This is a genomic window from Microbulbifer harenosus (assembly GCF_005771435.1).
Lineage (GTDB): Bacteria > Pseudomonadota > Gammaproteobacteria > Pseudomonadales > Cellvibrionaceae > Microbulbifer > Microbulbifer harenosus.
Window position 1 is genome coordinate 55,481 of record NZ_VANI01000011.1, and the last position, 57,671, is coordinate 113,151.

47 protein-coding genes and 1 other RNA gene (2 of these 48 running past the window's edge) are annotated in these 57,671 nt (G+C 60.0%); 40 read left to right on the forward strand and 8 right to left on the reverse strand.

Going from position 1 to position 57,671, the window contains the following annotated elements:
• On the reverse strand, nucleotides 1-1,324 hold the 5' portion of the coding sequence (locus tag FDY93_RS11105) for a penicillin-binding protein activator (RefSeq protein ID WP_138235822.1). The gene continues 593 nt to the left of window position 1, outside the view; only the first 1,324 of its 1,917 coding nucleotides appear in the window; it begins with the start codon at nucleotides 1,322-1,324; its stop codon lies beyond the left edge, outside the window.
• 35 nt (nucleotides 1,325-1,359) lie between these two features.
• On the opposite strand from FDY93_RS11105, the gene rsmI reads away from it, so the two are divergent.
• Both rsmI and rnpB read left to right on the forward strand, forming a co-directional pair.
• Nucleotides 1,360-2,202, forward strand: a complete 843-nt coding sequence (gene rsmI / locus FDY93_RS11110) for a 16S rRNA (cytidine(1402)-2'-O)-methyltransferase (protein WP_138235823.1) — start codon at nucleotides 1,360-1,362, stop codon at nucleotides 2,200-2,202.
• Nucleotides 2,203-2,259: 57 nt separating this feature from the next.
• An RNA gene (rnpB, locus tag FDY93_RS11115) (RNase P RNA component class A) lies at nucleotides 2,260-2,638 on the forward strand.
• A gap of 55 nt (nucleotides 2,639-2,693) precedes the next feature.
• Here rnpB and FDY93_RS11120 read toward each other — a convergent pair.
• Nucleotides 2,694-3,371 (reverse strand): phosphoadenosine phosphosulfate reductase domain-containing protein, encoded by a 678-nt coding sequence (locus tag FDY93_RS11120; RefSeq protein ID WP_171018964.1) that lies wholly within the window; start codon nucleotides 3,369-3,371, stop codon nucleotides 2,694-2,696.
• A gap of 550 nt (nucleotides 3,372-3,921) precedes the next feature.
• On the opposite strand from FDY93_RS11120, the gene mraZ reads away from it, so the two are divergent.
• The 19 genes from mraZ to mutT all read left to right on the forward strand — a co-directional run bounded on the left by mraZ (nucleotide 3,922) and on the right by mutT (nucleotide 27,665).
• A complete protein-coding gene (gene mraZ / locus FDY93_RS11125) occupies nucleotides 3,922-4,362 on the forward strand; it encodes a division/cell wall cluster transcriptional repressor MraZ (protein WP_138235824.1) in 441 nt (146 codons plus the stop codon).
• 62 nt (nucleotides 4,363-4,424) lie between these two features.
• A complete protein-coding gene (gene rsmH, locus FDY93_RS11130; RefSeq protein ID WP_138235988.1) occupies nucleotides 4,425-5,351 on the forward strand; it encodes a 16S rRNA (cytosine(1402)-N(4))-methyltransferase RsmH in 927 nt (308 codons plus the stop codon).
• Nucleotides 5,352-5,355: 4 nt separating this feature from the next.
• A complete protein-coding gene (gene ftsL, locus FDY93_RS11135; protein WP_246068549.1) occupies nucleotides 5,356-5,631 on the forward strand; it encodes a cell division protein FtsL in 276 nt (91 codons plus the stop codon).
• Nucleotides 5,632-5,733: 102 nt separating this feature from the next.
• Entirely contained in the window at nucleotides 5,734-7,494 is a 1,761-nt protein-coding gene (locus tag FDY93_RS11140) for a peptidoglycan D,D-transpeptidase FtsI family protein (protein ID WP_138235825.1), read from the forward strand.
• Entirely contained in the window at nucleotides 7,491-9,029 is a 1,539-nt protein-coding gene (locus FDY93_RS11145) for a UDP-N-acetylmuramoyl-L-alanyl-D-glutamate--2,6-diaminopimelate ligase (protein WP_138235826.1), read from the forward strand. Before FDY93_RS11140 ends, FDY93_RS11145 begins: the two co-directional genes overlap by 4 nt.
• Entirely contained in the window at nucleotides 9,026-10,396 is a 1,371-nt protein-coding gene (locus FDY93_RS11150) for a UDP-N-acetylmuramoyl-tripeptide--D-alanyl-D-alanine ligase (protein WP_138235827.1), read from the forward strand. Before FDY93_RS11145 ends, FDY93_RS11150 begins: the two co-directional genes overlap by 4 nt.
• Nucleotides 10,397-10,407: 11 nt before the next feature.
• Entirely contained in the window at nucleotides 10,408-11,493 is a 1,086-nt protein-coding gene (mraY, locus tag FDY93_RS11155; RefSeq protein ID WP_138235828.1) for a phospho-N-acetylmuramoyl-pentapeptide-transferase, read from the forward strand.
• A gap of 35 nt (nucleotides 11,494-11,528) precedes the next feature.
• A complete protein-coding gene (gene murD / locus FDY93_RS11160) occupies nucleotides 11,529-12,926 on the forward strand; it encodes a UDP-N-acetylmuramoyl-L-alanine--D-glutamate ligase (RefSeq protein ID WP_138235829.1) in 1,398 nt (465 codons plus the stop codon).
• Nucleotides 12,919-14,160: a putative lipid II flippase FtsW gene (gene ftsW, locus FDY93_RS11165; protein ID WP_138235830.1), complete on the forward strand. Its 1,242-nt coding sequence runs from the start codon at nucleotides 12,919-12,921 to the stop codon at nucleotides 14,158-14,160. Before murD ends, ftsW begins: the two co-directional genes overlap by 8 nt.
• Complete coding sequence (gene murG / locus FDY93_RS11170) at nucleotides 14,160-15,257, forward strand: undecaprenyldiphospho-muramoylpentapeptide beta-N-acetylglucosaminyltransferase (RefSeq protein ID WP_138235990.1); 1,098 nt, start codon at nucleotides 14,160-14,162, stop codon at nucleotides 15,255-15,257. Before ftsW ends, murG begins: the two co-directional genes overlap by 1 nt.
• A gap of 43 nt (nucleotides 15,258-15,300) precedes the next feature.
• Nucleotides 15,301-16,758, forward strand: coding sequence for a UDP-N-acetylmuramate--L-alanine ligase (murC, locus tag FDY93_RS11175; protein ID WP_138235831.1), 1,458 nt, complete (start codon nucleotides 15,301-15,303; stop codon nucleotides 16,756-16,758).
• An 18-nt stretch (nucleotides 16,759-16,776) separates the two neighbouring features.
• Nucleotides 16,777-17,607: a cell division protein FtsQ/DivIB gene (locus FDY93_RS11180; RefSeq protein WP_246068550.1), complete on the forward strand. Its 831-nt coding sequence runs from the start codon at nucleotides 16,777-16,779 to the stop codon at nucleotides 17,605-17,607.
• A 239-nt stretch (nucleotides 17,608-17,846) separates the two neighbouring features.
• Nucleotides 17,847-19,085: a cell division protein FtsA gene (gene ftsA / locus FDY93_RS11185; protein WP_138235833.1), complete on the forward strand. Its 1,239-nt coding sequence runs from the start codon at nucleotides 17,847-17,849 to the stop codon at nucleotides 19,083-19,085.
• Between the two features lie 76 nt (nucleotides 19,086-19,161).
• Nucleotides 19,162-20,373 carry a cell division protein FtsZ gene (ftsZ, locus tag FDY93_RS11190; RefSeq protein WP_138235834.1) on the forward strand — a complete coding sequence of 404 codons (1,212 nt, stop codon included), beginning with the start codon at nucleotides 19,162-19,164 and terminating at the stop codon, nucleotides 20,371-20,373.
• 457 nt (nucleotides 20,374-20,830) lie between these two features.
• Nucleotides 20,831-21,745: a UDP-3-O-acyl-N-acetylglucosamine deacetylase gene (gene lpxC, locus FDY93_RS11195; protein ID WP_138235835.1), complete on the forward strand. Its 915-nt coding sequence runs from the start codon at nucleotides 20,831-20,833 to the stop codon at nucleotides 21,743-21,745.
• Nucleotides 21,746-22,007: 262 nt separating this feature from the next.
• On the forward strand, nucleotides 22,008-22,946 hold the full coding sequence (locus FDY93_RS11200) for a M23 family metallopeptidase (protein ID WP_138235836.1): 939 nt from the start codon (nucleotides 22,008-22,010) through the stop codon (nucleotides 22,944-22,946).
• Nucleotides 22,947-23,114: 168 nt separating this feature from the next.
• Nucleotides 23,115-25,850 carry a preprotein translocase subunit SecA gene (gene secA / locus FDY93_RS11205; protein WP_138235837.1) on the forward strand — a complete coding sequence of 912 codons (2,736 nt, stop codon included), beginning with the start codon at nucleotides 23,115-23,117 and terminating at the stop codon, nucleotides 25,848-25,850.
• Nucleotides 25,851-26,037: 187 nt separating this feature from the next.
• Nucleotides 26,038-27,237 carry a bifunctional glutamate N-acetyltransferase/amino-acid acetyltransferase ArgJ gene (gene argJ, locus FDY93_RS11210; RefSeq protein ID WP_138235838.1) on the forward strand — a complete coding sequence of 400 codons (1,200 nt, stop codon included), beginning with the start codon at nucleotides 26,038-26,040 and terminating at the stop codon, nucleotides 27,235-27,237.
• The gene (gene mutT / locus FDY93_RS11215; RefSeq protein ID WP_138235839.1) at nucleotides 27,237-27,665 is read left to right on the forward strand and encodes an 8-oxo-dGTP diphosphatase MutT; all 429 of its coding nucleotides are present in this window, start codon (nucleotides 27,237-27,239) and stop codon (nucleotides 27,663-27,665) included. The genes argJ and mutT overlap by 1 nt, the downstream gene beginning before the upstream one ends.
• Before the next feature lie 391 nt (nucleotides 27,666-28,056).
• Here the strand turns inward: mutT and nagX are convergent, their stop codons facing one another.
• The 5 genes from nagX to FDY93_RS11240 all read right to left on the reverse strand — a co-directional run bounded on the left by nagX (nucleotide 28,057) and on the right by FDY93_RS11240 (nucleotide 35,628).
• Nucleotides 28,057-29,154 (reverse strand): transmembrane glucosamine N-acetyltransferase NagX, encoded by a 1,098-nt coding sequence (gene nagX / locus FDY93_RS11220; RefSeq protein WP_138235840.1) that lies wholly within the window; start codon nucleotides 29,152-29,154, stop codon nucleotides 28,057-28,059.
• Between the two features lie 93 nt (nucleotides 29,155-29,247).
• The gene (locus FDY93_RS11225; protein WP_138235841.1) at nucleotides 29,248-30,243 is read right to left on the reverse strand and encodes a glycoside hydrolase family 16 protein; all 996 of its coding nucleotides are present in this window, start codon (nucleotides 30,241-30,243) and stop codon (nucleotides 29,248-29,250) included.
• A 197-nt stretch (nucleotides 30,244-30,440) separates the two neighbouring features.
• Nucleotides 30,441-33,548 (reverse strand): chitinase C-terminal domain-containing protein, encoded by a 3,108-nt coding sequence (locus FDY93_RS11230; protein ID WP_138235842.1) that lies wholly within the window; start codon nucleotides 33,546-33,548, stop codon nucleotides 30,441-30,443.
• 261 nt (nucleotides 33,549-33,809) lie between these two features.
• Nucleotides 33,810-34,268: a hypothetical protein gene (locus FDY93_RS11235; protein WP_138235843.1), complete on the reverse strand. Its 459-nt coding sequence runs from the start codon at nucleotides 34,266-34,268 to the stop codon at nucleotides 33,810-33,812.
• A 217-nt stretch (nucleotides 34,269-34,485) separates the two neighbouring features.
• Entirely contained in the window at nucleotides 34,486-35,628 is a 1,143-nt protein-coding gene (locus FDY93_RS11240; protein ID WP_138235844.1) for a fatty acid desaturase, read from the reverse strand.
• A gap of 535 nt (nucleotides 35,629-36,163) precedes the next feature.
• Between FDY93_RS11240 and FDY93_RS11245 the strand changes: the two genes are divergently transcribed.
• Both FDY93_RS11245 and FDY93_RS11250 read left to right on the forward strand, forming a co-directional pair.
• A complete protein-coding gene (locus tag FDY93_RS11245; RefSeq protein ID WP_246068551.1) occupies nucleotides 36,164-38,182 on the forward strand; it encodes a hybrid sensor histidine kinase/response regulator in 2,019 nt (672 codons plus the stop codon).
• Nucleotides 38,183-38,299: 117 nt separating this feature from the next.
• A complete protein-coding gene (locus FDY93_RS11250; RefSeq protein ID WP_138235845.1) occupies nucleotides 38,300-41,743 on the forward strand; it encodes an EAL domain-containing protein in 3,444 nt (1,147 codons plus the stop codon).
• 40 nt (nucleotides 41,744-41,783) lie between these two features.
• On the opposite strand, the gene FDY93_RS11255 is transcribed toward FDY93_RS11250, so the two are convergent.
• Nucleotides 41,784-42,587 (reverse strand): inositol monophosphatase family protein, encoded by an 804-nt coding sequence (locus FDY93_RS11255; RefSeq protein ID WP_138235846.1) that lies wholly within the window; start codon nucleotides 42,585-42,587, stop codon nucleotides 41,784-41,786.
• Between the two features lie 178 nt (nucleotides 42,588-42,765).
• On the opposite strand from FDY93_RS11255, the gene trmJ reads away from it, so the two are divergent.
• The 17 genes from trmJ to bamB all read left to right on the forward strand — a co-directional run.
• Nucleotides 42,766-43,578 (forward strand): tRNA (cytosine(32)/uridine(32)-2'-O)-methyltransferase TrmJ, encoded by an 813-nt coding sequence (gene trmJ, locus FDY93_RS11260; RefSeq protein WP_246068552.1) that lies wholly within the window; start codon nucleotides 42,766-42,768, stop codon nucleotides 43,576-43,578.
• A gap of 202 nt (nucleotides 43,579-43,780) precedes the next feature.
• Nucleotides 43,781-44,272: a Fe-S cluster assembly transcriptional regulator IscR gene (gene iscR / locus FDY93_RS11265; RefSeq protein WP_138235847.1), complete on the forward strand. Its 492-nt coding sequence runs from the start codon at nucleotides 43,781-43,783 to the stop codon at nucleotides 44,270-44,272.
• Between the two features lie 114 nt (nucleotides 44,273-44,386).
• Complete coding sequence (locus FDY93_RS11270) at nucleotides 44,387-45,601, forward strand: IscS subfamily cysteine desulfurase (protein ID WP_138235848.1); 1,215 nt, start codon at nucleotides 44,387-44,389, stop codon at nucleotides 45,599-45,601.
• Between the two features lie 46 nt (nucleotides 45,602-45,647).
• On the forward strand, nucleotides 45,648-46,052 hold the full coding sequence (gene iscU / locus FDY93_RS11275; protein ID WP_138235849.1) for a Fe-S cluster assembly scaffold IscU: 405 nt from the start codon (nucleotides 45,648-45,650) through the stop codon (nucleotides 46,050-46,052).
• A 46-nt stretch (nucleotides 46,053-46,098) separates the two neighbouring features.
• Nucleotides 46,099-46,422, forward strand: coding sequence for an iron-sulfur cluster assembly protein IscA (iscA, locus tag FDY93_RS11280; RefSeq protein WP_138235850.1), 324 nt, complete (start codon nucleotides 46,099-46,101; stop codon nucleotides 46,420-46,422).
• Between the two features lie 94 nt (nucleotides 46,423-46,516).
• A complete protein-coding gene (hscB, locus tag FDY93_RS11285) occupies nucleotides 46,517-47,041 on the forward strand; it encodes a Fe-S protein assembly co-chaperone HscB (RefSeq protein WP_246068553.1) in 525 nt (174 codons plus the stop codon).
• Between the two features lie 25 nt (nucleotides 47,042-47,066).
• Nucleotides 47,067-48,947 carry a Fe-S protein assembly chaperone HscA gene (hscA, locus tag FDY93_RS11290; protein ID WP_138235851.1) on the forward strand — a complete coding sequence of 627 codons (1,881 nt, stop codon included), beginning with the start codon at nucleotides 47,067-47,069 and terminating at the stop codon, nucleotides 48,945-48,947.
• A gap of 49 nt (nucleotides 48,948-48,996) precedes the next feature.
• Nucleotides 48,997-49,335, forward strand: a complete 339-nt coding sequence (gene fdx, locus FDY93_RS11295) for an ISC system 2Fe-2S type ferredoxin (protein WP_138235852.1) — start codon at nucleotides 48,997-48,999, stop codon at nucleotides 49,333-49,335.
• Nucleotides 49,336-49,347: 12 nt separating this feature from the next.
• On the forward strand, nucleotides 49,348-49,542 hold the full coding sequence (gene iscX / locus FDY93_RS11300; RefSeq protein ID WP_138235853.1) for a Fe-S cluster assembly protein IscX: 195 nt from the start codon (nucleotides 49,348-49,350) through the stop codon (nucleotides 49,540-49,542).
• A gap of 260 nt (nucleotides 49,543-49,802) precedes the next feature.
• Entirely contained in the window at nucleotides 49,803-50,228 is a 426-nt protein-coding gene (gene ndk / locus FDY93_RS11305) for a nucleoside-diphosphate kinase (RefSeq protein ID WP_138235854.1), read from the forward strand.
• A gap of 137 nt (nucleotides 50,229-50,365) precedes the next feature.
• Complete coding sequence (gene rlmN, locus FDY93_RS11310) at nucleotides 50,366-51,547, forward strand: dual-specificity RNA methyltransferase RlmN (RefSeq protein WP_138235855.1); 1,182 nt, start codon at nucleotides 50,366-50,368, stop codon at nucleotides 51,545-51,547.
• A 31-nt stretch (nucleotides 51,548-51,578) separates the two neighbouring features.
• Entirely contained in the window at nucleotides 51,579-52,400 is an 822-nt protein-coding gene (pilW, locus tag FDY93_RS11315; protein WP_240914126.1) for a type IV pilus biogenesis/stability protein PilW, read from the forward strand.
• Nucleotides 52,387-53,439, forward strand: a complete 1,053-nt coding sequence (locus FDY93_RS11320; RefSeq protein ID WP_138235856.1) for a RodZ domain-containing protein — start codon at nucleotides 52,387-52,389, stop codon at nucleotides 53,437-53,439. Before pilW ends, FDY93_RS11320 begins: the two co-directional genes overlap by 14 nt.
• Before the next feature lie 209 nt (nucleotides 53,440-53,648).
• Nucleotides 53,649-54,770 (forward strand): flavodoxin-dependent (E)-4-hydroxy-3-methylbut-2-enyl-diphosphate synthase, encoded by a 1,122-nt coding sequence (gene ispG / locus FDY93_RS11325; RefSeq protein WP_138235857.1) that lies wholly within the window; start codon nucleotides 53,649-53,651, stop codon nucleotides 54,768-54,770.
• Nucleotides 54,771-55,048: 278 nt separating this feature from the next.
• Complete coding sequence (gene hisS, locus FDY93_RS11330; RefSeq protein ID WP_138235858.1) at nucleotides 55,049-56,311, forward strand: histidine--tRNA ligase; 1,263 nt, start codon at nucleotides 55,049-55,051, stop codon at nucleotides 56,309-56,311.
• 47 nt (nucleotides 56,312-56,358) lie between these two features.
• Entirely contained in the window at nucleotides 56,359-57,120 is a 762-nt protein-coding gene (locus tag FDY93_RS11335) for a YfgM family protein (protein WP_138235859.1), read from the forward strand.
• Nucleotides 57,117-57,671, forward strand: the 5' portion of a protein-coding gene (gene bamB / locus FDY93_RS11340; RefSeq protein WP_138235860.1) for an outer membrane protein assembly factor BamB. 606 nt of this gene lie beyond the right edge of the window; only the first 555 of its 1,161 coding nucleotides appear in the window; it begins with the start codon at nucleotides 57,117-57,119; the stop codon falls past the right edge of the window. Before FDY93_RS11335 ends, bamB begins: the two co-directional genes overlap by 4 nt.

The following is a 57,671-nucleotide window of genomic DNA, read 5'->3' on the forward strand; positions in this document are numbered from 1 at the left end:
TGCTGTTGTCGGTGTAATTGCGGCTAATACTGATGGTGCCGCCGAGACTGTTCCACTCTTCGGTAAATGCCTCGAGGCCGCGTTGCCCCCAGCTGGACTCGGGAGCCAGGATCATCGCCTGGCGGTGACCCAGGCGGTAGGCCTGCTGTGCAACCTGGCGAGCCTCGTCCTCAATGGCCAGGCCGAATTGCACCAGATCATCGGTGAGGCGGGCTGAGTCACCCCAGTCTCCGGCATAGTTCAGCGCCAGGGTGGGAACCGGCAGTTTTTCCGTGGCCAGCAGATTGGCCACCTTGTCCTTGTCCAGCGGGCCGACAATGGCCTGGGCGCCATTGTTGATGGCGGTCTGGTAGATCTCGTCAAACGGCTGCTCGGTGCCGGTGTTGTAGACCTGCACCTGTGGCGTGGGTGCGCCGGCGTCCAGCGCGCTGTAGTAGGCCGCCATGAATCCGTCGCGAATGGCGCGGCCGGCAGAGCCCAGCGGGCCCGACAGCGGCAGCAACAGGGCGACATTCTGTGCGCGTTGGGACGCCAAATGCTCGAGCAGCTGCAGGGCCTGGGGCGGGTGGCTGACCGCGGTGTGTCCGGGCCACTGCTGGCGCCAGCGGCTGAGCGCGGTGAGCTGGGTACTGATGTCTGCCTGAGTGTCGCGGCCGAGCAGCGCGAGCTGGTACCAGGCGCGCATTTTTGAGTCGAGGGAGTCGTCCGCGCGGTGGCGCAGCTCACTGGAGGGCAGCTGGGTCAGCAGTTGCCACAGGCCGTCGTTGTTGCGGCGGATGGCGTCGTCTTCCCGCGCCAGGGTGGCGATGCGCTGGCGCTCGGCGATACCGCTGTCGATGTCGCCCATCAGGTTCCACAAGTCCGCGCGCAGGTTGCGTAGCGGCAATGCGACTTCCGCGGGGATCTGGTACCAGGCCTGCTCCAGTCGCGGGGCGCTGATCAGGTCGAGTGCTGTGAAAAATTCGTCGTCCGCCGCCAGTGCGCTGCCGTAGACATGGGCGTAGCGGGCATACTCGGCGTCCGTCAATTGCTCCGCGTCGATGGCGCTGGCCGCTTGCCGGGCCGTCGCGTTATCGCCCAGAGTGTATAGAATGGCGGCCGCCTGCAGCTGCGCCTGGTCCTTTGCCGGCGACGGCAGCTCGCGCGCACTGTTGAGTAGGCGTATGGCGTTCTGTCGGTTTGCGGTAGCGATATTGCCGCTATCGTTCGGGATCTGCGCGTTGCGCTCGCTGCTGGGTGTCTGGCAGCCGGCCACGGACAGCGCCAGGGCGCCGGCGGCGAGACTATGAATGATGAAGGGGATGCGCCGGTGCAGGGCGGACATATTCTTCTCCCACAAAACTTATTCTGGAGTGAACTATGGGGCTGGATAAAGCGGTGCTTTATATCGTCGCGACGCCCATTGGCAATTTGGCGGATATGGTACCGCGAGCCGTTGAAGTTCTACAATCCGCGGATCTGGTGGCCGCGGAGGACACCCGTCACAGTCAGAGACTTTTTTCGCACTTTTCCATCGATACTCCGCTGGTGGCGTACCACGACCACTCGGACGACCAGCGCACTGCGAAGATTCTCGAGCGTCTGGAACAGGGGCAGGTGGTGGCCCTCATTTCGGACGCCGGCACTCCGTTGATATCTGATCCCGGTTATCGCCTGGTGCGGGAAGCGCGCGAGCGCGGCTTTGCTGTTGTGCCCATTCCCGGGCCCTGCGCTTTCGTCGCGGCGCTGTCCGCCGCCGGCCTGCCCAGTGACCGCTTTACCTTTGAGGGTTTTCTGCCCGCCAAGCCGCTGGCGCGGGAAAAGGCCTTGCAGTCACTGGCGGGTGAGACCCGCACCATGGTGTTTTACGAAGCCCCGCATCGGGTGCTGGACACACTCGAGGCCATGCGCCAGATCTTCGGTGATACCCGCGAGGCGGTGATTGCCCGCGAGCTCACCAAGGCATTCGAGACCATTCAGCTGCTGCCGCTGGCGGAGCTGGTGGAGTGGGTGCGCGCCGACAGCAACCAGCAGCGGGGCGAGATTGTCCTGCTGGTAAGGGGGGCGGATGCTACCAAAGCTGCCGAACTGGATGCGGAATCGGAGCGGGTGATGAAGCTGCTGTTAGCTGAGCTGCCCCCCAAGCGCGCGGCGGCGGTGGCGGCGGAGATTACCGGGGTAAACAAGAAGTTGTTGTATAACTGGTCGCTGGAGCAGAAGTAGGGTTTGGCGCCGGTTTTAGTGCTTGCATCTGTGGTCAGCGCTCATTAACCTTCGCGCCGAGTCAGCCAGACAATCGCTGTCGTGCCGCTTTCGGGTGGTGTGGTGGAGGAAAGTCCGGGCTCCATAGGGTGGGGCGCCAGGTAACGCCTGGGGGGCGCGAGCCTACGGAAAGTGCAACAGAGAGCAGACCGCCGATGGCTTCCCTGAATTTCGGTTTGGGGGAGTACAGGTAAGGGTGAAAGGGTGCGGTAAGAGCGCACCGCGCGACTGGTAACAGTTCGTGGCACGGTAAACCCCGTTCGGAGCAAGACCAAATAGGCCCTCTATAGGTGTGACCCGCACTGAGGGCGGGTAGGTCGCTTGAGGTGTGTGGTGACACACATCCCAGATGAATGATTGTCCTCGACAGAACCCGGCTTATCGGTTGACTCACCTACTTCCAGATGGCCGGCAGCCGCGTCGCGGTTGCCGGCCTTCCTCCAGTCAAGCGCTTACTTTTGCAGCAGCAATCCACACTCCCGGTGCTCTTCACCCTTGGTCGGGTCGAAGTACACATCGTTGTCCGGCAGGTCGTTCTCGTAGACGTATTCCTCCACATCGATTTCCTTTAAGTGGAACATCGGTGCCACGCGAATGGTGCCGTGATTGCCCTTGGTGAACACGTCGAGGCCCTTGCGGTGGGCGTTCTGGTCGTGGCGGATACCGTTCAGCCACACATCCGGCTTCAGTTCCTGCATGGCGCGGTTAAAGGGCTCGAGTTTCACGGTGCGGGAGAAAAAGTCGTGCTCCGGGGTATCCAGGGGAGGAATACCGCCGTAGACCGCGTTGTAGTGGGCGGCGGACATTTTCGGTGAGTAGGTGTGCAGGTTCAGATCCAGCAGCTTGATGACCTTCTCGATATGGCGGTAGGTCTCCGGCGTGTTGTACCCGTGGTCTACCCAGATGACCGGTATGTCGGGTCTGGCCTGTGTTACCAGGTGCAGGAACGCCACGGCCAGTGGCCGGAAGTTGGTAAACACCACCGGGTTTTCCGCCTCGGCAACAGTGAACTGGATGATTTCACTGGGCTTGCTGGTGTTGAAACGCTGGTTGAGCGCATCCAGATCCGCCCCGTGGTGGAAGGTGCGGGAGAGGGGTGTCTGTGTGCTCAGTCCTGCTGAAAAGCCCATGGCCGGTTTCCTGCTGATTGTCGGATAGCGCAAAGCTACAGCGACTTTAACTCCATTAAAAATAATAAAAGCTGATTTTTATATGTCTCATCGTTCTATGTGGCTCGTGAGGCAGTGTGAGGAGCGCCCTGGGGTGTCGCGCTTTGTCCGCGTTGGGTGTCGGATTGCGGTGGTGCTCCTGAGTATCCACTCACCTTTCCTAAACCCTTTGCCCGCCAGCGGGCTTCCTTACAAAGTTAAAGTAACTTGTCAGCTTGCCAAAGTAAGTGCTTGCTTTGCTGTGCAGTTGCCCGCGGCTGCTGCTGTGTGAAATGTGAACACTCCGCCTGCAGCCCGCGAAATTACTGGGCTTTTTCCTCTCTTGCGCGGTGTATTTCCTTGACTTTACGCCGCTCAGATTTATAGTGTTCGGAGTGGGGAAAAGTGGAAAATTGTGGGTCTTGGTGGGTTAGATGTGGTTGTGAGTGGATAATCACCTACCGCCAGGGCAAAGCAAGCAGGTTTCACTCCGCGCAACAAAACACTGTCAGGGAAACCGAAGACCCGATCCATGTATCTGGGAAGTCACGCAATCAACATGGACGCCAAGGGGCGTCTGGCCATTCCGGCGCGAGTCAGGGACTCGCTGCTGGAAGATTGCGGCGGCCGTCTGGTGGTGACGGCGCATACGGAAGAGCGTTGCCTGCTCGTCTATCCTGAACCTCAGTGGCGCGAAATTTTACCGAAAATCGAGGCGCTCCCCAGCTTCAACAAGGTGGCGCGCCGCGCCCAGCGACTGCTGATCGGCTACGCCTGCGAACTGCAGGTGGACGCCAACGGGCGGGTGTTGATTCCGCCAACCCTGCGCGAATACGCGGGGCTCGAGAAGAAGTTGATGTTGGTTGGGCAGGGCAAGAAGCTGGAACTCTGGAGCGAGGACCGCTGGATGTCGTGGCTCGACGATGAGGGCGACGGCGATATGCCGGAGGAAATGGTTTCACTGTCCCTGTAACTGATTTGTGTCAGGGGCGGCAGGCCAGGAATGAATTTTTGACAATCACAGGAGGGCGCCGGGTGTCCCAGGAACTGCATCGCAGTGTGTTGTTACGCGAGGCTGTGGACGCCCTGGTGGTGGACCCCGACGGCTTTTATATCGATGGCACGTTTGGCCGTGGCGGCCACAGCGCGCTTGTGTTGGAGCTGCTCGGGAGCGGCGGCCATCTGTTGGCTATAGACAAAGACCCGCAGGCGGTTGAGTTTGCCCGCAGCCGCTTTCACGGGGAGTCGCGCTTTGAGATCTGGCACGGGTCGTTTGCGGATATGGACCTGGCTGCAGGAGATATGGCGGGCCGGGTGTCGGGTATTCTGCTGGACCTCGGCGTGTCCTCGCCGCAGCTGGATCAGCCTGAGCGCGGTTTCAGCTTTATGCAGGACGGCCCGCTGGACATGCGTATGGACACCAGTCGCGGCATCAGTGCCGCGGACTGGGTGAACAGTGAATCCGAGGCAGAGTTGGCGCGGGTGTTCAAGGAGTATGGTGAAGAGCGTTTTGCCCGACGCATAGCGGGCGCCATCGTGCGGCGCCGGGCGGAGAAGCCATTTGTGCGCACCCTGGATCTGGCGGAAGTGGTCAAGGCGGCGAACCCCGCCTGGGAAAAGGGGAAGCACCCGGCCACGCGCGTGTTCCAGGCAATCCGGATTCACGTGAATGGGGAGCTGGAAGACCTGCAGCAGGCGCTGGCGAAATCGCTGGCGCTGCTCAAGCCGGGCGGTCGTCTGGTAGTGATCAGCTTCCACTCGCTGGAGGATCGTATGGTGAAGCGGTTTATTCGCGAGCAGGAGAAGGGGCCGCAGTTGCCCCGCGGGCTGCCGGTAATGGACCGTCAGATCCAACGGACCCTGCGATCCGTGAGCAAGGCAGTCAAGGCCGAAGCGCAGGAAGTGGGTGAGAACGTGCGCTCCCGCAGTGCCGTTATGCGCATCGCCGAGCGGCTGGGGTAGTCCAGTGCGCGGAAACCGTTGGCTGTTGGTGTGTCTGTGGGGGCTGGTGATGCTGTCGTCTCTTGGCGTGGTGCACACCACCCAGCAGAGTCGAGCGCTGACCGCGCAGTTGGAGCAGGCTCAGCGATACCGCGATGAATTGCGTTACGAGCAGGAGCGCCTGCTGCTGGAGCGCGGCGCCTGGTCCGCCTACAGCCGTATTGAGCAGGTGGCGCGGGAGCGGTTGGACATGCGCGCGCCGACGCCCGGCGAACGGATATTGGTGCGCTCTGGGCGCTGATGCCGGGATTGATGGACAAAGACGAACGCGACAAAAACATAAGGTACCACCGCGCAGCGGGGTGCCAAACCGATAACAGCAGGGTAGGGAAAGGGATCTGCCATGGGCGCAGTGAAAAAGCAGCAACCGCAGCCGGGTATTGCCCGCTGGCGCTTCGCGCTGGTGGCCGGTTTGCTGTGCCTGCTCGCTGTGGCGCTGGTTGTGCACCTGGCCGGCCTGCAGGTGCTGCCGGAACAGGACAAGGGTTTCCGCTTCCTGCAGGACCAGGGGCGCGCCCGCACCATCCGAACGGAAGAAATCGCCGCCTACCGCGGTTCCATTGTTGATCGCAACGGCGAGCTGCTGGCCGTCAGCACCCCGGTTCAGACCATCTGGGCCAACCCGCAACTGCTGAAAGAAGCGTCCGAGTCTCAACTGCGCGCCCTGGCCGCTGCCCTGGGTGTACCGGCGGCCAGTCTCGCCAAGCGCCTGGAGAAGTACCGCAACAAGGGGTTCATGTACCTGCAGCGCCATATGACGCCGGAGCAGGCGCACAAGGTGCTGGCTCTGGATCTGGCCGGCGTTTACAGCAAGAAGGAGTACCGCCGTTTTTATCCCGCCGGTGAGGTCACCGCCCAGTTGCTGGGCTTTACTAATATTGACGATCGCGGTCAGGAAGGGCTCGAACTCGCCTATGAGCAGTCCCTTGCCGGCGAGCCGGGCAAGCGTCAGGTAGTGAAAGATCTCAAAGGGCGCACCGTGCAGGATTTGGCAGTGAAGCAGGAGGCGCGCCCCGGGCGCGACCTGCAGCTCACCATCGACATGCGCCTGCAGTACCTGGCCTATAGGGAGCTAAAGAAGGCGGTGGCTGAGAACGGTGCCGCTGCTGGTTATATGGTGATTTTGGACACTCGCAGTGGTGACGTGTTGGCGATGGCTAATCAGCCTTCCTTTAACCCCAACAATCGCCAGGGAGTAAAAGCTGCGGCGATGCGCAATCGCGCGCTGATCGACCAGTTTGAGCCGGGGTCCACCGTCAAGCCCCTGACCGCGCTGGCGGCGCTGGAGAGCGGGCGCTACCAGCCGCACACACCGATCAACACCAGTCCGGGCTATATCCGCCTGCCGGGCAAAACCCTACTGGACCCGGTGAACTACGGCACGATCGACCTGACCAGAGTGATCACCAAGTCCAGTCAGGTGGGTATCACCAAGGTGGCGATGGATCTGGAACCGGAAACCCTGCGTGAACTTTTTTACCGCATGGGGCTCGGAGAAGCGGTTGGCACCGGATTCCCCGGGGAGGCCCCGGGGATACTGCCCAGCCGCACACGCTGGCATCCCATTGAGTTGGCCAACTTTGCCTTCGGCTACGGTTTGACAGTGAATGCTGTGCAGCTGGCCCAGGCCTACAGTGTGGTTGCCAACGCCGGGCTCAAACGCCCGGTTTCACTCATTATGGAACCGGGTAAAAAGGCTGCCGAGGCGGATCGCGTGGTGGAGCCGAAACTGGCGCGCCAGGTGACGACCATGCTGGAGACCGTGATCAGTTCTGTCGGTACCGGCAAGCGCGCCGCGGTGGAAGGCTACCGGGTGGCGGGTAAAACCGGCACCGTGCACAAGGTGGGCAGCGAAGGCTATGCCGACAGCCGCTATCGCTCGGTGTTTGCCGGGTTTGCACCCGCCGAGAACCCGCGCCTGGCGGCGGTCGTGGTGATAGAGGAGCCCAGTACCGTCAAATACTCCGGTGGCGAGGTTGCCGCGCCGGTGTTCGGAAAAGTAATGACCGGTGCCATGCGCCTCCTGCAGGTGCCGCCGGCAGAAATTGTGCCCGCTGAACAACAGCTGGCGACGCAGCTCGACGAGAGAGGTACAACGTCGTGACCCAGCGCAATTCCACGCAAAATCGCACCGCTACCCTGTCCGCTCTGTTGCCGGGCTACGCAGGCATTCCCAATATCGAAGTCACTGGCGTGGCTCTCGACAGCCGTCAGGTCAAGGCGGGTGATGTCTTTATGGCGCTGCGCGGCACCCAGGTCGACGGCCGCGAGTACATCGACGCCGCCATTGCGCGGGGCGCCGCCGCGGTGCTCGCCGACGGCGAAATCCTCGGCGCCGAGGAGCGCGGCGGTATCCAGGTGATGACCGTGCCCGGGCTCGCCGCGCGGGTAGGCGAAATTGCCGCGCGTTTTTACCAGCATCCCACCGAGTCCATGTACCTGGTGGGTGTGACCGGCACCAACGGTAAATCCACCTGTGCTTTCCTCACCTCTCAGCTGCTGGCACGCCATTTTGGCAGCGCTGCGGTGATGGGCACCATTGGCAACGGCGTGTGGAAAGACGGTGCAATCCATCTTGAGGAAACCGGGCTGACCACCCCCGATCCGGTGCGACTGCAAGCGGACTACGCGGCCTTCTACGCCCAGGGAGCGCGCGCCGCGGCGATGGAAGTATCCTCTCACTCCCTGTCACAGGGGCGGGTGCACGGGCTGGTATTCGATACCGCCGTATTTACCAATCTCACCCGCGACCATTTGGACTATCACGGCAATATGGCCGCCTATGGCGCCGCTAAGGAAAAGCTGTTCGGACTGCCAAAACTGAAGCGCGGTGTCATCAATGTCGATGACCCCTTCGGCGCGCAGATGGTGGAGCGCTGCAAGTTGCGCGGCCTGAAAGTGATTACCTACGGTCTGCAAGCGGGCGATGTGCAGGTGCGCAATCTGAAGCGCCTCGACAGCGGCTTCTCGGTACACCTGATTACTCCGTGGGGGGAAGGTGAACTGCATGCGCCATTGATCGGTGACTTTAATATCCACAACGCACTCGCGGTAGTGGCGGCTGCTGCGGCGGCGGGAATGCCGCTGGCGGATATCCTTGCGGCCTTTCCGCATATCCAACCGGTGCCGGGGCGCATGGAGCGGGTCTCCAGCGGCAATGCCGATGAGGTCAGTGTGCTGGTGGACTACGCACATACGCCGGATGCCCTGCGCGCAGCGCTGGAGGCGGCGCGTCCATACTGTCGCGGTAAGTTGTGGTGTGTGTTCGGCTGCGGCGGCGACCGGGATACCGGTAAACGCGCTCCCATGGGGCGCATTGCCGCGGAGCTGGCCGACCACGTGGTTGTTACCAGTGACAACCCCCGCAGCGAAAATCCGCAGTCCATTATCGACGGCATTGTCGAGGGTATCGACGGTGGCGTGGATGGTGTTCGCTGCGTGGTAAATGTGGATCGCGCCGAGGCCATCCGCTACGCCATCAGCCAGGCCACCGCCGGTGACACCGTGCTGATTGCCGGCAAGGGCCACGAGGACTACCAGTTGATCGCGGGTGAAAAACTGCATTTCTGCGATCGTGAGCAGGCCGCCGCCGCATTGGCGCAGCGCGCCGCCGGAGAGGTGGAGGCCAGCCGCCCATGATCGCCCCCATTTCCCTGCAGCAATTACTGCAGCGTTTCGGCGGTGAGCTGATTAACGGCTCGGTGTCGTTTACCGCCGTGTGTACCGACACCCGCAAGCTGGACCCGGGCGCGCTGTTTGTGGCGCTGCGGGGGGAAACTTTCGATGCGCACGATTTTCTTGCTGACATCGACGGCAATGCGCTGGGCGTGGTGACGGAAAAAGTGATTGAGGGCTCGTCCCTGCCGCAGTGGCTGGTGGCTGACACCACCATTGCCCTGGGGCAGATCGGCCGTCTGTGTCGCGAACAATTTAACGGTCCGGTGATCGGCATTACCGGCTCCTGTGGCAAGACCACGGTGAAAGAAATGCTGGCGTCGATTTTCGGCCAGAACCACCGGGTATGTGTGACCCGCGGCAACCTGAACAACCATTTCGGGGTGCCCATGACCCTGTTTTCCCTCGCGCCGGAACACCAGGTGCTGATCGTGGAAATGGGTGCGAGCGGGCCGAATGAAATCGGCTACCTGTGCGGCATCGCCAGGCCGGGAATTACCGCGGTCAACAACGTGATGCCAGCACATGTGGAGGGCTTTGGCTCAGTGGATGGCATTGCCACCGCCAAGGGGCAGATCTACACCAGCCTCGAGCCCGGTGCCATTGCGGTGCTGAATGCGGACGACAACTACGCAGATTACTGGCGCGGCGAAATGCCGGAAGGCGTGCGCACCCTGGAAGTGGGCTTAGGTCACCAGTGCGCCGTGCATGCGGACAACATTGTAATAGACGCATTGGGCTGCGCGTCCTTCGATCTGGTGGTGGAAGGCGTAAGCCACCCGGTGCAGCTGCAACTGCTCGGCGAGCACAACGTGCACAACGCACTGGTTGCCGCCGGCTGTGCCTATGCGGCGGGAATGCCGGTTGCGGAAATTGCCACAGGACTCAGCGCGCTTTCGGGCGTTGGTGGTCGCATGCAGTCAGTCATAGGTAAACGCGGCGCGACGGTGATCGACGACAGCTACAACGCCAATCCGGGCTCTGTCAGCGCTGCCATCGAACTGCTGGCGCAGCGCGATGGCAAGAAGATTCTGGTGCTGGGCGATATGGCGGAGCTGGGGCCAGAGGCGGACAAGGCGCACCGCGATATGGGCCGGCTGGCGCGGGAGCGGGGCATCGATCAACTGTTTACCCTCGGCACTCTGAGTGCCGCGGCGAGTATTGAATTTGCCGCGGGTCGGCAACACGTTCAAAAGAATTTTTCCGAGCGCGAGGCCCTGATCCAGGCACTGGCGCCGGAACTGGATGGGAACACCACTGTGCTGGTGAAAGGTTCCCGCAGTGCGCGCATGGAGCTGGTCGTGCAGGCACTCACCAACGGGAATCAATAAAAGGTAATCCAATGCTGCTTTGGTTGGCTGAACTTCTACAACAATACGTAAAAGGCTTTGCGGTCTTCGACTACCTCACCGTGCGTGCGATCCTGAGCGCGCTGACGGCGCTGGGTATTTCCCTGCTGGTGGGGCCGCGCATGATCACCTGGCTCAATCGTTTGCAGGTTGGTCAGGCGGTGCGCGACGATGGTCCGCAGTCGCACCTGAGCAAATCCGGCACGCCCACCATGGGTGGCACTCTGATTCTCGCCGCGATTTTTTCCTCATCGCTGCTGTGGTCCGATCTCAGCAATCGCCTGGTGTGGGTCACCCTGCTGGTGACCTTCGTGTTCGGTGCGGTGGGCTTTGTAGACGACTACAAAAAAGTGGTGGAGAAAAATTCCCGCGGCCTGATCGCGCGCTGGAAATATTTCTGGCAGTCGGTCGCCGGCCTCGGTGCGGCGATCTATCTCTACATGAGCGCCACTTCCCCGGCGGAAACCCAGCTGTTCGTGCCTTTCTTCAAGGATGTGGCGATCAATCTGGGACCGGTCGCGTTCATTCTGCTCACCTATTTCGTGGTGGTGGGCTCCAGTAACGCGGTGAACCTCACGGATGGGCTCGACGGCCTCGCCATCATGCCGTCGGTGATGGTCGGCGGTGCTCTTGGCGTAATCGCGTACCTGGTGGGCCATGTGGAATTCGCCACTTACCTGCATATTCCGTCGATCTCCGGCGCAGGCGAACTGGCGGTGTTCTGCGCGGCACTGGGCGGTGCCGGGCTTGGGTTCCTGTGGTTCAACACCTATCCCGCGCAGGTCTTCATGGGTGACGTGGGCGCACTGGCACTGGGTGCCGCGCTCGGCATCATTGCGGTGATCACCCGCCATGAAATCGTACTGTTCATCATGGGTGGTGTGTTCGTAATGGAAACTGTTTCCGTGATCCTGCAGGTGGCGTCGTTCAAGCTGACTGGCAAACGCATATTCCGCATGGCGCCACTCCACCACCATTTTGAATTGAAAGGCTGGCCGGAGCCGCGGGTGATCGTGCGCTTCTGGATCATCACCGTGGTACTGGTGCTGGCGGGTCTCGCGACCCTGAAACTTCGCTGAGAAAAACAGAACGTCAAGAAAACAGAACAGATCGAATGAACCTCATCGCAACCTCAGAGAAAAAAGTGGTGATCGGACTGGGCGCTACCGGGCAATCGGTGGTGCGCTTTCTGCTGAGCCGAGGTATTTCTCCGGTTGTGTTGGACAGCCGTGAGGCACCGCCGGCGCTGGAAGCTTTTCGCACGGAGTTTCCGGGCGTGGCGGTAGAGTGTGGCCCGTTGAAGCGGGAAACCCTGCTCGCGGCAAGTGAAATTATCGCCAGTCCGGGTATCGGCGTGGCAGAACCCGCGATCGCCGCGGCGGTTGCCGCCGGTATTCCGGTGGTGGGTGATATCGAACTGTTTGCACGTGAGCTGGCCAAGGTAGAGCCGACACCGAAAGTGATTGCCATCACTGGCTCCAATGGCAAGAGCACGGTGACCACCTTGATGGGGCTGATGGCCGAGGCCGCCGGCGTAAATGTAAAAGTGGGCGGCAATATTGGTGTACCAGTGCTGGAATTTCTGGCGCCTGGGGCCGAGCTGCCGGAGCTGTTTGTACTTGAGCTCTCCAGCTTTCAACTGGAAACCACTTATTCCCTGGCGCCGGAAGTGGCGACGATCCTGAATATCAGCGCGGACCACATGGACCGCTATCCAAATCTTGGCGCCTACCACCGTGCCAAACAGCGCGTGTATCGCCACGCGCGCCAGATGGTGATCAACCGCGCCGATCCGCTGACTCGCGGCCCGCTGTCCCGCGACAGCATAGAGTGGAGTTTCGGCCTGGATACACCGGATCTGAAGCAGTTTGGCGTGATTAGTGAAGGCGGTCAGCATTGGCTCACAAAGGGTCATGAAAAGCTGATGCCCGCGCGCGAAATGGCCATGGTGGGTAGCCACAACGTGGCCAATGCATTGGCGGCGCTGGCTCTTGGTCATGCGGTGGGGCTACCCATGGCGCCGATGCTCCAGGTGCTGCGCACTTTTGCCGGTCTTGCGCACCGTTGCGAGCGGGTGGCAGATCTGGATGGCATCACCTTTGTGAATGATTCCAAAGGTACCAATGTGGGCGCGACACGCGCGGCGCTGGATGGCCTTGCCGATGGCGAGCGCAAGATCGTATTGATTGCGGGGGGAGACGGCAAGGGCGCGGACTTTTCACCGCTGGCGCAAGCCGTGGGGGCCTTGCGTGGGCTGGTTACTATCGGTGTCGATGGCCCGAAGATCGCCGCGGTATTTGAGGGGCTGGTGTCGCAACAGGCCGCAGGCAACATGGGCGATGCCATTGCCAAAGCCAAAGCATTGGCCAGCGACGGCGATTACGTGCTGCTGTCGCCCGCCTGCGCGAGCTTTGACATGTTCCGCAACTTTGAACACCGCGGCGAAGTGTTCCGCGCGGAAGTCGGTGCATTAGTGCAATCTTCCGGCGGCGGAGGTGCGCATCATGAGTAACGCACCATTGAAGTTGGCCGCGAACGAGCCGATAGATGAATTTGCGTGGGTGTTGCCGTTCTGTGTGTTCGCGCTGGCGAGTATTGGTGTGGTAATGGTGGCGTCCGCGTCCATTGCGTTTGCCGCGGATGTGTACAGTGATCCCTGGTATTTCCTGAAGCGTCACCTGGTGTTTCTCGCCGCGGGTGCGTTTGGCGCGCTTCTGGTGAGCCGGATTTCCCTGGCGACCTGGTCCAACCTGTCGTGGACCTTGCTGTTCTTTGCTTTGGGCATGTTACTGGCGGTGCTGATTCCCGGAGTGGGGCGCTCGGTCAACGGCAGCATGCGCTGGATTGCACTGGGTCCGATTACTGTCCAGCCCGCAGAGATCGCCAAGTTTTGCTGTCTGGTGTTTTTTGCCAGTTTTCTCACCCGGCGCAATGAAAAACTGCGTCACTGGAGCAGTTTCATGATCCCCATTTCCGTACTGGGAGTGGTGGCCTTGCTGCTATTGCTGGAACCGGACTTCGGCTCCGTGGTGGTGATTTCCGGCACTGCGCTGGCGATGGTGTTTCTCGCCGGTGCGCGCCTGCCGCACACCTTTTTGCTGGTTGGTCTGGCGGCCTGCGGCCTGGTGATGATGGCGTTGATCAGCCCTTATCGACTGCAGCGTCTCACCACATTTCTCGACCCTTGGGGCGAGCAGTTTTCCGGCGGTTACCAGCTGACGCAATCGCTGATTGCTTTCGGCCGCGGCGAGTGGTTCGGCGTAGGGCTCGGGAACAGTGTGCAGAAATTGTTTTACCTGCCGGAGGCGCACACGGATTTCGTGTTCGCAATTCTGGCGGAAGAGTGGGGCATGCTTGGCGGCCTGGTGGTTATCGGCCTGTATGCCGCACTCACCTGGTCGCTGCTGCGACTGGTGCGCAAGGCGCTGGCGAAGCAGGCGTTTTTTACCGCGCTGCTGCTGTTTGGCATCGCGGTGCTATTGGCTGGGCAGGCATTTGTGAATATGGGGGTGGCCTCGGGACTTCTGCCCACCAAGGGGCTGACCCTGCCATTTGTCAGTTCCGGCGGTTCCAGCCTGGTGGTGTGCTTTGCATTATTTGCGCTCGCCTGGCGCGCGCAAAATGAATTGAACAGCGAGGTCGAGGCAGACGAAGACAGCCTCGGCAAAATCCGCCAGTTGCCGATCTTCAATCCTCTACAACTGGGCGATAGAAAAGGCGAGAGAAAAACCGGGGAGGCCGCGTGATGGAGCAGTCCGCCAACGCACAGCCCTTCGCGGGCAAGAAATTTCTGGTGATGGCCGGCGGCACCGGTGGTCATGTTTTCCCCGCGCTCGCGGTAGCGAAAGCACTGCAGGCGCAGGGCGCTTCGGTGGAATGGCTCGGCACCATGCGCGGTATCGAATCGCAATTGATTCCGGCGGCGGATATTCCGCTGCACTGCATTACCGTGGAAGGTGTACGCGGCAAAGGTTCCGCGGCACTGCTGAAGGCCCCTCTGCAGATCAGCCGCGCCATTTGGCAGGCCCGCAATGTGGTGAAAGTGGTAAAGCCCGATGCGGTGCTGGGGTTTGGTGGTTTTGCTACAGGTCCGGGCGGTGTAGCGGCACGGCTCGGCGGCATACCGCTGATTATTCACGAGCAGAATGCTGTGGCGGGCACTACCAACCGCCTGCTGGCCAAAATAGCCAGCCGCGTACTGGAAGCTTTCCCTAGTGGATTGCCGTCGGCGCAGCAGGTGGGCAATCCGGTGCGCGCGGAAATTTCCGCGCTTCCGGCGCCGGCGGAGCGGGTGGGCAAGCAGCAGCCGCTGCGGTTATTGGTGCTGGGTGGAAGTCTGGGCGCTGTTGCCATCAATGAGCTGGTGCCGCAGGCGCTGGCCAAAATGGATCTGTCCAAACGTCCATACGTTTTGCACCAGGCCGGTCAGCGCCATCTGGATGTAGCGAAAGAAGCGTACGAGCGCGCCGGTGTGGAAGCAGAAGTTGTGCCGTTTATTGCGGATATGGCGGCGGCCTACGGTCAGGCAGACTTGGTGATCTGTCGCTCCGGCGCACTGACGGTTTCGGAAATTGCAGCGGCCGGTGTGGGTGCCATTATGGTGCCTTTCCCTTTCGCCATCGACGATCACCAGACCAAAAATGGCGAGTGGTTACAACAGGCGGGTGCAGCAAAAGTGATTCAGCAGGACGCGCTGGACGCGGACCAGCTGGCAGCATTGCTGGAAGATTTGTTTGCCGCTCCGGAAAAATTATTGGCCATGGCAGAGGCCGCGCGCGGCGTCGCCCGGCCGGACGCCACCGACCGCGTGTTGGCGGTGTGTCGCGAACAGATGGGGTGTTGATATGTCTCGCGAAATTCAGAACCAAACCAGTGGCGGAAAGACGATGAGTGACCACGGCGACAGTAATTACCAGGTGCCGGCCATGCGCCGTATCCGCCGCATTCACTTTATCGGTGTAGGTGGTGCGGGCATGAGCGGCATCGCCGAAGTCTTGCAGAACCAGGGGTACGAGGTGTCAGGGTCGGACCTGCGCGAGAGCAAGGTCACCGAGCGTTTGCGCAGCCTGGGCGTCAAGGTGCAGATCGGCCATACCGCAGAGAACATTCGCGATGTGGATGTCGTGGTGAACTCTTCGGCGGTCTACGGCAATAACCCGGAACTGGTTGCGGCGCGGGAAAATCGTATTCCGGTGGTGCGCCGCGCGGAAATGCTGGGTGAACTGATGCGCTACCGCTATGGCATTGCGGTAGCGGGCACCCACGGCAAGACCACCACGACCAGCCTGATCGCCTCCATATTTGCCGCAGACGGCAAAGACCCGACGTTTGTTATCGGCGGGCTGGTGAACAGTGCCGGCGCCAATGCCGCGCTGGGAGAGGGCCGTTACCTGATCGCGGAGGCGGACGAGAGCGATGCTTCTTTCCTGCATCTGCAACCGATGGTCACGGTGGTGACGAATATTGATGCAGACCACATGGAAACCTATGGTGGTGATTTCGAGAAGGTAAAGCAGATCTTCATCGACTTTATTCACAACCTGCCGTTTTACGGCCTCGCGGTGGTGTGCGGTGACGATGCCAATGTGCAGTCAGTTATTCCGAAAATGGCGCGCCCGGTGACTACGTACGGTTTCGACGAAGGCAACGACTTCCGCATCAGCGATGTGCGTCAGGAGCCGCTGCGCAGTTTCTTCACTGTGCAGCGTCCCGATGGCAGCGCACTGGATGTTTGCGTCAACGTGCCCGGTATTCACAATGTGCTGAATGCCACTGCCGCCATCGCCGTGGCGAGCGAAGAAGGTATCAGCGATGCGGCCATCTGCGAGGGACTGAAAGGATTCCAGGGGGTTGGCCGCCGCTTCCAGATCTACGGTGAGTACCCGGTCAGCGATGACGCCGCCGCGGAAAAAGTCATGCTGGTGGACGACTACGGTCACCACCCGCGGGAAGTGGCCGCGACCATAAAAACCGTCCGCGACGGCTGGCCTGAGCGCCGTCTGGTCATGGTGTACCAGCCGCACCGCTACACGCGTACCCGCGATCTGTTTGAGGACTTCGTTCAGGTTCTTTCTCAGGTCGACAAACTGGTGTTGCTGGATGTATATAGCGCGGGCGAAGCAGTGATTCCCGGCGCAGACGGCCGCACACTGGCGCGCAGTATTCGCAACCGCGGCCAGATCGATCCGATTTTTGTGGAAAAAGTGGATGAGGTACCGCCGATTCTTGCGGACCTTCTGGAGCCTGGTGACATAGTACTGACTCAAGGTGCTGGCAACGTGGGTGGACTCGCGCAGCAACTGGCGGAATGGCAGCTGGGCGATAAAGCCGGCTCCGGGAAATAACGCAGTCGAAACAATATTGTGGCCAGAGAAAAACCGTCGCAACGACAGAAACAGGCAAAAGGTAAACCGGCACTGCGCGGCGCGCGGGCACGGCCTGACCCGAATGCGGAGCCTCCATTAAGACCGCTGCGCGTGGTACTGCTGGGGGTGTTTTTGCTGACGGTGGCGGCGGGTGTCGGCTACAGCGCACGCTGGCTTTGGCAGCAGGTGCCCGCCGCGGAACTCAGCCGGGTGGATGCGCTGGAAAATGTGCGGGTGAAGGCCCCGTTCCGCGCGGTAACCGAACAGGAAGTGGAAGATATATTGCTGCCGTATTTGCAGCGCGGTTTTTTTTCATTGGATATCGACGGCATGCGTGCAGCGCTGTTGAGTAATCCGTGGATCGTGAACGCGGCGGTGAGCCGGCGCTGGCCAAACGGTGTCGAGGTGGCGGTAGAGGAAGCCGAACCGCTGGCAATTTGGGGCGGAGATCAGTTGTTGATTGCGAGCGGCGAATTGCTGCCGCGACCTGAAAATTTAAAAAACCTGCGCTTGCCGGAGCTTGCCGGCGACGCGGAGCTGGTGGAACGCATTATGGCCCAGTACCAGGCGCTGGCCGGGCTTTTGACCACCAAGGATATGGAAGTGCGCCGCCTGTCATTCGACGATCTGTCGGGCTGGCAGCTGGAACTGGTAAGCGGTATTCGCTTGCAACTGGGGCACGACGAATTGCTGGAGCGGGTAGGCCGCTTCCTGCGTCTGACCCGCGGCGTACTGGCGCCGCATCTGCAGAAAGTGGCCGGGGTGGATACCCGTTACAACAATGCAGTTGCGGTGCAGTGGAAAGAAAAAGACAAAACAGAAAACTGACAACTGGGTGCCTCTAAAAATCGTAGCGAGCGGTTGGCTGGCGGTGGCCGCCGGAGCGGAGGCAGCGGAGTGTATAGCGCATACATGAGCATGCCGAGCACCGCCGGGCGCCGTCAGGCGAACGCGCAGTAGATTTTTAGATGTGCCCAATAAAACAGGTAGATAAAAAGGTGGGTTTTCCCCTGATCCGACATGGCATATGTGGATCGGAGTGACTGTCCAGCGAGGTTGAAAATTCAATGACACAAACAACGGAACCACGCATGGTCGTCGGTCTGGATATCGGTACATCCAAGGTCGTGGCGATTGTCGGTGAGGTGACCGGTAACGGCGAACTGAATATCGTCGGTATCGGCTCCCACCGCTCGACCGGTATGAAGCGGGGCGTGGTGGTGAATATCGAATCCACAGTGCAATCCATCCAGCGCGCGGTTGAGGAAGCGGAGCTGATGGCGGGATGCGAGATTCACTCTGTCTACGCCGGCATTGCCGGCAGCCATATCCGCAGTTTGAACAGCCACGGCATCGTGGCGATCAAGGACCGCGAAGTTACCCAGCAGGATCTGGATCGTGTAATAGACGCTGCGCGTGCGGTGGCTATTCCCGCGGATCAAAAGATCCTGCACACCCTGCCGCAGGAATACCTGATCGACAGTCAGGAAGGGGTGAAGGAGCCGTTGGGCATGTCTGGGGTGCGCCTGGAAGCCAAGGTGCATTTGGTCAGCGGTGCGGTCAATGCAGCGCAAAATATCGAGAAGTGCATTCGCCGCTGCGGTCTGGAAGTGGAAGACATCATCCTTGAGCAGCTGGCTTCGAGCTACGCGGTGTTGACGGATGATGAAAAAGAACTGGGTGTATGCATGGTGGACATCGGTGGTGGCACCACTGATATCGCGGTGTTTACCGGCGGCTCCATCCGCCACACCGGTGTTATCCCCATTGCCGGCGATCAGGTGACCAACGACATCGCCATGGCGTTGCGCACACCGACACCGCATGCGGAAGAACTGAAAATCAAGTATGCCTGTGCACTTGCCAAGCTGGCACGGGAAGGGGAAACCATCAAGGTGCCAAGCGTGGGCGACCGCGCACCGCGGGACCTGTCCCGCCAGGCGTTGGCGGAAGTGGTGGAACCCCGCTACGACGAGCTGTTCACATTGGTGCAGGCGGAATTGCGCCGCAGCGGTTTCGAAGACCTGTGTGCAGCGGGCATCGTGCTCACTGGCGGCTCATCGAAAATGGAAGGGGCTGTGGAACTGGCCGAGGAAATTTTTCATATGCCGGTGCGTCTCGCGGTACCCCAGGGCATTGCCGGTTTGACCGACATTGTCAGCAATCCGATTTATTCCACTGGCGTTGGTCTGCTGATGTATGCGCTGAAATCGGAAGAGAACAAACGCAGTCGCCCGCGCGGCGAAGTGCGCAATGAAAATCAGTGGTGGGACAAGGTGAAACACTGGTTCAGAGGCAATCTTTAACGCGATGCCTTTGGGCGGAAAATAATTACCGGGATCGATAATTAAATTTGGACATGAGCAAAAAAGGGGAACAGCAATGTTCGAACTCGTAGATAGCGTACAGGACAAGCCTGTCATCAAGGTGATCGGTGTGGGTGGCGGTGGCGGCAACGCCGTCAAGCACATGATCGCGTGCGATGTCGACGGTGTGGATTTTATCTGTGCTAACACCGACGCGCAGGCGCTGAAAGATGTGCAGGCGCACACCATTCTGCAACTGGGGAACACCATTACCCGCGGTCTGGGTGCCGGTGCCAACCCGGATGTGGGTCGCCAGTCCGCACTGGAAGATCGCGAGCGCATCGCCGAAGTGCTGACCGGTGCGGATATGGTTTTCATCACCGCCGGCATGGGCGGCGGCACCGGAACCGGCGGCGCTCCGATCGTGGCGGAAATTGCCAAGGATCTGGGCATCCTCACCGTTGCGGTGGTTACCCGTCCGTTCATGATCGAGGGCCGCAAACGCGCGACCGTGGCGGAAGAGGGCATCCTCGAGCTCCGCGACAAGGTGGACTCCCTGATCACCATTCCCAACGATCGCCTGCTGGAAGTACTCGGCAACAAGATCACCATGAAGGCCGCCTACAAGGAGGCGGACAATGTGCTGCTGGGCGCGGTCCAGGGGATCGCCGATCTGATGATCCGCCCGGGCATCATGAACGTGGACTTCGCCGATGTGCGCACCGTCATGTCCGAAATGGGGATGGCGATGATGGGTTCCGGCGCTGCCGTAGGTGAGAACCGCGCCCGCGAAGCGGCGGAGAAAGCGGTGCGCAGCCCGCTGCTGGACAACGTTAACCTGCAGGGCGCGCGCGGCATCCTGGTGAACATCATCACCGGTAGCGAGGAAGGCGGCTGTCAGGAGCTGACCCTGGGTGAATACTCAGAAGTTGGGCAGATTGTGCAGGAAATTGCCTCCGACGACGCCACCGTGGTGATCGGTACCGCAGTGGACGACAAGCTGGGCGACGAGATGCGCGTAACCGTGGTTGCCGCCGGTCTCGGCGAAGCGACCGCGCAGGTGGCTCGCCCCACCAAAGTGGTGGATAACACCAGCGCGCGCCGCGCGGAGACCCGCGAGACCATGCGTCCGGTAAGTAACGCGGAGCCAACCCGGGAAGTTCAGCAGGAGCTGCGCGCGAACCGTATGGACAGTGAGCGCAAGCCGCGTTCAATGCCGCCGCTGAACCCGGATCAGGACATGGAATACCTGGATATTCCCGCGTTTCTGCGCCGTCAGGCTGACTGATCCGCCCCGGGGAGTGGGGGCGGAACATCTGCTCATGTCTTCTCCCGGCCGCAAGGCCGGGTCTCCGCCCTCCTTTTCGGGTGCGGAACCGATCGCCCGGATAAACGGTTCCGCTGGGTCAGGAAGAAGTTATGCATGCAGGGAAGCTCAATGTTCAGGCGAAATTCAGGGGCGCCATGGAAAATACTCGGTGACTGGCAGGTTTTTTGGCAAAAGTTAACACTTGTTAACCTTCGGAAAACCGACAGACGCGTACAATAAATGACAGCTCAGCGCGCTGGTTTGGCGTTGCAGTCTTCGCGCTGGGCTATGCTTGTAAAATCAGAGGCGGATTCGCCTGGCCAGACCCCTGGATATGACTGAAGTTGTATCTGTGGTTTTGGCGGTAGTTTTCTGTTATTATTGCCGGCTCGCTGCGACCTGTGCGCAGTTTACCGACTTGGGAACCTGGATATAGATGATCAAACAGCGCACTCTCAAAAATGCCATTCGCGCCACTGGCGTTGGTCTGCACACCGGTAAAAAGGTTGTTCTGACTCTGAAGCCGGCGCCAGTCAATAGCGGCATCGTGTTCCGTCGGGTCGATCTGGATCCGGTAGTTGAGATTGAAGCGCGTGCTGAAAACGTGGGCGACACCCTGCTTTCCACCACGCTGGTGAAGGGCGACGTGCGCATCGCCACTGTTGAACATCTGTTGTCTGCGATGGCGGGGCTGGGTATCGACAATGCGATTGTCGAACTTTCTGCTCAGGAAGTACCGATCATGGACGGCAGTGCCGGTCCATTTGTTTTCCTTATCCAGTCTGCGGGTATTCAGGAGCAGGCCGCGCCAAAGAAATTCCTGCGGATCAAGAAGCCGGTTACCGTAGAAGAGGGGGACAAGGTTGCCAGCTTCCTGCCATTCAACGGCTTCAAGGTGTCTTTCACCATTGACTTCGACCACCCGGTGTTCCAGGGCCGCAATCTGACATCCTCCGTGGACTTTTCCAGCACCTCCTTCGTGAAGGAAGTGAGCCGCGCGCGCACCTTTGGCTTCATGCATGAAATCGAGTACCTGCGCTCCAAGGGTCTGGTCCAGGGTGGCAGTGTGGACAACGCGATCGTGATCGATCAGTACCGGATCCTCAACGAAGGCGGTCTGCGCTACGAAGACGAATTCGTAAAGCACAAGATTCTCGATGCCATCGGCGACCTGTACCTGCTGGGTACCAGTGTCATCGGTGAGTTCAAGGCGTTCAAATCCGGCCACGCGCTGAACAATAAGTCTCTGCGCACCCTGATGGCGCAGGAAGACGCCTGGGAAATGGTGACGTTTGAAGGCGAGCAGGAAGAGGCGCCAATCTCATACGTCAAACCGATCCTGGCGGTGTAAACAATCAGTAAAGCCGGCACCCAACTGCCGGCTTTTTTACACAATTATTTTTCGTACTTGCCGTGCAATGTGACCCTTGTGCGGAATTGTGCGTTTGTAAACTTTTTGTGTTGCCAATTGCTGTTACATTGGCGGCATCAGGCCAACAGGATGGCCAGGGGCGCAGCAGGACGCGACAGCCCGGCGCCGGATGGGGAGAACAGCCCGAATCCGGTGAGCAAGCAAGACAACAACAAAATGTCGCAGATCTAGCACGCCTGATATGAAAGTAATTCTGGTCAGTGAGCGCGGAGGAATCTCCCGCAGCTTCAATTTTGGTGGACTGAGCAAAGCCCTGCTCAGCCTCTGCCTGCTTGGTCTGCCCGTCGGCGCGCTGTGGATTGGCGTCAACTTGCCGGCGGCGGAGTCCGATGTCTTCGATTCCCGCGCAGTAAAAGCCTGGAACAAAGCCCTGCGCAAGCAACAGGAAGATATCAGCGAGGCCGACCGCCAGGCCCGCGAACAGCTCACTGCGCTGACCGTCAAACTGGCGGAAATGCAGGCGCGCCTTACCCGTCTCGATGCTCTCGGCGAGCGCCTCACCACTCTGGCCAAGATGGACGAAGGCGAGTTCCAGTTTGGCAGCACGCCTGCCGTGGGCGGTCCGGAAGATCCGGGTATTACCGGTGCCGGCGATCTGCCATACCAGCCTCCGGAATTCCTTGCGGCGATCGGCGAACTGTCGGATCAGATCGAAGACCGCCAGATGCAGCTCACCACCCTGGATACCCTGCTGTCGAACCGCCAGTTACAGGACGAGCAGTTTATTGCCGGTCGCCCCATTTCCCGCGGTTGGATGTCGTCCCGCTATGGCTATCGCACCGACCCGTTCAGTGGCCGCCGCTCCTGGCACAAGGGGGTGGATTTTGCCGGCAAGAGCGGCTCCGACGTCGTGTCCGTGGCCGCGGGTGTAGTGACTTGGGCGGAAGACCGCAACGGCTACGGCCAGCTGGTGGAAATCAACCACGGCAACGGCTACAAAACCCGCTATGGACACAACAGTGAACTCAAGGTGAAGTTGGGTGATGTGGTCAAGAAAGGCCAGGTTATCGCTCTGATGGGTTCCAGTGGCCGCTCCACTGGCCCGCATGTTCATTTCGAAGTCTACAAAAACAACCGCCCGGTAGACCCCGCCACCTATATCCGCCGCACCGGCAGATAACAACTATTCTCTATCATTGCGCGGCAGGAGGCTTGCAATCCTGCTTTGGCGCCCGCAGTTTCCTATACGGTTGCGGCGCCCGGCACCTTCCTGTTTACTTGCACCCTTTCACGCGGCCCCAAGCGCCGGGAGCGCGGGTACACTCAGCTTTAATGTGGTTTCTGAATAATGATTGGCAAACTGATAAAGACGGTCTTCGGCTCAAAAAATGACCGCGAACTCAAGCGCATGCGCAAGGCCGTGGCGAAAATCAATGCGCTGGAAGAGGAATACAAAGGGCTCGACGACGCCGCGCTGAAAGCCAAGACCGATGAATTCAGAGCGCGTCTGGAGAAAGGCGAAACACTGGATCAGCTGCTTCCGGAGGCATTTTCCGCCGTGCGCGAGGCCAGCGCCCGTACCCTGGGACTGCGTCACTTCGACGTGCAGATGATCGGTGGTATGACCCTGCACGAAGGTCGCATCGCAGAAATGCGCACCGGTGAGGGTAAAACTCTGGTGGCGACCCTGCCTGCTTACCTCAACGCGCTGGAAGGTAAGGGCGTGCACATTGTGACCGTGAATGACTACCTCGCCAGTCGCGACGCCAACTGGATGCGCCCTGTATACGAGTTCCTCGGCCTCACTGTGGGTATCGTGGTGTCCCAGCAACATCCACTGGAGAAGCGTGCGGCCTACGAGGCGGACATCACTTACGGTACCAATAATGAATTCGGCTTCGACTACCTGCGCGACAACATGGTGCTGCGCAAGGAAGACCGGGTTCAGCGCCCGCAGAATTTCGCCATCGTCGATGAGGTGGACTCCATCCTGATCGACGAGGCGCGCACACCGCTGATCATTTCCGGTCAGGCGGAGGATTCCTCACACCTGTACAGGGCCATGAACAAGCTGGTGCCGCAGTTGCAGCGCGCGGAGGAAGGTGGTGAAGGTCATTACACCGTGGATGAGAAGAGCCGCCAGGTGGAAATGACCGAAGACGGACACCAACTGGTCGAAGACCTGCTGGTGCGCAACGGCCTGCTGCGCGACGGTGAATCCCTGTATGCGCCGGGCAACCTGGGGCTTATGCACCACGTCAACGCCGCTCTGCGCGCCCATGTGCTGTTCAACAAGGATGTGGACTACATCGTGCAGAACGGTCAGGTGGTGCTGATCGACGAACACACCGGCCGTACCATGCCTGGCCGCCGCCTGTCCGAGGGCCTGCACCAGGCGCTGGAAGCGAAGGAAAACGTGCAGATCCAGAGCGAGAGCCAGACCCTGGCCTCCACTACCTTCCAGAACCTGTTCCGCTTCTATCCAAAACTCGCCGGTATGACCGGTACCGCGGATACCGAAGCTTTTGAATTCCGTCAGATCTACGGTCTCGACGTCGTAGTCATCCCCACCAATCGCGAAAAGCAGCGGCAGGACCTCAACGACCTGGTATACCTCACCAAGGAAGAAAAGCTCGAGGCCATTATTGAGGACATCAAATACTGCCGCGAGAAAAACGCCCCGATACTGGTAGGCACCGCGTCCATTGAAACCTCCGAGGAAATGTCGCGCCTGCTGCAGAAGGCCAAGATCGAACACCAGGTGCTGAACGCCAAATACCACGAGCGTGAGGCGCACATCATCGCCCAGGCTGGTCGCCCGGGGACTGTGACCATCGCCACTAACATGGCCGGTCGCGGCACCGACATCGTACTCGGCGGCAACTGGGAAGCGGATGTTGAAGACCTGCAACAACGCGAAGGCCGTGAAGCCAACGCCGAGGAAATCGCGGCGATCAAGGCCGAGTGGCAGAAGCGCCACGATACCGTCATTGAGGCCGGTGGCCTGCACATCATCGGCACCGAACGGCACGAGTCCCGTCGTATCGACAACCAGCTGCGCGGCCGCGCTGGCCGTCAGGGCGACCCGGGGATGACCCGTTTCTACTTGTCTCTGGAAGACAACCTGATGCGCATCTTCGCCTCCGACCGGGTGAAGAACTTCATGCAGATGCTGGGGATGGAGCGCGGCGAGGCCATTGAGCACCGCATGGTTTCCAACGCCATCGAGAAGGCGCAGCGCCGGGTGGAAGGCCGCAACTTCGACATCCGCAAGCAACTGCTGGAGTACGACGACGTCGCCAACGACCAGCGCCAGGTCATCTACTCTCAGCGCAACGAGCTGCTGGAAGCAGAAAGCATCAGCGATACCGTCACCGCCATCCGCGAGGATGTGGTAAACGACCTTATCTCCACCTATGTGCCGCCACAGAGTGTGGAGGAGCAATGGGACATCCCCGCGCTGGAGCAACAGCTGGCGTCGGAGCTGGGTCTGCAACTGCCGGTCAAGCAGTGGCTTGACGAAGACCGCACCCTGCACGAGGAAAGCCTGCGGGAAAAAATTGTTACAGAAGCACAACAGGCCTACCAACAGAAGCTTGCGCGCATTGCCGAAAGTACCGGTGACGCCAACCTGATGCCAACAATCGAGCGCCAGGTCATGTTGCAGGTGCTGGACCAGTTGTGGAAAGATCATCTCTCCAGCATGGATCACCTGCGCGCCGGTATCGGCCTGCGCGCCTATGCCAACAAGAACCCAAAACAGGAATTCAAGCGCGAATCCTTCCACCTGTTCCAGGGGCTGCTGGACAACCTCAAGCACGAAGTGGTGCGTGTGCTGGCTCACGTTGAGCCCATGACCCGCGAGCAGATGGAAGAAATGGAGCAGCGCCGCATCGAAGCCCAGCGCCGCCAGCAGCTGGAGCTGCAACACGCGCAGGCCTCTGCCATGCCGCAGGCGGAAGAGGCCACAGATGGCGAACCGGCCCGCCGCGGCCCGCGCGTCGGGCGCAACGACCCCTGCCCCTGTGGTTCCGGCAAAAAGTACAAGCAGTGCCACGGCAGGCTGACTTCTTCTGCTACCTGAAAACTACTGCGCAGGCGCCTGACGGTGTCCGGCGGTCCTGGTAGGCTGCCAACCGCCCGCTCGCTACGTTTTCAGAAGTTCTTTTTCATTCAAAAAAGGCCCGCGGAGATTTCCGCGGGCCTTTTTGTTTGGCGCATCCCGTTTATATAATTCCGCCCCGTTTGTTCAACTCACAAGGCCAACGATCATGGCGCAGCCACTTCCACAGATTCCCGGTGTCCGTCTTTCCGCCGTTCCCGCCAACATCAAAAACTGGCAGCGCGACGACGTCCTGTTGATCGAAATCGCCGAAGGCGCCAGCGTCTCCGCGACGTTCACCAAGAACGCCTTCTGCGCGGCACCGGTGCTGGTGGCGAAAGAGCATATCCGACGCGGCAATATCCGCGCCCTATTGGTCAATGCCGGCAACGCCAACGCGGCCACCGGCGAGCGCGGCCTGCAGAACGCGCAGCAGTGCTGTGAGGGGGTGGCCGCTGTACTCGGTATCGACGCGGCACAGGTACTGCCGTTCAGCACCGGCGTGATCGGCGAGCACCTGCCAGTGCAGAAAATTCTCGACGCACTGCCCGCCGCTGCCGGCGGCCTGAAAGCCGATGGCTGGGAAATGGCGTCGCGCGCCATCATGACCACCGACACCCGCCCGAAAACCGCGAGCCGCACCCTGGAAATCGCCGGTGAGACCATTTCCATCGTCGGCATCGCCAAGGGTGCCGGCATGATCCAGCCGAACATGGCCACCATGCTGGCTTACGTAGCGACCGACGCGGCTATCCCGCAGCCAATGCTGGACCAGTTGGTCAAAGAGGCGGTAGCGCAATCCTTCAACCGTATCAGTATTGATGGCGATACCTCCACCAACGACGCCTGCGTACTGATCGCCAGCGGCGCCACTGGCGAAGTGATCGGCGATACCCACAGCGACGCCTACGCGCGCCTGAAGGCTGCTATTGTCGAGGTGCATATTGAACTGGCCCAGGCCATCGTGCGCGACGGCGAGGGTGCGACGAAGTTCGTGACCGTGCAGGTGAAGAACGCTGCGAGTTCGGAAGAAGCGCTGCGTGTGGCGTTCGAGATCGGCGAATCGCCGCTGGTTAAGACAGCCATGTACGCCTCTGATCCCAACTGGGGGCGGCTGGTAATGGCAATTGGCAATGCGGGAGTGGAAAATCTGGACACCGGGAAGGTCAACGTGTTCCTGGACGATGTGCAGATCGTGGATGCCGGTGGTCGCGCAGAAGGGTACACGGAGGAGCAGGGGGGGCAGATTTTCCAGCGGTCGGATTTCACCATTACCGTGGATCTGCAGCGTGGAGACGTATCTGAACATATCTGGACCTGCGACTTCTCCCACGAGTATGTAACCATTAACGCGGAGTACCGCACCTGATGGCGGAGGCTGGCCTGAAGAAATGTGTACATGTTGCCGTGGGTGTAATCATCGGCGGTGACGGGCGCATTCTGCTGGCGAAGCGCCCGGACCATTTGCATATGGGCGGGCGCTGGGAATTTCCCGGTGGCAAGGTGGAAGACGGTGAGTCGATCCAGCAGGCAATGACGCGGGAGTTGCGTGAGGAGCTGGATATTGGCGTGCTGGCGATGGAGAAACTCATCGAGGTGCGCCATGACTACGGTGACAAGCAGGTGTTTCTCGATACCTGGTGTGTGACGGAATTTTCCGGTGAAGCGCGGGGTGTTGAGGGGCAGGCACTGGCCTGGGTCACGGCTTCTGATCTCGCCGATTACGAATTTCCGGATGCAAATCAGCCGATCGTGGTTGCGGTGCAACGATGGCTCGGAAAGTTCTGCACTTTGTAGGTATTCATTTCTTCTTAAGCTAGTCCGGTGGCGGCAAAGCACAGGGTGCGGGTTTTCAGGACCGCTGTGAACCCATCCCTGGGCGCTGCGGCGCAAACATCCTGTTTGCGACGCTCCTGAAAACCCGCACCCAGCACTTTGCCTTCGTGTCAAAGTATCCACTTCGTAGATATCAGGAAACGGTTGATCGCTGTCCGAACAGAGCTCAGAAATTGAATTTAAGGCGGAGTGCCGGGGATTTGTTTTCAAAAGCGTCGGCGACACGGACGTCGCCGACGCAGCGTACAGGGATGTATTGAAGGGGGGCGCCTAGCCCGGTTTTGAAAACGAATCCCCGGCGCTCCGCCGCCACCGGCCTAACTAAGCGGGACCACTGGACCCCAAAGAACGTTCAGGGACTGATAAAAATCCCACGCTTGTAGAGAAAGCGCAGTACCAGCCACTGCAGCAGAATCACTCCGACAGCAAGTGTCAGTGCACCAGCAGGCTCGGAAAGGGCAGCGGCAATCCCCCCAAACAGACTCTTACTGCTGTACTGCCAGTTCACCAGACTGGTACCGAGATACACCAGAATGGCATTGCAGCCGATCACCGAGAAAACGTAGGTGAAGGTTTTCCAGTGCCACATATCCACAACAAGGTAAAAAATTCCCAGCAGTAACAGGCTGCAGCCGCAGGTGATCAGCACAAAAGAACTGGTCCACAGCTCCTTATTGACCGGGTACACCCAGTGCCACAGGAAGCCCGCAACAAGGCAGATCACCGCACCGACAAACAGCCCCTTGAGGATCGCAATGTGATCCCCTGCGTGCTTAGCCAGCCAGCGGCCGGCAAACACCCCGAACAGGGCGTTCACCACGGCCGGAATGGTGGAAAGCAAACCTTCCGGATCGTAGGCACGGTGTTGATAGGTGATGCCCGGTAAAAAGTGCTGGTCTACCCACGCATTTACAGAGCCCCCCGGAGTGAAATCGCCGGCGCTGGCTTGCAGCAGCCAGTAGCCTGCGAGAATACCCGCGGCAATCCCATACTGTGTGCGCACGCCAAAATGCCACACGATCATCGCCGCAAAAAACCACGCGAAACCGATCCGCGCCAGCACACTGGCATAGCGTATTTCACCGAGATCGGCGGGAATGCCTGTACCCCAGCCATGGTTGTAAACCACGCCCAGCAGAATCAACAGGACCAGACGCCTAACCGCCTTGCGGTAAACCGGTGCTCGCTGTGCCAGAGGCAGGCCGCTCAGGGATTTGTTGGCGAGACCGAGGGTAACGCCAGAGAGGAAAATGAATAGCGGGAAAATCAGGTCGTAAAAGCTGAATCCGTGCCAGACGCTATGCTGCATCTGCCCGTGAGCGAAATGGAAAATGGACCAACCCGTAAGAGCGAACAGCGGCAGGAACAGTGCCTCGCCGCCGATGATCCAAAACATATCGAAGCCACGCAGGACGTCTACCGAAGCGAGTCGTTGTTTTTTACTGACCATGATTACTACTTCTGAATTCAGTCAACGTTAAAAAATGAGAAAACGCGGCGCGGCTGTGGCCGCTCCGCGAGTGGTGTATACATTTTTGAAATATCAGAGCCCGCAGGGAGATTCCAGTTTCGGGTTCCAGTCCGGCACCGTATCGGTAAATGCAACTTGCCCCGAGCGCAGACGGCGGACTTCTTCCTCGACCTGCTCCGGGCTCAGGACCTGATCAGCAATGTGGTAGACCCAGTCCACTTCCTGCTGGTAACTACGGAGCTCACTGGAGTCGATCAGCCCCTCCTGGGTGAACCACAGGTTGAAGTTGATCGACATCGGCTCTTCCGGGAACACGCGTTCACTGTGCTCGGCGAACGGTACGCCGTCAACGAAATAGCGGAGTTTGTTGTCTCCTGCCTGTAGCACCAGTGTGTGCCAGCCGGCAAAACTGCCGGGCTTGGTGGAGTGTTCGTTGTCCTTTACGAACGGATCCAGTTTGAAGGTTTCCCAACTGGTGGCGAAGAGTGCGTTATCGGGCTCGCCCCAGCCCCCATTGGCGAGGTATTCAAAATCCATCTCGCTGTAGTCCGGGTCCATGTCTGCTTTTAGCGGGCTGATGGTATAGAAAGTCTCGATGATCTGGTCGCCATCCGGTCCGGAGGTCGGTTCATCGCGGAAGAATACTCGCGCGGCGTAGGTGCCAGCGAGGTACTTGCGCTGGTGGCAGAACTGCGTGTGGTTGGTGTTTTCACCACTGCCATCGGTAGAGGAGGTCATGCGCAGCAGGGTATTGCCCGGGTTCTCCGCATCTGTCAGAAAACTGATGCCGTCGCCGGACCAGCGCGCGCCGCTTACGCCGGGGTGACCGGTTTCAGTGCGGGCCTTCCACTGGTTTTTGCTCATTTCCTCTAGTGACTGGTAAGAAAAATCGTCAAAAAATATCTTTGTCTCCGCTGTCTGCAGCACGACGTTTTCCAGATGTCCATTCGCCTCTTCTGTGGCAGTGGCCACATCGCGGCCATTACCGCTATCACCACAGCCACCCAACACAAGCGCGCTGATGGCCGCGGCGAGGTAACTGGTGCGAGGAGAAGAAAAACATTTCATGGGGATTTCCTTTTGTTTTTACCACTTCACTAAATGAAAAAAGCCCCGATCGAAACCGGGGCGAAGATAGGAGCATTTCCTGTACAGGAGTTTCCTATTGGTCACAACGCAGAGAGAATTTTAAAAATTACTGCTACCCATCCTGTGAGAGAGGGGACCGGCGCTGCGTCGCCGGCCGATGAATTTGTTTTTCAATGTCAGATTGAACAGACGAAAGACCAGCTACCGTCGGCGGTACCGGGTACCGACTGGGTCCACCAATTGGCCTTGAACACACTGCCGTTGTGGATGATCTGGTCACCGCCGGCGGCGTGGTCACCGCGAGGCCACTCGGGATAGGTGACCAGCCCGGAGGTAGCGCCGCTGGCACAGCTCTGGCCACCGCCCGAGCTACCGCCACTGGAGCTGCCGCCGTCACCACCACCGAGCTCCGCCAGAGGCAGTTCCGGGTGCTCAAACGCCAGCGCGTAAGTGCTGCCGTTGACCGTGGCGGTGTAAGCCTGCGGACCGGAAACCGGGAGATAGTAGTTCAGCGTCAGGTCCCAGCTGTCGCCGTCCGCCAGGTTCTGCCAGGCCGGGAGACTGAGGCGCACGCGGTGGAACTCATTTTCCAGCCCACCCACGTTGCCACCGCCGGCATTGGCACCATCCTCAACTACCTCCAGTCCCGCACCGCTCTGGTCGGTGATGATATTGGAGGTGGAAGTGGGCATATCAAACTCGAATATGGTGCCGCCGGGGAGGGTGCCGCCGGTATTGTTGGTGATGACCAGCTTCGGATTCAGCGGGTAGTTCTGGTCGCCCAGCTTGAAGCCGGTGATCTCGATGCCGATATTCAGCGCTTCTGCAGGCACCGCGCGGTCGCTGCGCAGGTGGCGGTATTTACTCGCGCCGGCGAACTTGTCGTAAGCCAGGGTGGTAAGGGTGTCACCCATGAAGTACTCGCCTTTCGCCGCATCCCAGTCGTAGTCGCCGGCCAGTTCCCAGAACATGATGCCGCCCACACCCTGGTCGATGACATACTGCACCTTTGCGTCCATGGACTCTTCGTCTTCGGTGGAGATGAACACGCTCTTCTGCGCATTCCACAGCCAGGGAGCCTCGGAGACGCTGTCGTAGTTGCGCACGTAAGTGCCCACGAGGGCGTCGTCCGGGTCGTTGGCCGGGTCCAGTCCGTAGTCACCCAGATAACTGCCGAGAATGCCCTGTTGCAGGTTCATGGCGTGCCACATGGGGTTGGAGCCGGCCCCCATTTCGTCGCCGACGCTGTTTTTGTCGTGCCACATGTTGTCGATGCCGATGGCGCCGTTGCCGCACTTGGCGGAGCCGCCGGTGCCTTCCGGACACTGGGACTGCGCAGGCAGTGCCGCGGAGCCACCGAGTCCGCTGGTGCCGCCGCTCACACCCTGCCAGCCGCGGGTGTAGTAGGGGATACCTACATTGATACGGCCGGCGGGCATGGAGCCGCGGAAGTACTTCACCGCCCAGTCGATATTCAGGTAACCGATACCGCCGTACTGGGATGTGCTGTACACGCTTGCCGCCGCCAGTTCCGGGTCGTTGCCGTTGTCGAACAATGCGGAGTTGTGGCCCACATATTCATTCCACGCCCCGTGCAGGTCGTAGGTCATGATGTTGACGTAATCCAGGTACTGGGTGATCTGCATGGTTTCCATGCCGCGCAGCAGGTAACCGGAGGAGGGGGAAGCGATGGTCAGCAGGTAGTGGGTGCCGTCTGCTTCGCCCGCTGCATCCAGTTTTTCCCGCAGCACCCGCATCAGTTCCACATAGGACGCCATCAGGCCGCCGCGCAACGAGTTGGCGATGCCGAAGTCCAGCGGGTTGCCGGCGTCATTCATGGAGGTGGGGTATTCGTAGTCGATATCCACACCGTCGAATCCGTACTGGCGGATGAAGTCGACGGAGGAGTTGGCGAAGGCCTCGATGCCCGCGTGATTGATGCTGCCGTCGGCATTGGTGGTCATGGTATAGAAACCGCCGTCGGCCACGCGGTCGCCGTTCTCATTGAAGTGGCCACCGGTTTCGGCCCAGCCACCCACGGACACCAGGGTTTTCACCTCCGGATACTGTTCCTTGAATTTGGACAGCTGATTGAAGTGGCCTTTGTACGCGTAATCCGGGTCGGTTTCCGCGCCGGCAATACCCGGCCATTCCATACCGGTGGCGGGGTTGCCCGGATCACTGGTGTTGCCCACCGACACGGAGTAGTCGCTGCCCACATGGGCGAAGGCGTAGTTGATGTGGGTGATCTTGCCCCAGGGAATGTCTTTCACCAGGTAGCTGGGCTGGCCGTTGGCGCCGTTACGCCAGCTGGTGAAGTAGCCGATGATACGGCGCGGGTGATCGGCACCCATATCTTCGCGGCCATCGGCGTCGTAGATGTCGCAGTAGTTGGGCGCGGTACCCGGGGTGGTGTAGAGCCCGTCAGGGCGGCAGGGATGTTCGCCGATCACAACCGGCTCGTCGCTAACCTCGATATCCGCGCCGGCGCTGGCGGTAAGCTCGTCGTTGTCGGTGGCGACGGCGGTCACGGTGTGGTCGCCGAGTGTGGCAACCCACTGGGTGCTGTAAGGCGCACTGGTATCGGTGGCGATCAGGTCGCCGTCCACGAAGAACTCCACTTTGCTCACGCTGCCGTCGCTGTCTGTGGCATTGGCACTGATGGTGAGACTGGTGCCGGTGGTATGGCTGGAGCCATTCGCCGGGGACGTGAGGCTGATAGAGGGCGCAACCGGGCCCACGACCACGTCTTCGTCCACGGTGATGGACACCGGTGCTGTGGTGACGGAAAGGTTGTCGTTGTCGACGATACGCGCGGTGAATGTCGCGGGGCCGGCGGCAGCGACGGTCCACGAAGACTCCCAGGGAGCCGAGGTATCGGTTGCAATCAGGCTGCCGTTGACGAAGAACTCTACGGTGGTGACGTGGCCGTCGGGGTCGCTGGCGGAGACGGATATGATAACGCTGTCATTTTGGGTCAAGACAGATCCGTTCAGGGGGGCGGAAATCGAGCCCTCGGGGGGCAGCTGCGGGTCTACGTCGCCCTCGCAGGAGCCGAGCAGCGTCCACTCCTGGTATTGGCCAGAGTACTGTTCCGGATTCTGGTTCTGGGTCCACCAGTTGGCCCTGTAGGTGTTGTTGTTGTACTGGACTTCGGCGCCTCCGGAATAGGAGGCGCCGGCTTGCCATACGGGAAGGCCGGAGCAGTCCACGGCGGCAAAGCAGTGTCCCGCAGCGAGCATGGCGGCGGTCACGAGACCGAGCCGGAGCTTGTTGTTGATCATGTAATGTGCACCTTGCGGAAGATTATTTTTATTGGTGTACGGCGCTTCAACAAACGCACCGCGAAATGACATCGCTGTCAAAAATAGCAATGACACGCGGGGAAAAGCAATACCGCGATTTCACAAAGCCGTCATATTCAGAATTTTGTGCGCCAGTTTCGCCAATTTCCTTCGGATATTGGGTGTTTGATCACACAGACCGCGCCCGTTAGTGTTCGCGTATGGAACTTGTATCTGGCCAGGGGCCTTATTGCGGTGGGACTACATATCCCATAGAGAGTTAGTGGCCATGGACAGAGTGATCCGCTCCTTGTCCTGAATATGTTTGAGGTTTTCAAACACCTCCTTGACCTCTGCCGACTCGATGGAGCCGTAAACGGCGTGGTACAGATCGGAAAAATAGCGGTCGACTTCCTGTCCCAGTTGGTTGATTTCCTCGATGCTGGGTTTGTCGCTCAGATATTGGTTTTTCACCAGGTCGCCGGCGTTCTCCTCATGGGTGTACTGGAGCCAGGTCTGCATCACCTTCTGCTGGGCGACCGCGCCGTAGTTCTTCAGGTTGTTGGCCATGCGCAACTCGTGCTCGTGCAGGTGCTTCAACAGCAGCTGGGTGCGGTTGTCCTGGGCACTCACCAGCAACTGTTGGTAAACACCGGCCATATCCAGATGGAACTTCTGGGCGTTCTTGAGAATCTCGTGGGCCTGTTTGAACGTCTTCATCGCTGCGCCTTCTGGGTGATTGATTTCATTATGTTTTTGCCGGTAGATGCATCGGGGGCAAGAATTGTGTGTCTCCTGCTGCCTCTTCTTATGTTTATAGTGCATATCCGGCGGCGTTCAACTCTTCCATCAGGGAGGGATTCCAGTTCCGCTATTTATTACAGGTATAAAAAAAGCGGCCCTTGAGCCGCTTTGTTATTTCAGGATTGGACATCCCTTACGCTGCCGCAGGCGCCAGATGGAACTGCTCCATCATGATCTGCAGGCGCTTGCGCTGCATTTTGAGGCTGTATTCCAGCTCTTTTACCCGGGTGCGGATAGCTGCGTTCTCCCACTTGCTCACTAAGCGCTCGCGGGCGTTTTCGTAGCGCTGCTGCTGCAGTTCCTTCCACTCGGCGAGAGCCGCGGAAAAATCCTGTGCTTCGCGTTCCAGCAGCTCTCTCCAGCTCTCTTTGTGCTTGGAGTTCTCCAGCTTCTGCTCGGCGCGTTTGAACTGCATGGACAGCATGGCGCGCTGGATGCGCATCGCCGGCACGGTTTTCAGATTGCGCGCCAGCCCCAGCCAGCTGGCGGTTTTGATCAGCCACTTGGTGGGATCCCACTGGTACCAGCGAATGCCATTGCGGTAGTCGGTTTGAAAAATATGGTGGTAGTTGTGGTAACCCTCGCCGAAGGTGAAAAACGCCAGCAGGTCGTTGTCGCGGGCGGTGTTCTCGTCGGTGTAGGGGCGGCGGCCCCAGATATGCGCCAGAGAATTAATGAAGAACGTAGTGTGGTGATTGACCACAATACGCAACACGCCCGCCAACAGCATCATGCCCAGCACGTCGCCGGTCAGCAGTCCCAGGACCAGAGGCACGCCAACGTTCATCGCCACGGTGATCGGGACATAGTGGTTGTGCTGCCACATTACGATCTTATCCCGCTGAAGATCCTTGGCGTTGTCGAAATCCACCTCGCCGCTGGGGTATTCACGCAACATCCAGCCAATATGGGAGAACCAGAAACCGCGCTTGGCGGAGTAGGGGTCCTGATCGTTGTCGTCGCAGTGACGGTGGTGGCGGCGGTGTCCGGAACACCAGATCAGGGCGCTGTTCTGCAGCGCGGCGGCGCCGAACAAGGCGTAGAACAGACGCAGCGACCAATGCGCTTCATAAGTGCGGTGAGACCAGAGGCGGTGATAGCCCGCGGTAATGGAAAATCCGCAAAAGGCGCCCAGAACGGCAAACGCCAGCCACTGGTACCAGTGATAGCCCACCAGGACACCGTACAGCGGAACCAGTACCAGGGCCGCGAGCGCGGTACTGGCAAACAGAATCGTAGTCAGCCAGATGCGGGGAGCTTCGGGAACAGCATTCATAGTTACAACCTTGTTAGAGCCAACAGCGCAGATGCTACCCCAGATACCCCGTACGAACACCTTTCGGAGAGGACCAGGTGATAAATTTTGAGAATAGTTAGTCAGTTAATGTCCAAATGAATGGTTTGTGCGCGCTTTTGGTGCAAAAAAGGAATTTTGCGTTCCGATTTGGGTCAAGCGCTGTCATTTTTTCGTAACAACGCCCCAATTAGCAAAATGCTATCAGCATCAGCCAGATTGAGTTGGATAATATTTGTTCGCAAACGGCCGTTGGAACAGGTTTTCACTGTTTTTTAAAAAGTTGGCACACCAATTGCTTTATCTAGTGTGTAGGCCACTTGGCCTGCGCTCCGGGAATCCATCACGGGTTATGGCATACGAAATAATGCGTGACTTCCCGTTTTCTCTCATCATCGCTATTTTGGGCCCCGCACTGCGGGGCCTTTTTTTATCCGCCGATAAGTGATTCACTTGCTCAATAGTCCGCCGTTTCAGCGGAATCCAAATTCCACAGTACGAGCCCGACGGCAACACGGTGTCGAACCCAGTACCTCCACAACCCACAGCGGTCGGCCTGAACCTTGCCACCCCCGGCGAGCTTGAAGGGTTACCGCCAGCGCAGGCGCTTACACAGGTGCAGTACCTGCACGACCTGCTGTTAAGTGCCACTCGCGGTGTATGGGAGTGGCACCCGGCCAGTGGCGTGCAGCGGGCCACGGGTAATCTATGGTTGCAGCTGCACCGGGACCCGGAGGCCGCGCTTGCCGGCGTCTGGACCGGGGATCTGGCGCTGGTGCACTCAGATGACCGCGACAGCCTGCAGTCGTTGCGCCATCGCCTCTGCCTGCAGGGCAATTTTGTTGATACCACCATCCGCGCATTTGCTCACAACGGGCAGCCGCTCTGGTTGCGGTTGTGGGGCCGCGCCTTTACCGACTCCGCAGGTGAGCGCTTCTTTCTGGGCGGCTGTACCGATTACAGCGAGTCTTTTTCTCCCCGCTCTCTCTCGTATTTTTCCGGCGAGCGCATTCAATGTGCGCTGGATGCCGTTGGCGATGGCCTGTGGGAATGGGATCTGCGCGTGGACGAAGTGGTTCTCGATGCCGCCTGCTGGCGCATGTTGGGTTACACGCGAGGCCCGGAAGACTCGGATGCGCGCACGGCGCTGGCGCGCTGGAAGACCCACATGCAGCCGGACGACTACCCCGAAGTAAAGCAGGCGATGGAAGACAATGTGCGCGAGCAATTGCCACTGGACATAGAGTTTCGCCTGCGGCACCGGGAGGGCGGAGTCGTCTGGGTGCGCTGCCGGGGCAATGTTCAATGCAGCAGTGGGGGGCAACCGATCCGGGTAGTCGGTACGCTGCAGGACATCACCGCGGGCAAGAAAAAGCAACTCCGATTGGAAGAGGAGCTGCGTCGGCTCAAGCAGGAAAACAGCGAGCGCAATACCCTGATCTCCAGCCTCAGCCACGAGCTGCGCACACCGCTGAACGCCATTCTCGGTTACAGTCAGATGGTGGAGCTGGATCAGAGCTTGAATCCTGACCAGCGATTGCGTCTGGGAGAAATCCGCAAGGCGGGGCAGCACATGCTGCACCTGGTGGGGGACGTACTGGACCTGGCGCGCATCGACAGCAGCCGCCTGGCACCGTCTATTGAACCGATACAACCGGCCTCGCTGGTGGCGGATTGTCGCCAGTTGTTGGAGCCGCTGGCAGAGACCCGCAAGGTGAGCCTTACCTTTGAGGCGCTGGGCTGGGAGCGCGCCTATATCCTGGCGGATCGCGTGCGCTTCAAGCAGGTGGTGTTAAACCTGATGGGCAACGCCATTAAGTACAACCGGGAGAACGGGCGGGTCGTAATCAGTTTTGCGCCCCAGGCAGAAGGGTGGTTGCGGCTCAGTGTATTGGACACGGGGTGCGGTATCGCCGCCGACAAACAGGCGCAGGTGTTCGAGCCTTTCAACCGTCTCGGTGCCGAGCGCGGAAAAATCGAGGGCACCGGTGTGGGGCTCGCCATTGCCCGGCAGCTGACGGAAGCCATGGGGGGGCGCATCGGTTTTGACAGCGAAGAGGGGCAGGGCTCGGTATTCTGGATCGAATTCATGATGAACGACGCCCCTCATGAAGTATTGCAGATGGCGGCGCGTCCGGATTACGCACGGATGCTGCCGAGCTGCCGGGTGCTGTATGTCGCCGGCAGGACTTCTGCAGCCAGCCGCATGCGGTCAGTGTTGGCCTCGGTGCACCAGGTGGAAGTCCAGATCGCCACGGACGCCATGAAGGGTATCTTCGCGGCGCGCACTGTCCGCCCGGATGTTATTCTGCTGGACGGCGACCTGCCGGGGGTTTCCCTGCAGGACTTCGCTGCCATTATCCGCGGCGACAGCGCCACCGCGCATATACCGCTACTCGGTATTGTCGATCAGCGCTGCCGGCATGTAGACGTGTGTGTGCCCACTTCCTACGATCTGGCGTCGCTGTCTGAAGGGCTGCGCTACAGCCTTGCATCCAGGGATACCGGAGGCGCTGCGGATCAGGAGAGCAGGTGAAACCAGCGGTTTGTGCTGGATAACTTGTGTTGGAAAAAGAAATCAGGGCATCAGCGATCACATCGGGCTGAGCCTGCCAGACAATAAAAACAAAGTTTCAACAGGAAGTTGTGCTCGATGTCCCTTCACGACGCAAGTGAAAATCTGAAGGCCGGCCGCGCAGCGGTGACCACTCGTCGGCGGGAAATGTTGCTGAGCCAGGCGCTGCTACTGTTGGCGGGCAGCTTTTGTCTGGCCTATTTTTGCAAAAATTTCCTTTCCTTCAGCGATGGCGTCGCCATTATTTGGCTGGCGGATGCACTCGCCATTGCTGCGCTGTATCGGCATGAAGCACGCACCTGGCCGTTGCTGCTGGCCGCGACTTTCAGCGGAAATCTGCTGGCGGCGCTGGCCAGCGGATTGGAACTGTTCATTGCACCTCTGTACTCCCTGGCCGGTGTCGCCGAGGTGGCGGTCGCTGCCGGCATGCTGCGTTACTTCTGCGCGGATGGCGATTTCTTCGGTAGTCTGTGGCGCTGGATCAGGTTCATTTTTTTTGGTGCTTTTCTTTCGACGGTGGTCGGGGCGAGTATCGGCGCCGGCGTTGCAGCTTATTTCCGCAGTTTGCCGTTTGGAGAGGTGTTCCTGCTCTGGTATCTCGCAGATGCCATCGGCATCTGCATGTTTCTGCCACTGATCCATCTGCTTACCAGTGAGCCCAGCGCCAGGGCTTCGTTTGCCCGCGCTGATCTTCGTCTGCTGTCGGTGGGGGTGGGCGCTCTGGTCAGCATCCTGTTACTGCTGTTGGTATTTCCGGATCCGTTCGTATTCATCACGCTTCCGCTGATATGGGCGGCCGCCCGCCTGGACTTGCCGCAGGCACTGCTGGTGATCTTCTCTGCGGCATTGATGCTACTGATGCTATTGATCAATGGTCCGCAATGGTTGCCGGAAAAATTGCGCAACGCGCGCAATATCCTGGATTTTCTGCCGTTGTATGTGGGATTGGTGCCGGCCTACGTAATGGCGGTTACCTCTGGTATCGAACGCAAGCGAAGCCAGCGGATTATTGAGGTGGAGAGCAGCTTTCGCGCGGCTATGGGGTCTTCCCGGATCGGAATGCTGCTGGTGTCGCTGGACAATCGCATCCTCCAGGCCAACCCAAGTTTCTGTCGTTTTATCGGCTATTCGGAAGTGGAGTTGCGCGGGCTCAGTATTCGCGAAGTAGTCTGCTTCGCGGATTCTGCGGCCAGCCTGAACGGGACTGGCCTGCACAATCCGCTGATTGATGTTCAGTTGGGATTCGTGCAGGACGCCGAGTGGCGCTTCCTACGCAAGAGTGGCGAGCGAATCTGGGGCCATTGGTCCTGCAGTCTCGCCCGCGGCGCACGCAATGAGCCGCTATATGCCGTGGTGCAGGTGGAAGACATCGACTGGAGAAAACACAGCGAGACCCAGTTGGCAAAGGCCGAGGAGCGCTGGAAATTTTCCCTTACGGTTACCGGTCAGGTTGTGTACGACTGGGATCTCACTAGCGGCAAAACCTTTTTCTCGGAGTGGCTCAGCAGTGGTGTGGGAATTGAGGCCGCGCATCTGACCAGCCGCCAGGACTGGATTGACCGGGTCAACCCTGAAGACCGCCAGCGGCTGTTGCAGGCTCAGCGCGAGCATTTTAGCGGGCTCGCTCGGGATATCGACTGTCAGTACCGGGTGCGCACGGATTCAGGTTCTGCGCGCTGGATTCACGAGGTTGCTCACGTCATGGAATCCGGTGAAGGTGGCGAACCGCTGCGCCTTATCGGTGTGCTGCGGGATATCACCGACAACAAAAATATGGCGCGCTCGCTGGAGGAGGAAAAAGAACATTTGCAGGTTACCCTGAATGCCATCGCCGACGCGGTGATTGCGACCGATCCACTGCAACAGATCACCTTCATGAACCCGGTGGCAGAGCAGCTCACCGGATGGCCGCTGGGAGAAGTGAAGGGCAAGACCGTCAGCGCGGTGCTGCAGATGGCCAACGGCCGTGACGGCGAACCGGTTTCCTGCCCCGTTACCGAGTGCCTCAGCAGCGTGATGCCGGTGTTCTCCTCCGAGGGTACGGTGCTGCATAACCGGCACGGCAACAGCTACGACGTGAAATGTTCCGCATCGCCCATGCGCACTGGAGGCGGACAGCTGCTCGGTGCGGTGCTGGTGTTCCAGGACGTGACCGAAACCCGCGAGTTGATCCGGCAGCTGCGCTACAAGGCGAGCCACGATGATCTCACCCGCCTGCCCAATCGCGAATCGTTCAAGCGGGATCTGATGGATGCGGTCGCCAGCGTACGCAATACCGAAACGGTGCATGTGCTCGCGTATATGGATCTCGACCGCTTCAAGGTCATCAATGACAGTGCCGGGCATCAGGCGGGTGATGCACTGCTGCGCAATGTGGCGCGATTTCTGCGCGGCGAGTTGCGGGAGAACGACAGCGTGGCGCGTCTCGGCGGCGACGAGTTCGGCATTCTGCTGCGCGATTGCAACAAAGAGCAGGCGCGGCGGCGCTGTGAACAACTGGTACGGAAAATCGTCGCGCTGCGTTTCCCCTGGGGCGGTCGTATTTTCGATGTGGGCGCCAGTGTGGGCGTAACCGAAATCCGCCGCGATAACAGCCAGATTGCCGATCTGATGAGCCAGGCGGATGTGGCTTGTTATTCCGCAAAACACGCCGGGCGCGGCGTGGTGATGTTGTACGAGACTGACAGCAGCGCCGCGGCGGATCAGCACCGCGAAATCCAAATGGCGTCGCGCATTCGCGAAGCACTGGATGAGAACCGTCTGCGCCTGTTCGCGCAGCCCATTGCCAGTGCCGTCGATCCCGAAAGAATCAGTCATTACGAACTGCTGGTGCGTATGGTAGAGGCCGACGGCAGCCTGATTCCCCCCGGCGCGTTTATCCCTGCGGCGGAACGCTACGGACTGATGCTGCAAGTGGACAGCTGGGTGATGAATACGTTCCTGCGCGAGCAGGTAGCTGCCGTTGCGCGGAGCGGCCTGAGTTTTGCCATGAATCTGTCTGCCGAAGCCATCGGAGACAGCACTTTCCAGCAGAGCCTGTTTGCCCTACTGAAGGATTCCGCACTGCCGTTTGACCGCCTGGGGATCGAAATTACTGAAACCGCGATGGTCAACCAGATGGAGAGCGCCAGCCGGTTTGTTGCCACTCTGCGGGAAATGGGCTGCAAGGTGGCGCTGGATGATTTTGGCAATGGCCTGAGTTCCTTCAACTACCTGAAAGCATTTGCCATTGATTACATCAAGATCGATGGCAGTTTCGTAAGGCAGGTGGAATCGAATTTTGTCGACCTGATGATCGTCGAGTCCATCAACCAGGTTGCGCACCGCCTGAAGGCGCGCACCATTGCCGAATATGTGGAAGACGCAGCCACCGCGGAAAGGCTCAACAAAATCGGAGTGGATCTGCTGCAGGGCTATTACATCGGGCGGCCACTGCCGCTTGAAGATTTGCTGGCGGAGAGCGCTGCGGAGTGTGATGTCAGCGAGTATGGGGAAGTCGTCAGGCTTGAGCTGGGGAGCTGAACCGGCCGGGGCCGGTTCAGTACAGGTGTGCGGTAGATTACTAGCGGATCTTGCCCAGGTGCTTGCCCACGATCTGCAGTAGCGGCTTGAAGGTTTTAGGGGTGGCGCACACCAGATTGCCGCTGTCCAGGTAATCGTTGCCACCGCGGAAGTCGCTGATCAGGCCGCCGGCTTCTTTTACCAGCAGCGAACCCGCGGCGATATCCCAGGTGTTCAGGTACATTTCCCAGAAGCCGTCGAAGCGGCCCGCGGCCACATAGGCCAGGTCCAGCGCGGCGGCTCCGGGGCGGCGGATGCCGGCGGTCTGACCGGCAATTTCTTTCAGGGCCGCGAGGTAAGGGTCGATGTTATCCAGCGCGTGACCATTGAATGGGATACCGGTGCCAATCAGCGCACCGTTTAACCCCTGGCGGCTGGATACGCGGATGCGACGGCCATTGAGTGCGGCGCCGCGACCGCGACTCGCGGTAAATTCTTCGCGCTTGATCGGATCCAGCACGACCGCGTGCTCGATCTGGCCGCGGTAGCGGCAGGCAATGGAAATGGCGAAGTGCGGGCAGCCGTGGATAAAGTTGGTGGTGCCGTCCAGCGGGTCGATGATCCACTCGTACTCCGGCTCAGCGCCCTCCTGCAGGCCGCTCTCCTCACCGCGAATACTGTGTTTGGGGAAGGCCTTGCGCAGATGGTAGATGATTTCCTGTTCGCTGGCCTTGTCCACTTCTGTCACGTAATCGTTGCGACCTTTCTCTTCAAACTTCATCAGGTCGCCGCGCTCCCAGGCACGTTCAATCAGTTCACCGGCCTTGCGCGCCGCGCGCAGGGCAATATTCAGCATGGGTTCCATAGGAATTCCGCGATCAGTTAGTGGATTCTAAAAAAGCAGCACCGGGCTTGCCGGGCGGGCGCGATTGTAGGGATTTCTGTGCAATTTTGCTACACTCCGCGCCCGTTTTGTAACACGCAAGTGTAGGCTCGGTAGTCGACCTGTGGCTACCCGACCCTGCCCGTATCCGGAAATCCCCATGGCGACCTCTCCCTCTGAAACCGCAGCTTCCACCGCTTCCCGCTCCGCGCTCGAGGCGCTGGACAATATCCGCGTGGTACTGGTGAACAGCGCCCACCCGGGCAATATCGGCGGCGCCGCCCGCGCGCTCAAAAATATGGGCCTGAGCCAGCTGTACCTGGTACAGCCGCGGGAGTTCCCCGCTGCCAACGCGGTGTGGCGCGCCGCCGGGGCCGCCGAGCTGCTGGACAGCGCGGTGGTGGTCGAAAGTCTGGAAGAGGCGGTAGCGGACTGCGGCCTGGTGGTGGCCACCAGCGCCCGCGAGCGCCGTATTCCGTGGCCGCTGCTCACCCCGCGGGAGTGCGGGGTGCGCGCGGTGGCCGAAGCCAAAACCCACCCGGTGGCGCTGGTGTTCGGGCGCGAGGATCGCGGGCTCACTAACGAGGAGCTGCAGGCGTGCAATTTCCACGTGCACATCCCGTCCAACCCGGAGTACAGCTCGCTGAATCTGGCCACCGCGGTGCAGGTGCTGGTGTACGAGGCGCGCATGGCTGCGCTGGAAGACGAGCGCGGCGAGGCGCTCAGCTTCAGCGACTGGGACCGCCCGCCGGCAAAAGCCTCGGATATGGAACTCTATTACGAACATCTGCAGCTGGCACTGGGCGAGCTGGGTTTTATCGATCCGGACAATCCCCGCCAGACCATGACCCGACTGCGTCGACTGTTCAGCCGAGTGCGTCCAGATGATATGGAGTTGGGTATCCTGCGCGGTATGCTGACCGCGATCCAGAACCATATTTACCGCTCCGGTGGCAAGGGGCGACCCGACTGATTGGTGTCCTGGTGGGGGAATCGCCGGTGATATGCCACAGAGCGCGGCGAGGATAACTAATTGGTATAACTGCCCGCCAAATACCCGACCAGTTCGCTCGGCTATATACTTGACCAAGGTAGTGGGTTATTCCATACTCGCGCCCCGATTCAATGGTGCGGGCTTATCTGGATGTCCGCGGGCCTGAGTGACAGGAGGCGTTATGCGTTTGACAACCAAGGGGCGGTATGCGGTAACAGCCATGCTCGACCTGGCGTTGCACGCGGAGCGTGGCCCCATCAGCCTGGCAGACATTTCCAAGCGCCAGGATATTTCCCTGTCTTATCTGGAACAGCTGTTCTCCCGCCTGCGTCAGTCCGGTCTGGTATGCAGTGTGCGCGGACCCGGTGGTGGCTACCGTCTGGCGCGGTCCGGCGCGGACATTTGCGTGGCGGAAATCATCGACGCGGTCAACGAATCTGTCGACGCCACCAGCTGTGGCGGCAACAGCGATTGTTCCGGCGGGGAGCAGTGCCTCACCCACTACCTGTGGACGGATCTCAGTCGTCAGATCCACGGCTTCCTCAACGGCATCAGCCTCGCGGATCTGGTGGAGCGCTCGGAAGTACAGGAAGTGGCCCGCCGCCAGGATTGCCGCAACGGGGCAGACGGTACGATTGAACAGAAAGTAGCGATTATCGGCGGCTTGCAGTAAGGTGCCGGCCGCCCTGTCAGGCCAATGGGTACTGACCGGCGTTTTTTCGCAGAAAAAGCAGCAAGTGACAGCAGTATGGTGCCGGCAGCAACCGGCGAGTGGAGACGAGAGACTATGAAGCTTCCCATTTACCTGGATTATTCGGCAACCTGCCCGGTAGACCCGCGCGTCGCCAGTAAAATGGCGGAGCAGTTGACCATGGACGGCAACTTCGGCAACCCGGCCTCCCGCTCACACTTGTTCGGCTGGAAAGCCGAGGAAGCGGTGGAAGATGCGCGCCGCCAGGTAGCGGAACTGGTCAACGCCGACCCCCGTGAGATCGTGTGGACCAGCGGTGCCACCGAGTCCGACAATCTCGCCATTAAGGGTGCCGCCCACTTCTACCAGGGCAAGGGCAAGCACATCATCACCTCCAAGATCGAGCATAAAGCGGTGCTCGACACCTGCCGCCAGCTGGAGCGCGAAGGCTTTGAAGTCACCTACCTGAACCCGAAGGAAGACGGCATCGTCTATCCCGAGCAGGTCGCGGAAGCGCTGCGTGAAGACACCATTCTGGTGAGCCTGATGCACGTCAACAATGAGATCGGCGTGGTCAACGACATCGCCGCCATCGGTGAACTGTGCCGCGCGCACAAGGTGATTTTTCACGTGGACGCCGCCCAGAGCGCCGGCAAGATCGACATCGACCTGGAAAACACCAAGGTCGATCTGATGTCCTTCTCGGCCCACAAGGCATACGGGCCCAAGGGTATCGGAGCCCTGTACGTGCGCCGCAAGCCGCGCGTGCGCATTGAGGCGCAGATGCACGGCGGTGGCCACGAGCGCGGCATGCGTTCCGGCACCCTGCCGACCCACCAGATCGTGGGTATGGGAGAAGCCTTCCGTATTGCCAAAGAGGAAATGGCCGAAGAGGCCAAGCGTCTGCTGGCCCTGCGCGAGCGTTTCTGGGACCAGATCAAGGATATGGAAGAGGTGCACATCAACGGCTCCGTGGAGCAGCGTGTGCCGGGCAACCTGAATGTGAGCTTCGCGTTCGTAGAGGGTGAGAGCCTGATCATGTCCCTGAAGGATCTGGCGATTTCCTCCGGCTCCGCCTGTACTTCCGCCAGCCTCGAGCCCAGCTATGTGCTGCGCGCGCTGGGTGTGAACGACGAGCTGGCCCACAGCTCCCTGCGCTTCAGTTTTGGCCGTTTCACCACGGAACAGGACGTGGATACCGCGGCCAAAGAAGTAAGAAAGGCGGTGGAAAAACTGCGCGAGCTGTCCCCGTTGTGGGACATGTACAAAGATGGTGTTGATCTCAGCACCATCGAATGGGCAGCACACTGATTTGCTGCTCAAGGCGGCATTGGAAACGAATTGAGAGGGTACAGTCATGGCCTACAGCGATAAAGTAATTGACCACTATGAACACCCCCGCAATGTCGGTCGCATGGACGACAAAGCGGACAACGTGGGCACCGGCATGGTCGGCGCGCCGGCCTGTGGCGACGTGATGCGTCTGCAGATCCAGGTGAACGACGCCGGCATCATTGAAGACGCCAAGTTCAAAACCTATGGTTGCGGGTCCGCCATCGCCTCCAGCTCCCTGCTCACCGAGTGGGTGAAGGGCAAGACCCTGGACGAAGCGGTGCAGATCAAGAACACCCAGATCGCCGAAGAGCTGGCGCTGCCGCCGGTGAAAATCCACTGTTCCGTGCTGGCGGAAGACGCCATCAAGGCGGCGGTGCGCAATATCCGCGAGAAACGCGGCGAGACGGTGGAAGAAGCCGCGGGTTAAGCCCGGGTTTTCTGCGTTAACCTGGCGGTAAGGAGTAGCAGAGCATATGGCCATTACCATGACCGAAGCGGCCCAGGCACATGTTGCCAAACAGCTGGCCAGTCGCGGCAAGGGCATCGGCATCCGTGTCGGTGTAAAAACCGCCGGCTGCTCCGGTATGGCATATGTACTGGAGTTTGTAGATCAGGCCGAGGCGGAAGACGAAGTGTTTGAAGCCGGCGGCGTAAAACTGGTGGTCGACCCGAAAAGCCTCGCCTACCTCGACGGGACCGAACTGGATTTCGTCAAGGAAGGGTTGAACGAAGGCTTCGCCTTCAAGAACCCGAACGTCAAGAACGAGTGCGGCTGCGGCGAAAGCTTTCACGTTTAACGGAAAACTTTCTGGCAGCAGAAGGCCGGATGCCAGGGCGCATACCGGCCTTTTTGCTATAGAACCTTCGGCAAACTGAAATGAAACTTTCTTTATGAAGCTGCAGCAGAACCATTTCGAAATTTTCGGCCTGCCGCAGACCTATGAGGTGGACCGCCAGGTGTTGACCAAGCGCTACCGGGAGCTGCAGCAGGAGTTCCACCCGGACCGCTTCGCGGCGAAATCCGAGCGCGAGCAGATGTTGTCCATGCAGTATGCGGCGCAGATCAACGAGGCCAACAATACCCTCAAAGACCCGGTGGCGCGCGCGCAATACCTGCTGCAGCTGGCCGGTATCGAGATCCATCCCGAGCAGACCACCGCCGACGGCGAATTCCTGATGCAGCAGATGATCCTGCGCGAGCGCTTGGAAGACGTGCGCGATGCCGGCGACCCGGAAGCGGAGCTGGAAGAGTTAGGCAGTGATGCCGACGAGCTCTTCCGTGCACAGGAGCAGGCTTTTTCCGCGAGCCTGGGAAATCAGGCACTGGATGCGGCCAGCGCCGCGCTGCTGAAAATGCAGTTTCTCGCCAAGTTGCGCCGGCAGATCGACGCGCTTGAAGAAGAACTACTGGACTGAACGTATATAAGTTGTTGAAAGCACTATGGCACTACTGCAGATTTCCGAACCCGGCCAGACCCCCGAACCCCACCAGCGCAAGCGCGCGGTAGGTATCGACCTCGGCACCACCAACTCTCTGGTGGCCACGGTGCGCAGTGGGACGGCGGAAGCTCTGCCGGCAGAAGACGGGCGCGTGATACTGCCCTCTGCCGTTCGCTACCTCGAAGACGGCGTGGAAGTTGGCTACGGCGCGCGCGCCGCCGCCGGCGGCGACCCCTACAACACCCTGATTTCCATCAAGCGCTTTATGGGGCGCGGCCTCGCCGATATCAAACATTTCGGCGAGCAGCTGCCCTACAATTTCGCCGCGGACACGGCGGGTATGCCGTCCATTGAGACTGTGGCCGGTGCGGTGAACCCGGTGCAGGTGTCCGCGGAAATTCTCAAGGTGCTCGCCCAGCGTGGTGCCGAATCCCTCGGCGGCCCGCTCGATGGCGCGGTGATCACCGTGCCTGCGTATTTTGATGAGGCTCAGCGCCAGGCCACCAAAGACGCCGCGAAACTGGCTGGCCTCAAGGTGCTACGCCTGCTGAACGAGCCCACCGCCGCGGCCGTGGCCTACGGCCTCGACAAGGCCGAAGAGGGCGGCGACGTGGCAGACAAGACCATCGCGGTGTACGACCTTGGCGGCGGCACGTTTGATATTTCCATCCTGCGTCTGTCCAAAGGCGTGTTTGAAGTGCTCGCCACCGGTGGTGACAGTGCTCTTGGTGGCGACGACTTCGACCGCGCGGTGGCGGAGTGGATAGCGGTGGAGGCCGGCCTCGGCACCGACCTCGATGCCGCCACCCAGCGCAAACTGTTGGACATTGCCTGTGCGGCCAAGGAAGCCCTTGCCGCGGAAACTTCGGTGCCAATGGCCTACGACCACTGGTCCGGCGCACTGACCCGCGACGGGTTGGCCGAATTGATCGACCCGCTGATCGGCAAAACCCTGCGCGCCTGCAAGCGCGCGCTGCGGGATGCGGGCCTCGATACCGCCGATGTGGAAGAAGTGGTGCTGGTAGGCGGGTCCACAAGAACCCTGCGGGTGCGGGAAAAAGTACAGGAGTTTTTCGGTCGCGAGCCCCACGCGGACATCGATCCGGATCAGGTGGTTGCCATTGGTGCCGCGATCCAGGCGGATGTGCTGGTGGGCAACAAATCCCGCGAGGACCTGCTGTTGCTGGATGTGATCCCGCTGTCCCTGGGTATCGAGACCATGGGTGGACTCACGGAGAAGCTGATCCACCGCAACACCACCATTCCGGTGGCCAAGGCCCAGGAGTTCACCACCTTCAAGGACGGCCAGACTGCTATGGCCATCCACGTGGTGCAGGGCGAGCGCGAACTGGTGAAAGACTGTCGCTCACTGGCGCGCTTCGAACTGCGCGGTATTCCGCCCATGGTGGCGGGTGCGGCGCATATCCGCGTGACCTTTCAGGTGGATGCGGACGGCCTGCTGGCGGTCAGTGCCGTGGAGAAAAGCAGTGGTGTGGCCGCGGAAATCACCGTCAAGCCGTCCTACGGTCTTGAGGATTCCGATATTACCCGCATGTTGCAGGACTCTTACGCCAACGCCGAGGAAGACATCGCCGCGCGCGCCCTGCGCGAGGCTCAGGTCGAGGCGGAGCGCACCCTGGAAGCTATGTTGGTCGCCTTGCAGGAAGACGGTGCGGAACTGCTGGACGAGCGCGAACTCGGCGAGCTGGAGCGTGCCATGGAAGCGCTGCGCCTCGCGCACAACGGCGGCACGCCGGAGGAAATCCGCAACCGTATCGACGCGTTGAACACGCTGTCCGAGCCTTACGCCGCCCGCCGCATGGACAAGTCCATCAAGCGCGCCATGCAGGGCCACAGCCTGGATGAATTTGATAAGCCCTGAGGGCCATTTGATAAGCCCTGAGGGCAGTGACTGAGTGAGAGTTTGAGTTATGCCGAAGATCGTATTCCTGCCGCATCCAGAGCTGTGCCCGGAAGGCAAGGTCATTGAAGTGGAACCGGGCATCACCGTGTGCGACGCCGCGCTGCAGAATGGTGTGGAGATTGAGCACGCCTGCGAAAAGTCCTGCGCCTGTACCACCTGTCACGTGATTGTGCGCGAGGGTTTTGACTCCCTGGGTGAGCCGGACGAGCTGGAAGAAGACCTGCTGGACAAGGCCTGGGGCCTGGAGCCGGAGTCGCGCCTGTCCTGTCAGGCGGTGGTAGATAAGGAAGATCTGGTGGTCGAGATTCCCAAATACACCATCAACCAGGTTTCCGAGCGCCATTAAGGGGGCACACCGATGAAGTGGACGGATATTCACGATATCGCCATCGAACTCGCGGACAACTATCCGGACGTGGACCCGCTTGCGGTCAACTTCGTCGACCTGCGTAAATGGGTGATGGAGCTGCCGGATTTTGACGACGATCCCAACCGCTGTGGCGAGAAGATCCTGGAGGCCATTCAGGCGGCCTGGATCGAGGAAAACAAATAAGCCTCATTTTGCGCGCCGCCTCTTGTAGGAGCCTGCTTGCGAGTTCGCCTGCAAGGCAGGCTCCTACAGGTCGCTCAGCGGCCAAATCAAACAGTACAAACTTCACCCCACTACGCGTATAATCCGCCCTCCGCGAACCGGGATTGGTTAAATAATCGTCAGTTCGCCGTGAGAGAGAATTCAGGGAAGAGCAACTCCGGTTGCTCTTTTCGTATCTGTTGAAAACGTAATTATCTATAAACCTGAAATTGGAGAAAAACATGGCCCTGGAACGCACCCTGTCCATTATCAAGCCGGACGCCGTAGCCAAGAACGTCATCGGTGAAATCGAGAGCCGCTTTGAGAAAGCCGGTCTGCGCATTGTTGCCATGAAGATGGTTCAGCTGTCCCGCGAGAAGGCCGAAGGCTTCTACGCCGAGCACAAAGAGCGTCCTTTCTTCAAGGATCTGGTGGATTTCATGACTTCCGGCCCGGTTGTTGTACAGGTTCTGGAAGGCGAGAACGCGGTGAAAGCCAACCGCGACCTGATGGGCGCCACCAACCCGAAAGAAGCCGAAGCCGGCACCATCCGCGCTGACTTTGCCGAGAGCATCGACGCCAACGCGGTACACGGTTCCGACTCCACCACTTCCGCCGAGCGCGAAGTGAGCTACTTCTTCTCTGCAGAAGAAATCTGCGCGCGTTAATTGCTGATTTCCGGCAATTAACCCTGTAGGAGCCTGCCTTGCAGGCGAATAGTCCGGAGCTCCGAACCGTTCGCCGGCAAGGCCGGCTCCTACAGGCGTACCCAAATTACGCACCGGATCCGGTGCAAGGTGAATCCATGAGCGACGTACAGACAGTGCAAGCTTCTACCGAAAGCGCCGAACGAACCGAAAAAGTAAACCTGTTGGGCCTGTCCGTAGATAAGCTCGCTGCGTTCTTTGATGGTCTCGGTGAAAAGCGCTTCCGCGCGGTACAGGTGCTGAAATGGATTCACCAGAACGGCGCCGACGATTTCGAACAGATGACGAATGTCAGCAAGGCGCTGCGCGCAAAGCTGGCGGAAGTGGCCGAGATCCGCGCCCCCAAAGTCCTGAAGCAGATGGACTCCGCCGACGGCACGCGCAAATGGCTGATCGAAGTGACCGGCGGCAATGTGATCGAGACCGTATTCATTCCCGACGGTGAGCGCGGCACCCTGTGCGTGTCCTCCCAGGTGGGTTGTTCCCTCGACTGCAGCTTCTGCGCCACCGGCAAGCAGGGCTTCAACCGCGACCTGACGGCGGCCGAGATCATCGGCCAGGTGTGGATCGCGTGTAAATCCTTCGGGCAGTTGCAGCCGCCCGTGAAGAAGCAAGAGCGCCCGCGCAAGGTGACCAACGTGGTGATGATGGGCATGGGTGAACCCCTGCTCAACTTCGACAATGTGGTCGACGCGATGAACCTGATGATGGAAGACAACGCCTACGGCATTTCCAAGCGCAGAGTTACGTTGAGCACCTCCGGTGTGGTGCCGGCACTGGACCGCCTGGCGGAAGTGACCGATGTCAGCCTGGCCATCTCCCTGCACGCGCCCAACGATGAGCTGCGCAACGAGCTGGTGCCGATCAACAAGAAATACCCCATCGCCATGCTGCTCGACAGCGCCAAGCGCTATATCGAGAGCATGCCCGACAATCATCGCAAGATGACCATCGAGTACACCATGATCCGGGACGTGAACGACCGCCCCGAGCACGCCGAACAACTGGGCGAGCTGCTGCGTGATGTGCCGGTAAAGATAAATCTGATACCCTTCAATCCGTTCGAGCTGTCCGACTATCAACGGGTCAGCAATAACGCTTTGCGACGTTTTCAACAGATTTTGTTGGACAAAGGCTATACCGTAACCGTGCGTACCACCCGGGGCGACGACATCGCCGCGGCCTGTGGCCAGCTGGCCGGCCAGGTGAATGACCGCACCCGTCGCTCGGAGCGCTACCGCAACGCGGAGCGCCCGGTGCGGATCGTCGGGCAGGCCTGATATTTGCATTGCCGGAAATCGGCGTGCGCCCGTGGTAAACGCACCCGATAACGACAAGGTGAAGCTCGTGTTTGCAAGAATTTCCAGCCCGGCAGTATTGGCCGGACTCCTCCTCAGCCTGTTGCTGGGCGGCTGTGTCAGCTCTGGCCCCGGCAAGTCCGTGGATCTCGACAAGGCGCGGGAGACCCATATCCAGTTGGGGCTGCGCTATCTGCAGAGCGGCAGTGAAAACCGGGAACTGGCCCGCCATCACTTCCAGAAAGCGCTCGAACTGGGCCGGAAAGATCCGCAGGCGCACCATGGCCTGGCGCTGCTGTATCAGGCCGACAAGGAAAATGCCGTGGCGGAGTCCCATTTCAAGAAGGCGCTGCGCTACGACAGCAAGTTTTCCATGGCACGGGTGAACTACGGCGCCTTTCTGTACCAGCAGGAGCGCTACCGCGATGCCAAAGCGCAGTTTCAGGTCGCCTCCGAAGATCTCACCTACAATCGCCGCTCCTATGCGCTCGCCAACCTCGGCCGCGCCGAGTTGCGGTTGGGAGAGAGTGACGCCGCCGAGGCGGCCTTCATGAAGGCGCTTTCTCTCAGCCCCAATATGTCTTTGGCGCAACTGGAGCTGGCGGAGCTCAAGTTTGCGAAGGGCGATTACGCACAGGCAAAGCAGTATCTCGACCGCTACAGCGACAAGAATCGTCAGGTGCCGCAGTCCCTATGGTTGGGGATTCGCATCGAGAAAATTTTTGGCAATCGGGACAAGGAAAGGAGTTACGCCCTGGCGCTGAAAAACCTCTTTCCCTATTCAGCGGAAACGCTGAAGTACCAGCAGATGATGGCCGAAAATGAGCAGCAGTAACCAGATCTCAGACCCGCAGGAAACAACCTCCACCGATACGCCCGCGATCACTGTGGGTATTATGCTCCGGGAGGCGCGCGACAAGGCCGGGTTCACCCGCGACGAACTCGCCCGCCGCCTGTGCATGACCCCGGACAAACTGGAGGCCCTTGAACAGGACGCCTTCGAGCGTTTTGCCGGCACCACCTATGTGCGCGGCTATATCCGCAACCTGTGCAAAGAGCTGGGGCTCGATGCCACCGTGGTGATGGAGGCGTTTGCCCGGCAGATGCCGGTGGAGGTCGCCGCGGAGCCTGCGCGCGCACCGGTGGGTGCGGTGTTATCCAGCCGCCGGGAAAGGCGCCGCGGTTCCTTGTCAGCTCCGCTCATACTGGTACTTGCACTGGCTGCAGGTGGTGGTTTCTGGTGGTTCGATCAGCAGGCGGGGGACGGAAGCCAACTGGTGCGTGTGGATGGCGCCCAGGATCGTGATGACAGCGAGCTGTTGGCGACCGCGTCGAGCTACAGTGCGGAAGTCGATATCAGCGAAGAGGCTGCCGAGGTGGCGTTCCCCTCGGTTCAGTCTGTCGAAACGTCCGAAGCATTGACTGACATAAACGAAGAGCGCGCCGCCGCGCCGGAAGTCGATGACGGGGCGCCCGAGACCGATGCTGAGTTCGCAGATGTTGTTCCGCCAGATGTGGAAAACTCTGCCGCTGAAGCGCTGCACCCTGTTGCGGAGCGCTCGGCGGAGGTACCCTCCGGGGTAGCGCCGGTTGCCGCGGCTGAAACTGTGGAGGCTCCGTCAGAAGCCGGCACTGCGCCGCGTCTGGTGATTTCCTTTCAGGGGGAGTCCTGGCTGGAAGTGACCGATGCAACTGGCTACAAAATGATCGCCAAGTTGCAGCCTGCGGGCTCTACTGTGGAACTGAATGGCCGGGCTCCGTTCAGTGTGATGCTGGGTAATGCCGCAGCGGCCACCATCACCTTTGACGGTCAGGTGGTCGACAGTGCGCCCATCGGCAATCGCCGCACCCGCAAACTCAGCGTGGGTGGCTGATCTGCTTCTCGAGCTGCGCCCTGTAGGAGCCTGCCTGCAGGCGAATAGGACAGAGCGCAGTTCCATTCGCCTGCAGGCAGGCTCCTACAGGGCGTGATTCGGGCATTGGATTTCAGCCGCACGCTGTAGGTTTGCGCCCAATCTCTCTATAATCCTCCCCGTTTTTTACCATTGCTCCCACCCGCTCAATAGCCAACGCAGGTTCTGTTATGCAGTTCGAGTCACCCATAGTTCGCCGCGTGTCACGCCAGATCATGGTGGGCAATGTGCCGGTCGGTGGCGGTGCGCCCATTTCCGTGCAGAGCATGACCAATACCGAAACCTGCGATGTGGCCGCCACCGTGGAGCAGATCCAGCGGCTGGAGAAGGCCGGTGCGGATATCGTGCGGGTTTCCGTGCCTTCCATGGAGGCCGCGGAGGCTTTCGGCGAGATCAAGAAGCAGGTGAATGTACCGCTGGTGGCGGATATCCACTTCGACTACCGCATTGCGCTGCGTGTGGCCGATCTCGGCGTAGACTGCCTGCGCATCAACCCCGGCAATATCGGCCGCGAGCACCGCATCCGCGCGGTGGTGGACAAGGCGCGGGACCTGAATATTCCGATCCGCATCGGCGTTAACGCCGGTTCCCTGGAAAAGGATCTGCAGAAGAAATACGGCGAGCCCACCCCGGATGCGCTGGTGGAATCCGCCCTGCGTCATGTGGACATCCTCGACAGCCTGGATTTCCAGAACTTCAAAGTGAGCGTGAAGGCGTCCGACATCTTCATGGCCACCGCCGCCTACCGCAAGCTGGCGGCCCAGATCGATCAGCCCCTGCACCTCGGCATCACCGAAGCCGGTGGCCTGCGTGCGGGCACGGTGAAGTCCGCCATCGGCCTCGGCGCGCTGCTGCTGGACGGCATCGGCGATACCCTGCGGGTGTCCCTGGCGGCGGACCCGGTGGAAGAGGTGAAGGTGGGCTGGGATCTGCTGAAGAGCCTGCGCCTGCGCACCAAGGGCATCAACTTTATTGCCTGCCCCAGCTGCTCGCGCCAGAACTTCGACGTGGTGAAAACCATGAACGAGCTGGAGACCCGTCTGGAAGACATCACCACCCCGCTGGATGTGGCGGTGATCGGTTGTATCGTCAATGGCCCGGGCGAAGCGAAAGAGGCGGACATTGGTCTCGCCGGCGGTACCCCGAGCCACGCGATCTATGTCGATGGCCAGCCGGACCGCAAATTCAAGAACGACAACCTGGTGGATGACCTGGAAAAACTGATCCGCGAAAAGGCCGCGGCCAAGGCGGCGCAGGAAGCGAGCATCATCGCCCGGGAAACCACCGAGTAATTCAGAAATCCCGTCATCCCGGACCTGATCCGGGATCCAGCTCCGGAACTGGATACCGGCCTGCGCCGGTATGACGAATAGGCAGAATTTTAAGATACACCGTCATCCCGGACTTGATCCGGGATCCAGCCTCGGAACTGGATATCGGCCTGCGTCGGTATGACGATAAGGCAGAATTTTAAGATACACCGTCATCCCGGACTTGATCCGGGATCCAGCCTCGGAACTGGATACCGGTCTGCGCCGGTATGACGCTTGCAAAATGTTAAGGACTTCCGTTGAAAGAACTTCGCGCCATCCGCGGCATGAACGACCTGCAGCCCACCCAATCGCCGGTGTGGCAGTACGTGGAAAGTACCCTAAGCGAGCTCTTCGCCCGCTACGGCTACAGCGAGATCCGCACCCCGATCCTGGAAGCGACCCAGCTGTTCGCCCGCGCCGTGGGTGAGGGTACCGACATCGTCGAGAAGGAGATGTACACCTTCGACGACAAGGGCGGCGACAGCGTCACCCTGCGCCCGGAAGGTACCGCCGGCACCGTACGTGCGGCAATTCAGAACGGCCTGCTGAATCAGCCCCAGCGCCTGTGGTATTTCGGTCCTATGTTCCGCTACGAGCGCCCGCAGAAGGGCCGTCTGCGCCAGTTCCACCAGTTCGGGGTGGAAGTATTCGGCATCGAGGGCCCGGATATCGACGCCGAGATCCTGATGATGACCGCGCGCCTGTGGAAGCAGCTGGGTGTGGCAGAGCATGTCACCCTGCAACTCAACTCCCTGGGCAGCAGCGAGAGCCGCGCCGCGTTCCGCGACGCGCTGGTGGAATACCTGTCGGCACGCAAGAACCAGCTGGACGAAGACAGCCAGCGCCGCCTCGACAAGAACCCGCTGCGAATTCTCGACAGCAAGAACCCGGACACCCAGGCACTGTTGGAAGACGCACCCTGCCTGCTGGACTACCTCGACGACGAGTCCCGCGCGCACTTTGACCAGCTGCGCACCTTCCTCGACGCCGCCGGTGTGGCCTACGAAGTGAACCCCCGTCTGGTGCGCGGTCTCGATTACTACGGCAAAACCGTATTCGAGTGGGTGACCGACAGCCTCGGCGCCCAGGGCACTGTGTGTGCCGGTGGCCGCTACGACGGTCTTGTAGAGCAGATGGGCGGCAAATCCACTCCTGCCGTGGGCTTCGGCCTCGGCGTTGAGCGGCTGGTGCTGTTGCTGGAAACCCTGGAAGTGCTCCCGGATACCCTGGACCAGCAGATAGACGCCTATCTGGTGGCCGTAGGTGATGTACAATCCGCAGCCCTGGCGGCGGCGGAGACGCTGCGCACCGAACTGCCGTGGCTGCGCCTGCAGACGCACTGCGGCGGCGGCAGCTTCAAGAGCCAGATGAAAAAGGCCGACAAGAGCAATGCGGAATACGCATTGATTATCGGCGAAGACGAAGCGGCGGCGGGGCAGGTGACGGTCAAATCCCTGCGTGCAGATGCCGAGCAGCAAACCGTGGCGCTGGCCGACCTGCCGAAAATTCTGCAGGCCTGAGTCAAAGTTTCTCCCTGATCAAGACGTTAAAAAATAAGGCAATAACAATGGCTGACCATTTGACCGAAGAAGAACAGATTGAATCGCTCAAACGTTGGTGGAAAGAAAACGGCACTGGCATCGTCACCGGTGTGGTGCTGGCACTGGCGGCCTACTTTGGTTGGCAGTGGTGGCAGGGCAAACAGCGCGCGGAAGCGGAAGCAGCCTCCAACGTCTATCAGGGCTTTGTCGAGGCGGTGAGCGCCAACGAAGGCCAGCCGGACAACAAACAGCTGACCACCGCCCAATCCCTGGCGCGCGAGCTGAAAGACAACTTCGCCAACCGCATTTACGCGAGCCAGGCGGCACTGCAACTGGCAGCACTGGCGGTGGAGAAAAACGACCTTGAAGAAGCGACCAAGCAACTGCAGTGGGCTCTGGATAACACTAGCGAAGACGCGCTGAAGTTCGTTGCCAAACGCCGCCTGGCAGCGGTGAAGGCCGCCCGCGGTGAAACCGGCGAGGCGCTGAAACTGCTGGAAGGCGATGTGCCCGCGGCATTCGCTGCACTATTCGCGGAAACCCGCGGGGATATCCTGGTGCAGCAGGGCGATAACGACGCCGCCCGCGCCGCCTACCAGCAGGCCCGCGCGCAACTGCTGCCGGAGCAGGCCGCCGGTTCCCGTTTGCTCGACCTGAAAATCGAGAGCCTGGGTGGCGCAGAAGAGCAGACCGATGAAACTCAGGAAGAGCCGCCGGTGTCAGAGTCTGACTCAGACTCTCAGTCAGACAATGCAACCGAAGCAGCAACGGAGAAGGATGCACAATGATCGGCACACACAAGGCGCTTAACCGGATAATCGCCGTGGCCCTGGCCGCGGTGCTCGGAGCCTGTGCTTCCAACGAGGAAAAGGAAGACACAGACCCCGTAGAACTGACAGAAATTCAGGAGAGCGTCCGGCTGCGTGAAGTGTGGTCGAACAATATCGGCGATATCGACGCGCTGCGCTATGCGATGCTGAAACCCGGCATCATCGACGGCAAGGTGATCGCCGCCAACAGCGAAGGCGATGTCTATGCCTTCGACCGCACCAGCGGCAAACGCGTATGGCGCACAAACATTGAACAGTCCATCAGTGGCGGTGTCGGTGTCGGCCTCGGCATGGCCGTGGTGGCGGATTACCGCGGCCGCGTGGTGGCACTGGATTTGAACGACGGCAGCCAGCGCTGGTCCACCCAGTTGAGCGGCGAAGTGGTTTCCACGCCCGCGGTTGGCGCCGGCATGGTGGTGGTGCAGACCGTCGACGGCAAGCTGCTGGGGCTGGATGCCAGCACCGGCGAGCAGCGCTGGCGGCACAACACGGTGTTGCCGGTACTGACC

Bases quoted from the DNA above. Each gene is read 5' to 3' on its own strand.
- rsmI (WP_138235823.1), top strand. From the start codon at position 1,360: ATGGGGCTGGATAAAGCGGTGCTTTATATCGTCGCGACGCCCATTGGC.
- FDY93_RS11120 (WP_171018964.1), bottom strand. From the start codon at position 3,371: ATGGGCTTTTCAGCAGGACTGAGCACACAGACACCCCTCTCCCGCACC.
- mraZ (WP_138235824.1), top strand. From the start codon at position 3,922: ATGTATCTGGGAAGTCACGCAATCAACATGGACGCCAAGGGGCGTCTG.
- FDY93_RS11140 (WP_138235825.1), top strand. From the start codon at position 5,734: ATGGGCGCAGTGAAAAAGCAGCAACCGCAGCCGGGTATTGCCCGCTGG.
- FDY93_RS11150 (WP_138235827.1), top strand. From the start codon at position 9,026: ATGATCGCCCCCATTTCCCTGCAGCAATTACTGCAGCGTTTCGGCGGT.
- mraY (WP_138235828.1), top strand. From the start codon at position 10,408: ATGCTGCTTTGGTTGGCTGAACTTCTACAACAATACGTAAAAGGCTTT.
- murD (WP_138235829.1), top strand. From the start codon at position 11,529: ATGAACCTCATCGCAACCTCAGAGAAAAAAGTGGTGATCGGACTGGGC.
- ftsW (WP_138235830.1), top strand. From the start codon at position 12,919: ATGAGTAACGCACCATTGAAGTTGGCCGCGAACGAGCCGATAGATGAA.
- murG (WP_138235990.1), top strand. From the start codon at position 14,160: ATGGAGCAGTCCGCCAACGCACAGCCCTTCGCGGGCAAGAAATTTCTG.
- murC (WP_138235831.1), top strand. From the start codon at position 15,301: ATGAGTGACCACGGCGACAGTAATTACCAGGTGCCGGCCATGCGCCGT.
- ftsA (WP_138235833.1), top strand. From the start codon at position 17,847: ATGACACAAACAACGGAACCACGCATGGTCGTCGGTCTGGATATCGGT.
- ftsZ (WP_138235834.1), top strand. From the start codon at position 19,162: ATGTTCGAACTCGTAGATAGCGTACAGGACAAGCCTGTCATCAAGGTG.
- lpxC (WP_138235835.1), top strand. From the start codon at position 20,831: ATGATCAAACAGCGCACTCTCAAAAATGCCATTCGCGCCACTGGCGTT.
- FDY93_RS11200 (WP_138235836.1), top strand. From the start codon at position 22,008: ATGAAAGTAATTCTGGTCAGTGAGCGCGGAGGAATCTCCCGCAGCTTC.
- secA (WP_138235837.1), top strand. From the start codon at position 23,115: ATGATTGGCAAACTGATAAAGACGGTCTTCGGCTCAAAAAATGACCGC.
- argJ (WP_138235838.1), top strand. From the start codon at position 26,038: ATGGCGCAGCCACTTCCACAGATTCCCGGTGTCCGTCTTTCCGCCGTT.
- mutT (WP_138235839.1), top strand. From the start codon at position 27,237: ATGGCGGAGGCTGGCCTGAAGAAATGTGTACATGTTGCCGTGGGTGTA.
- nagX (WP_138235840.1), bottom strand. From the start codon at position 29,154: ATGGTCAGTAAAAAACAACGACTCGCTTCGGTAGACGTCCTGCGTGGC.
- FDY93_RS11225 (WP_138235841.1), bottom strand. From the start codon at position 30,243: ATGAAATGTTTTTCTTCTCCTCGCACCAGTTACCTCGCCGCGGCCATC.
- FDY93_RS11230 (WP_138235842.1), bottom strand. From the start codon at position 33,548: ATGATCAACAACAAGCTCCGGCTCGGTCTCGTGACCGCCGCCATGCTC.
- FDY93_RS11235 (WP_138235843.1), bottom strand. From the start codon at position 34,268: ATGAAGACGTTCAAACAGGCCCACGAGATTCTCAAGAACGCCCAGAAG.
- FDY93_RS11240 (WP_138235844.1), bottom strand. From the start codon at position 35,628: ATGAATGCTGTTCCCGAAGCTCCCCGCATCTGGCTGACTACGATTCTG.
- FDY93_RS11250 (WP_138235845.1), top strand. From the start codon at position 38,300: ATGTCCCTTCACGACGCAAGTGAAAATCTGAAGGCCGGCCGCGCAGCG.
- FDY93_RS11255 (WP_138235846.1), bottom strand. From the start codon at position 42,587: ATGGAACCCATGCTGAATATTGCCCTGCGCGCGGCGCGCAAGGCCGGT.
- trmJ (WP_246068552.1), top strand. From the start codon at position 42,766: ATGGCGACCTCTCCCTCTGAAACCGCAGCTTCCACCGCTTCCCGCTCC.
- iscR (WP_138235847.1), top strand. From the start codon at position 43,781: ATGCGTTTGACAACCAAGGGGCGGTATGCGGTAACAGCCATGCTCGAC.
- FDY93_RS11270 (WP_138235848.1), top strand. From the start codon at position 44,387: ATGAAGCTTCCCATTTACCTGGATTATTCGGCAACCTGCCCGGTAGAC.
- iscU (WP_138235849.1), top strand. From the start codon at position 45,648: ATGGCCTACAGCGATAAAGTAATTGACCACTATGAACACCCCCGCAAT.
- iscA (WP_138235850.1), top strand. From the start codon at position 46,099: ATGGCCATTACCATGACCGAAGCGGCCCAGGCACATGTTGCCAAACAG.
- hscB (WP_246068553.1), top strand. From the start codon at position 46,517: ATGAAGCTGCAGCAGAACCATTTCGAAATTTTCGGCCTGCCGCAGACC.
- hscA (WP_138235851.1), top strand. From the start codon at position 47,067: ATGGCACTACTGCAGATTTCCGAACCCGGCCAGACCCCCGAACCCCAC.
- fdx (WP_138235852.1), top strand. From the start codon at position 48,997: ATGCCGAAGATCGTATTCCTGCCGCATCCAGAGCTGTGCCCGGAAGGC.
- iscX (WP_138235853.1), top strand. From the start codon at position 49,348: ATGAAGTGGACGGATATTCACGATATCGCCATCGAACTCGCGGACAAC.
- ndk (WP_138235854.1), top strand. From the start codon at position 49,803: ATGGCCCTGGAACGCACCCTGTCCATTATCAAGCCGGACGCCGTAGCC.
- rlmN (WP_138235855.1), top strand. From the start codon at position 50,366: ATGAGCGACGTACAGACAGTGCAAGCTTCTACCGAAAGCGCCGAACGA.
- FDY93_RS11320 (WP_138235856.1), top strand. From the start codon at position 52,387: ATGAGCAGCAGTAACCAGATCTCAGACCCGCAGGAAACAACCTCCACC.
- ispG (WP_138235857.1), top strand. From the start codon at position 53,649: ATGCAGTTCGAGTCACCCATAGTTCGCCGCGTGTCACGCCAGATCATG.
- FDY93_RS11335 (WP_138235859.1), top strand. From the start codon at position 56,359: ATGGCTGACCATTTGACCGAAGAAGAACAGATTGAATCGCTCAAACGT.